The organism is Treponema sp. OMZ 788, from assembly GCF_024181245.1.
In the GTDB taxonomy this organism is placed as follows: Bacteria; Spirochaetota; Spirochaetia; order Treponematales; family Treponemataceae; genus Treponema_B.
Genome location: NZ_CP051199.1, coordinates 2,652,884 through 2,710,554, shown reverse-complemented (window position 1 = coordinate 2,710,554; position 57,671 = coordinate 2,652,884). Strand labels below are relative to the sequence as shown.

The following is a 57,671-nucleotide window of genomic DNA, read 5'->3' as shown; positions in this document are numbered from 1 at the left end:
CTTTGATCAGACCTGAACTATCGATAAAAGCAATGGAAAGAGGATGAGGAGTGTTTTTCATCCAAAACCTCAGCCTGGAATCTTCCTTGTACAAAAAAATCATTCCTGTACCTTCAGGTATAACCTTTCGTTCCATAAAGCCCCTCTGCTGCTCGGCAGGAGTAATTGCAAGCTCTGCATTTATTTTTTCGATATTTTTTTTAACGGAATTTTCGCTTTTTGTTTCTTGGTTTGTTTCCTCATTTGAAATTTTTTCTATAAAAATATCTTCAGTTTTCATTTTATCCTGTCCTTCGCATGAGGCAAAAAAACAAATCATTATAACTGTTATTACGGCTTTTTTAAAAATCATTTATAAATTCCTCTCGTAAAATATCGCTGTAGGCCTTATCTGTTTGACTTTTTTCCAAAAGAGCATCAAAGACCTTTAAATCTATGTATTTTATTGCAAGAGGCCTCTCTAAAATCATTGAAACTGTTTCGTTTTTCCAAATTGCTCTTTTTGGATCGATGCTTAAAGGCTCGCCGTATTTGGCACTCAAAGCGGCGTACATCGAATAATAGTCTATCTTGTCAGTATCCATTTGAATAATAATAATGTATAGACTGTCTTCGTAAAATTGAAACCAAGCCCTTTTAATATTGCTTGAGCCCTTTGTTTCGATAAGGCTGCGGTTTTTTCCAGGTAAAAGCGAAACATCCCTTTCTCCACGATATCCGAATATGGAATCTTTTAAAAGGGCATCTTTAGCAGAGTCCGCATTCATACCGAGGATTATTCCTCTATATCCCGAAGGAAGCTCTGCAAATTGGGATACATTTTCAGTTTTTTCGGGAGGATTTTTGTCAAGCATTTCTTTATCGGATGCAGCATCTTCGGAAAACCCCAGACTTATCAAGCTAAAAACTATGCACAAAAGAAACTTTTTCATAACTTGTTCCGTTTTACCAGTATGAGCCGCTTTTTGCTCTGGCATTCATACGGGATTTTTCAATTTCCTGCATTTTTTTTGAAGTAGGCGGCCTGTTTTGAAAGCTCCAACTCGTCCGTTATGGAAATTTTTGATCCGTCACATCTTACTATGGGCTGTTTTAAAAATCTTGTAACAGCTTCTGAGACTTCTTCTTTAGGTATACCGCACATATTTGCCAACTCAACAGGGCCGAAGTTAAAGGTGTGGTACTTGCCCTTTACAGGTTTAATTCTCGATTTTTCAAGCTGAATAGCAAGCATATCGTACATTTTTTCGACATGATCTTTTATAAGGGTGTTTGCGAGCTGTTTATACATTGCCCAAATTCTATCTGCAAAGGTAGTTGTAAGGCGGGCAATAAGCTGAGGCTGAGTTGAAACCATTTGATTAAAGTTTTGGCGGTTTACGGCTAAAAGCTGACAGCCTTCTTCGGTAACAATAGCACTTGCGGATCGGGGTTTATTTTCCAAAAGGGCCATTTCTCCGAACATATCGCCCTCTTTTAAAACGGCCAAAAGAACTTCATTATTATCAAGAATTTTTGTGATTTTGACATGCCCTTTTTGAATAATATACAATTCGGTTCCGGATTGGCATTCGCAAAAAACCATGTGTTCTTTATCGTATAGCCTTATCATTTGGTTTGTTGGCGGCTCAAGTACTTCCATAGGGATTTTTACGCCCATCGCTTTAATTGCCATAACCCTTTTTTGGGCTGCTTCAGCAAATTCGCCCTTGGGCTGGGCCTTCAAATAATGATAATACGCATAAAGAGCCAAATCAAATTTGGACATCCTTAAATAGTATTCACCTATAGTAAAAAGATGAGAAATACCGGTTACAACATTCCGTTTTAGGGTAATTCGGGTTAAAGCCTCGTCCAAATAACGCATCTTCTTTGAAAAAGAATATATTATCTTCATAGCTACAGAAGCATTTTTTTCAATTAGATAAGGGAACTGGCCGTACGGGACAGAAATTAAAAGGGCATCGGTAAGAGCGATAGCCGTTTCGATTTGAGTGTGCCCGGACATACAGGAAACAACGCCTAAAAAGTCTCCAGGACCTAGAACATTTCCTCCCTCTTCAGCTACTACCTCATCCTCTTTTGCAACCTTCACCTTTCCGCTTTGTATAATATAAAAATGATCGGTATCAGACTTTCCTTCTATGAGAATATATGAGCCTTTTTTAAAATTCAAAAACGACAGCTGTAACAAGTTTTAACCTCTCATACCTTTGTGCATTGAACATAGACACAGTACATTTATAGTATATTTTGAAAAAGTCTAATTGTCAACCTACTTACCTAAAATACTTTATTAATTATTTTCTGCCAATTGTATTTTTGAACTTTTTTTGATAAAATAAACACATGAGTACCTTTAAAAAAATTACCGATTTTATTGAATCCAAAACAGACGATATTATAGGATTGGAAAAGCTTTTAAGCTCCATTCCTGCAATGGCTCCGGAATCCGACGGAGACGGAGAATTAAAAAAATGTGAAGCCCTGGAAAAATACCTAAAGGAAGCCGGTTTTAATAATTTTGAAAGGCTTGATGCTCCCGACGAGCGGGTCTCTTCAAAGATACGCCCCAATTTGATTGTTACCATTCCCGGAAAAAACAATAAGGAAAGACTCTGGATTATGAGCCATCTGGATGTTGTTCCTCCCGGAGACCTATCTAAATGGGATAGCGATCCTTGGACCGTAATCGAAAAAGACGGAAAACTCATCGGACGCGGAGTTGAAGACAACCAGCAGGGACTTGTTTCTTCAGTTTTTGCAGCCTTAAGTTTTATCAAATTGGGAATCACCCCCGAACACACGATTAAGCTTTTATTTGTTGCCGATGAAGAAGTAGGCTCCCAATACGGAATCATATACCTTCTTAATAAGCACAATCTTTTTACAAAAGACGATTTGATTCTTGTACCGGACGGGGGCGATCCTAAGGGAGAAACAATAGAAATAGCCGAAAAAACAAGCCTTTGGCTTAAGGTTATAACAAAGGGAGTTCAAACCCATGCTTCAATGCCGAACACGGGAAAAAATGCCTTTGTTGCGGCCTGCGATCTTGCCCTCCGTTTAAACGATCTTGAAAATCACTTTAACAAAAAAGACGACTTATTTTCGCCTAATTATTCGACCTTTCAGCCGACTAAAAAAGAAGCCAATGTACCGAATGTAAACACAATTCCGGGAGATGACGTTTTTTATGTAGACTGCCGCATTCTTCCTTATTACGATGTAAATGAGGTCTTAAAAGAAATGCAAAAAAGAGCTTCAGAGGTTGAAAAAAAATACGGCGTTACTATCAGGTTTGAATATGACGAGCCTGAGGCCTCTCCTGCAACACCTAAGGATGCAAAGATTGTAAAACTTCTTTCATCAGCCGTAAAAAAAGGTAAAAGGGATTGAAACTTCTATAATCGGAATAGGAGGCGGAACGGTAGCAGCCTGTCTTAGAGCTAAGGGCTTTGATGCCGTTGTTTGGAGCTCCCTTGATGACAGCTGCCATCAGCCCAACGAGTACGCATTTATAGAGAATATTGTAAGCGATGCAAAGGTTATGGCAGCCTTGATGTTCGGCATCGAAAATATTTAAAGCCTAAAACCGCTAAAATATGAGTGAAAAAAATTGGAGGGAATTTTCGGCTGCCGAAACAGCAGACTTCGTGCAGCCTGTCTTAATTTCCTCCGCTTTTAAAAAGCTGATAGAAGAAGCTGAACCTGAAGATGCAAGGGCTTTGCGGCTTCAGGTTGAGCCTTCAGTCCATGAAAAAACAGCCTGTCCTTATGAAACATCTGATCCTCTCGGCGAGCAAAAATACTGCATCACACCCTATCTTGTTCACCAGTACGAAAACCGTGTGCTCCTTATAACGACGGGTAAATGCCTTTCATATTGCCGTTACTGTTTTAGACGCGGACTTACAGCTCGATCTCAAAACTACATTGGAGATAAAGAACTAAAAGAAGTTAAGGACTATATCAAACAGAATCCTCAGGTTACTGAAATCCTTGTCTCAGGCGGCGATCCGTTAAGCGGCGGCTTTGAAAAGCTCGAAAAAGTTTTAAAAGAATTACGCTCAATAAAAAAAGACCTTTTGATAAGGCTGTGTACCAGAGCCCCCATATTTGCCCCCGGTCTTTTTACGGAAAAACTTTTACACCTTTTGAAACAGGTGAGGCCTCTATGGCTCATTCTCCATATAAACCATCCTGCAGAGCTTGGAAAGGAGCAAAAAATGGCCTTAAGTTCCTGTATTGAAGCCGGTATACCCATTCAAAGCCAAACCGTTTTGCTAAAAGGCATAAATGATAACGAAAAAACGCTGGTTAAACTTTTTCACAGCCTTGCCTGCATGGGCATAAAACCCGGCTATCTTTTTCAGTTAGATCCCGCAGCCGGAACATCCCATTTCAGAGTTCCATTAAAAGAGGCTTTAGAACTTTGGGAAAGAGCGGAATCTAAGCTCTCAGGTCTATCCAGACCTAAATTTGTTGCTGATCTCCCAGGCGGAGGAGGAAAATTCCCCCTTTCTGCCCTTATTTATTCTAAAAAAATCATAGAACAAAAAGACGATTTTGGATTTACAGCCTTAGGTATAGACGGTGTTATACATAAGTATACATATTAATGTATACAAAAATATACATAGCGTTAACAAAAATTAATATTTCTAATTTAAAACATTCACAAATTTTAATAACTCCATTATTACATACTAAAAAACAGCCTATTTTAGCATACATTTTGCTTGTCATTTGTATGAGGTATACAATTATGACGGACAATTTGCTTTTACAATACATTAAAGACAGCAAAAAATATCCTCTTTTATCAGCCGAAAAAGAAGCAGAATTAGCCGATGAGGTAAAAAAAGGAAATGCACAGGCGATAGAAATTCTTGTTACATCCAACTTAAGGCTTGTAATCAAGATGGCAAAAAAATTCAGTTCAAATGAAACACAAATTATGGAACTTATCCAAGAAGGAAATATAGGTCTTATGAAGGCGGCTTCTAAATTTTCAAAATCTTTTAAAGTTAGATTTTCAAGTTATGCCGCTTGGTGGATTAAGCAATCGTTTTTGCGATACTTAAATTCGGCAGACAAGGTTATAAGGCTGCCGGTAAGAAAAGAAGCCTTAATGAATAAACTTAACCGGGAAGAAGAAAAATACAAAATAAATTACGGAATAACACCTTCTTATCAAAAGCTTGCGGAAATAACAAATGAAAGAACCGAGACTGTAGCTAAAATAAAATCTTTTAACTATACGGAAATATGCAGTTTAGATGAACCTATTGATGATGAAAACTCTTCAACTCTTTACGATCTTATTCCGTGCAATACCTATAATCCTGAACAAGAGGTTATAGATAAAGAATTCAAAGAACAATTAAATAAATGTTTGGAAATCCTTAATGACCGCGAAAAAGATGTTTTAAAAAACAGATACGGCCTTGACGGCATTATGACTTCGATTCCCTTTGCTGTTTTAGGAAAGAAATATGCCATTTCGGCAGAATCCATCCGCCAAACTCAGCTGAGAGCTTTAAGAAAATTAAGAGCCGACACAAATAAGATTAAAGCAATGGTTTCGGTCTAAGAGTCTTTCTTTCCCACCTGATTTTTTTTATAAAATATGGTACAATGGGGCTAGAGGTATAAATTATGAACATAGAACTTTTAGCTCCGGCAGGGAATACTGAGGCCCTTGATGCCGCCATAAACGAAGGTGCGGACGCCGTATATTTAGGCTTAAAAACTTTTAATGCGCGTATGCGCTCCTCCAATTTTGCATGGAGTCAATTTGAGGCAACCGTAGACAGCCTCCACAAAAGGAATAAAAAGGTCTATGTTACGGTAAATACGGTTTTAACCGAAGAAGAAACCGAAAAGATGTACCGCTTTTTAAAGTACCTTGACTCGGTTGGGCCTGACGGCATCATTGTTCAAGATTTGGGTGTCGTGCAAATGGCAAAAACCTACTTTCCGAAATTAAAGCTTCACGCCTCAACCCAAATGAATATAGCTTCTGCCAAGGCTGCGAATGCTTTGAGCCGTTTCGGAATATCGAGGGTTGTTTTAGCCCGGGAGCTTTCGTTAAAGGAAATCGAAGCAGTAAACTTAAACACATCCTGCGAGCTTGAAGTCTTTGTACACGGAGCTCTCTGTGTATGCCAATCAGGGCTTTGTATGTTTTCTTCATACCTCGGAGGAAAATCGGCAAACCGCGGAATGTGTTCCCAAGCATGCCGAAGATTGTATACGGCACACACGCCTCAAGGCGACAAAGAAGGCTATTATTTTTCTCCCCATGACTTGCAGTTAATCGACTATGTTCCCGATCTTATAAAGGCCGGCGTTTCTTCTTTTAAAATAGAAGGAAGAATGAAGAGTGCCGAATATGTGGGAACGGTAGTTTCGGCCTACCGCCATGTAATCGACAATTGGGAAAACAGCAAGAAAGAAGCTGTCGAAACAGGCCGCCGAATTTTGGCCGGAGACTTTGCCCGAAAAAAAACAAGCTTTTTATTTGTTTCTTCAAAGGCCGAAGAAATTTTAAACCCGAATCAGGCTGGCGGAACGGGGATTTTTTTAGGCACGATAGACAAAACCGCTCAATTTAAGATTAAAGAGGTTGAAGGGAAAACTAAAGAAGACCCGATGCGCAAGGTGCATTATGCACTTTTAAAAGGCGGCTCTTACACTCCGGATTTCGGAGATTCGATTAGACTTCATACAAAGGATGACCGCGGAAGAGAAAGCTGGAAAATTCAAGACATAAGGATCGAAAAATCGGCTTCAAAAAAAGGCGAGCCGGCCGAAGAAGTATGGATTCAGGTTCCTGCCGATTTTGGAATCGGAGACAGCGTTTACCTCTTACAGACCAAGAGCATGAGTAAGCGTTATGCACCTGTGCTGCCCAAAAGTTTAAGCCCCTTTAGAAAAAGACCGGGAGACGATAGGCTTCCCGAGCTTAAGCTCTACCCCGAAGGAAATCAGGCAGGAGGCATTAATGAGAATGTAAAGGCTGCCTCCAAAGGAAATCCTAAAGGCGATCCCAAAACAGGAACCAAAAATAAACAAGAAGACAAACGGGGTAAAAAGATTTTAAGTAAATCCAATATCGACATCTTCCCTGACGGCCTCTATGTGCAAGTATCTTCCATAAGCAGCCTCCACACCATTCTTTCCGATAGACCTGTACGGGTTATTGTCAATCTTAACGAGGATACAAAAGAGGCCTTAGCCGGTACGGGAAAAAACGATAAACCTCTTCCTTTTTCAAAACGGGAAATTTTTATTTCGCTGGATCCCTTTATGGGTCAAGCCGAAAGCGATGAGCTTGAGCTCTATCTTTTGAAACTAATCGAAAAAGGTTATAATCAATTTGTAGTAAACAATCCTGCTCATATCACAATGCTCAAAAATAAAAATTTAAACCTTGTTGCCGGTCCGTACCTTTACAGTTTTAACCGATGGGCCGTAAAATGGCTTCAAGAAAATAACATTTTGCAGTTTGTTTCCCCCATCGAGAACTCTCAAAAAAACCTTGAAGAAGTTTACGCTCCCGGTATGCGAAAGCAGGTTTTAATTCCGGTTTTTGCTTATCCGGCCCTATTTAGAATGAGATTTACGCTTCCAAAGGCTTATGATTTTTTATATTTTTCCGATAAACAAGGAGAGGCTTTCAAGACTTTTTCAACACCATCGTCTTCTTTTGTATTGCCTGAAAAACCGTTTTCGATAACTGACAGAATCGGAGCTCTCGAAAAGAAAGGTTTTGATAAATTCCTCCTTGATTTCTCTCATACTGAAATTGAAAGGACAGAATACAGACATATTGTAGGATCTTGCCGCAAGGGAACATTGCTGGAAGACACCTCAAGATTTAACTGGAAGGAAGGTTTTTACGATCCTGTAAAGATTGAAGCCCGAAAACAAAAGTAACTCTACGAATGTATCGAATGGAGGTTATATGTCGGAAAAACAAACTCGTTCTCAAACTGTCGCAGGCTCAGTTAAAAGCCGCTTCTACTCCATCGGGAGTAAGCTCCTGTTTTTTACGGTTATCTTACTGTTGGTGCAATACATAATCATTGCTTACAAGGATTGGCGAAGTTTAAAAAAATTCTCCGAAGACCAAATCAAAATGATGGGAGACCTAAAACATTCCGCCTTCACACATGAGCTTAATACCTATCAGCTTATGGGTCAAATATTACTGGATAATGTTGCAAAGGATGAGCAGATAATAAAGGCCTTTGCTGAAAGGGATAGAGAAACCCTTACCGAACTTACCCTGCCCATATTCAACGATATGAATAAAAAATATAGAGCCAAGCAATTTCATTTTCATACACCTCCTGCAATTTCATTTTTAAGAGTACAAAATCCAAAAAAGTTCGGAGATGATCTTGCTGCTTTTAGAAAAACAATCACAAAGGCAAATTCCGAAAAAAAAGAAATATACGGACTTGAGGTAGGAGTAAGCGATCTAGGCTTTCGGGTAGTAAAACCTCTTTTTGATGAGAATAAAAAGCACATAGGTTCTGTGGAGTATGGCGGAGCTGTAGACACAGAATTTATTTTAAGCTTTATATCGACATGCACCTCCGATGTTCTGGAAGGCGGATTAAACATAAGTGCATATGCAAAGACTCTGCAAAACACTTATAAGATAATGGGTTCTAATTTTGAAAATGACAATTCGGAAGATTCCGAATCCATTATGAACCAAATAAGTAATAAAGAAATGATGATAAAAATTGACGGAAACAATGCAGCCGCTTATTATCCCCTATATGATTTTTCAGGAGATATAATCGGATATTCAAAATTTGTATATTCTGTTGAAGCGATTCAAAGTAATCAAACAAATTTCTTTATCAAAACTACTGTTGTTTTACTCTTCATATTTATTCTATTCGTTGTAACAATTATAATTTTTACAAGATTATTTATTATAAGACCTGTTAATATGATTATCAAGTCGCTTAAAAATATATCCGAAGGAGATCTAAGAGTACAGATCCCATCAATGGGAAATGACGAAATAGGAAAATTGACAGGGTATTTTTCGGATACGATCGAAAAAATCAGTCACATGATAAAGACGGTTTTAATGCACTCTCAAGAAATGAAAGATGTAGGCGAAATTCTTGCACAAAATATTTCTGAAAGAGCAAGTGCTATCCATCAAATTACTCAAAATATTGAATCGGTAAAAGCTCAAGCGGTTAATCAAAGCGGCAGTGTTACAGAAACATCTGCGACAATTGAACAGGTTATAAGCCGGCTTGGAGAATTGGACAGCGATATTGAAGTACAAGCTTCAAGTATCGAGCAATCATCAGCCGCTGTAGAACAAATGGTTGCAAACATAGCTTCGGTTACAACCAATCTTGAAAAGAATAATACCCTTATTAAAACCGTATATGAACAAACAAAGAGCGGTAAAGAAGGGGCCCGCTCTGCAAATGATGTTGTCGCACAGATCGCATCTCTTTCGGCCTCTCTTCTTGAAACGAGTGAGATTATTCAAAACATTGCAAGCCAGACAAATCTTTTGGCTATGAATGCAGCAATCGAAGCTGCCCATGCAGGTGAGAGCGGAAAAGGATTTGCCGTTGTTGCAGACGAAATCAGAAAACTCTCTGAAGAATCAAATATGCAGGGTAAGCAGATCGGCGAAGTTATGAAAAAATCTACGCAGATTATCGAAAAACTTACAGTTGTCGGTGAAGAAGCTGAAAAATCCTTTATTAATGTTTACGAGCTGGTAAACCAAATTTCACAGCAAGAAGAACTTATGGTCTATGCTATGAAAGAACAAGAAAACGGAAGCAACGAGGTTCTGCACGCCATAAAAAACATAAATACAATTACGAGCGAGGTTAAGGCCAGATCGGTAGAAATGCTTTCGGGCGGTATTAAGGTTTCAGAAGAAATGCAAAAGCTTGATTCACTCACAAAAAATATTACCAACAGCATGAACGAGATGGCTGCGGCGGCATCTGCGATAAATGATTCGAGTAAGGAAGTCCACGATATATCTAAAAAGAATAAGGCCAGTATCGATCAGCTGTCTATAGAGGTTAATAAGTTTAAGGTATAATTGCACCCTAGTATAATTAAACCTGAATAATTAAAGCACCGGTTTTTCTGTCATGGAAGAACCGGTTTATTTTTTCATTTTCAATTTTTATAAGGGTGCCGTCTACATATTCTTTAAGCTTTGACCTTGCTCCTTTTTTTTCGGTTAAGAGTAAAAAGCCTTTTTCGGAACAGGCGTAACGGCCGATCTTTCCCTCGCCGAGTTTTATTATTTCTGAGCTGATGCGTGCGAGAAATTCTTTTTTAGAATCAGCATGATCTGCTCTGCCGGATTCAGACTCTTGTTTTAGTTTTTCGGCCCGGCAATATATAAACGACAGACTTGCCCGAGTTTTTTCGAGCTTTGCGGCTTCGGAAAGTTCAACAAGTTTTGAAGGAGCGTCATCCGCATAAAAAGAAAAATGGCACCATTTATCCGAGGCTATAGGATATTTTACATCGCTTTTTTCAAATGCTTTTTTCCCAGGGATAGGACAAATTTCTGAATGGGGACAGGGAGAAAGTATCCCGCATTTTTTTTCGATAAAGTTTTTGCGTAAGGCCGAAATGAATTCGCCTGCAAGAGGAATACCGGGCTCAATTACCAAAGCGGCACCGTCTTTTTGAAGATAGTGCAGGATGGTTTTTGCAGCTCTTTCAGCTTCGCCTTCAACCTTAATTGAAGAATCCCAAAATATTTCGTTAAACATATTTGCACTTACAAAAAGCTTTACCTTCTCTTTTAATGGAAGACCGAAGCTGCCGTTAAGTTTTGTTAGCTTCCAGTTTGAAACTTGCTCTATTCCGTGTTTACTTTGATTTGTAAAGTCAACAAGAGAATTAAATAAAGCCTCTCCTGCAGCCAAGGCCTTCCCCGAAATATCGGCACAATACCAATGAAGTTTTTTTGCACGCAGTTCAGGTTTGGCAATCCAAAAAGCACACATGAGGGTCATAGGCCCGCAGCCGAAGTCGGCAATTACATCTCCGTCCTTTAAATCAAAATCAAGATTGCCTATCAATTTTGAAATGCGTACCAAGTTCCACCACATATAGTGATAAATATAGGCCGTTAATTTTACGGGATTGTTTAGGTAATTTACTTTTCTGGAGCTCCTTTCATTTGTCAGCTCGTGGAAGAGGATGCGGATATCTTTAGGGATCGAAGCAGTTTGCTTTGAAGAAAGTTTAAGAGCATCTTTTATGATAAGGTCAAAGGAATTTAAAAGGCGATTTGTGTTCTCATCATTTTCTTTAAAAATATTTTTCCCCGTATTTTTTGTCTTGACAATTTTTATAGGAAATTCTTCTTGCTTGTTTTTCTTTTCGGTTCTTTTTTCTTTATTCGGATCTTCATCAATTTCTTTTTTCTTTTGATGATGAAATTTTGATTCATTCTTCTTTACAAATTTTTCGTAAAATGGTTTATTTTGTTCCGTCATTTTTTTCTTCCTGTATAATTTCGTAGATACTTAAAAGCTGATCCCTAAGCTCGGATATTTTTGCTGTAACCGAGCCTTGTGCTGAACTTTGATTTATTATCTCGGCAGCAGCACCTTCAACCGTGTACTTCTTTTTATTTATTAAATAGTCAAGCCGATAGATGATACCTAAATCGTGGGAGCTGTACAATCTTCTTCCGCCTAAGTCTTTTTTAGGCTGCAAGATAGGGACGTTCTCTTCCCAATATCTTAGAGTATGAGATTTTACTCCCGTAATTTTTTCAACCTCACCTATCGAAAAACCTTTCATTGCCAAAACCTTAAATTTAATTTTGTGATGTTTTGTCCTAAAGCCTTTCTTCCCAGCGCTTTCGGCTTCCCTTAACCTTTAACAAAATGGGAATCATTTCAAAACCCAAATCGCTTCTGATTTTATTTTGAATATAGCGCATATAGGACTCAGTTACATAATCGGGCCTGTTTGAAAACAATAAAAACTCAGGCGGGCGGGAACCGGTCTGTACAATGTACTTAAAGGTAAAGGCTGTTTGACGGCCTTGCGGAGGAGGAGCAGCCTGAAGCCAATCTTTTAAGGCAATGTTAAGGGCTGAGGTTTCTATTTTTTTATTTAGCTGCTCGAACATTTTGACGGCAGTATTTAAAAGATCCTTAATTCCCGTTCCCTCATTTGCCGAAATTGCAAGTACCGGAGCATAATCCATTTTGCCGAACATAACCTTTATGCGTTCTTCCTCATCCTTAAAGGCTTGCTTTGTTTGCTCCATCAAATCCCATTTGTTTAAAACAAAGATAACGCCCAGCCCCCGGTTGGTAGCCTGCACTATAATTTTTTTATCCTGCTCGGTTAAGCCTTCTTGAACATCTATCATGTGAAAAACTATGTCGGCATTGTCCATGCTTTTAATTGCACGCACTACGGAATAATACTCTATATTCTCATTCACCTTTGCCTTGCGCCTTATCCCTGCCGTATCCTGAATAACGAATTTTTTATTTTTATAAGAAAATTCGCCTTCAACAATATCGCGGGTGGTTCCTGCAACATTCGAAATTATCGAGGCAGAAGAATTTGTAAGATAATTTGCCAAGGTCGATTTTCCCGTATTGGGTTTACCCACAATAGTAATTCTTATTCTGTCATCTTCTTCAAACTCTTCTGCTTTGCTAAAGTCCAGCCCTTCTGTCAGTACTTCGGCCAAGTCTGAAATATTGTCGCCGTGTTCTGCACTTATGCAGGTCAAGGACTTAAAACCGTAAGAATAATAGTTACAAGCCTCTGCCATGAGCCTTCCGCCCTCGGTCTTGTTTACGGCAACAACCAGCTTATTAAAATAGGGGCGCAAAAATTGAATAAACTCTTCGTCCTCAGCAGTTGCAAGCCCTGCATCAAGAAGAAGTAAAATTCTATCGGCTTTTTTTAATGTAGAAATAGTTTTTTCCATAACAAGCTCGTCGATAGTATCTTCTGTCTTTTCCCCGCTCCTGGTCAGTTTAAAACCGCCCGTATCTACAAGAAGAACAGGAAGACCATTTACGATTGCCTGAGCTTCAACAGGATCGCGGGTTACACCGGGAGTCGGATCCGTGATCGAGCGGCGCTTTCTTAAAAAACGGTTAAACAATGTAGACTTCCCGACATTAGGGCGGCCTACAATGGCTATCAGGGGAATGTTCTTATATTTTTTTTGATGAGAAAATTCCGAAACTTCCGAACTCTCATTGTTTATATTTTCTTCATCAAAAAAATCGTCTTTATTTTTCGGCATAATATTTCTCCAATGTTTTTGTTACCTTTTCTTTTATTTGAGCTGCTGAGTTTAAAGTTTTAATTTCTTCGTATAGGGATTCCGCATCCTTGACATTTACAGACTGCATAAACTTTTGCATTTTTAAAATTTTTCCGGCAGGCATACTAAAATGCCTCAAGCCCATTCCCAAAAGCAAAAAGGCTGCATCTTCATGCGAGGCCATTTCGCCGCACATCGAAACCAAATGCCCTTCCTGTTCTTTTATAAACCTTTGTGCATCAATGACGTTTTTGATAAGGCGCAAAACAGCCGGTTCAAAATAATTTGCAAGATAGGCAACCTTAGTGTTTTCCCTGTCCGCTGCCATCGTGTATTGAATAAGATCATTTGTTCCGATAGAAAAGAAATCCAAATGCGGAGCATAGAGGTCGGCAGCTACAGCCGTCGAAGGAACTTCAACCATGATTCCGACATTGACCTTTTCAATTATTTTTTTTCCGGCAGCATTACATTCGAGTTTACATTCTTCAATTATTTTTTTAACTTCGATAATTTCTTCAATATTTGAAATCATAGGAATTAAAAGAAAAACGTTTCCGAATACTCCGGCTCTTAGGATAGCCTTGATTTGAGTTTTAAATACTTCTTTTCTGTCTATACAATAGCGGACTGCCCGCCAGCCGAGAAGAGGATTTTTTTCGCGTAAATGTTCTTGTTCATCAATCATCTTATCGGCACCCACATCAAAGGTGCGGATAATTACCGGCTTTTTGCCCATTGCCTCAACAACTTTTTTATAGGCTTCAAATTGGGTATCTTCATCGGGGATTTTTCCGTCCTCTAAAAATAAAAACTCGGAACGGAAAAGACCTATACCGTTCGATACGGTAACGAATTTATTTTCAATTTCTTCGGGGAAGGCAATGTTTGCATTTACCGAAACCTTAACTCCGTCCTTTGTCGTAATCGAAAGGCGTTCGGTATAGTTTTTTTGAGCTTCCAAAAGTTCCTTAATTTCAGCCTTTCTTTTTTCGATACGGGCCTCATATTCTTTTATGAGGGTCTTGGAAGGGTTAAACAAAACAAAGCCTCCGTCTGCATCGAGGGCTGCAGGCATATTTGTTCTGGCAAAATCCATACAGTCTTTTACGCCCACAAGCATGGGAATATCCCAAGCCCGGGCCATAATCGAAATATGGCTGGTAATGCCGCCTTCTTCCATGATTATACCGCTTACTCCCGCATTTTTGACCAAGAGGGCTTCAGAGGGCTTTATCAGTTTAGCTGCAATAATCGCGCCCTTGGGAACCTTCGTAAATCTTGAATCTCTCGGCCCCTGTTTGAGGAGATGGACAAAGACGGATTCAAAGGCATCCTGAATATCCACAGCTCTTGCACTCAGGTACTCATCCCCGGCTGATTTTAACATCGCAACGGTTTCGTCCAATTTTCTTTTTAAAACGGACTCGGCATTCATTCTTGTTTTTTCGATATCGGAAAAAACGGAATCCAAAAAGGCCGTATCCGACAGCATAAGAATGTGGGTAGAGATAATATCTTCGCCGGTCTTGTCGTTTTCGCTTTTTTCCCCATCCGAAGATGAGGAGATTAATTCGGAAAGCTCGTTTTTTGCCTTTTCGACGGCTCCGGCCAATCTTGATTTTTGCGGACCGATTTCATTTTCGGATATGGAATAAGACGGAATCACCGTTTCAGGCTGCTCCATCACACAATATAAGGGCCCGGCGGCTAAACCGTCGGAAGCTATGAGTCCGTTAAGTTTTTTCATACTATCCTTATTATAGTAGAAAATGAGGGGATTGGCAACTATTAGGGGACTATACCTAAAGGTACAAAAAAAAGTTATAATAAATGCGAAAGAATTTAAGAACGCCAAAGACAAAGAATTAAAATATTTTTTAGAATACCTTAAAACCGGTGAGGTAAAAAGCGAATTTACAAGGAGGATAGAAAAAATGATACAAACAGTAAAAAATAACGAACAAGCAAGGCAAGAATATAGATTGATGTCAACATTTGAGATGGATGCCAGGGATAAGGGGTTTTCGGAAGCTATAAAACAAACAGCTAAACTTATGAAAAAAAGAGGGTATCCGATGTCTGAAATTTTGATAATGACAGGGCTTTCCGAATCCGAAATAGAAAAACTGTAGTGTTAATAAGTCCGTCAGGTTTAACGATGAGCGCACCCTTCCTCTTAGACCTTTGTCAGTTTTAAGAATTTATGCTATAATACGGGTTAGAAAATTGGGAGAAACTTATGAATTATTTTTACTTGTTATTTTTGCTTCTTGTGTTTCCTTTATGGTTAGTATTAAGAGCTCTTACATTTAAACCTAAAAAATTAAATAAGATTATTATCGAAGATGTCGATATGGACTTTGACAAGGCTATAAGCCGTTTTGCGGGGATGATAAAGATTCCGACAGTGTCTCATGCCGATGTCAGCCTTGAAGACCCGGCCGTTTTTAGAAAATTCCAAGACTATCTTAACGAGGCCTACCCTCTTGTCACCAAAACCTGTCCGCGGCAAATCTTGGGGCCTAAGGGACTCCTCTATCATTGGAAAGGCAAGAGCTCCGAAAAGGCTTCGGTTTTTATGGCCCATTATGATGTAGTTCCCGTAAACAGGGAGGGCTGGAGCCGCGATCCCTTCGGGGCAGAAATTATAGATAATGTACTGTGGGGCCGAGGTACCTTGGACACTAAGTGCACCCTCTGCGGTGTAATGGAAGCTGCCGAGTATCTCCTTTCAAAGGGGTTTGTACCCGAGCACGATATCTATCTTTCGTTTTCGGGAGATGAGGAGCCTCACGGCCCAAGCTGTCCTGCAATAGTCGAAGAACTTAAAAAAGAAAACATAAAAGTAGACTTCGTTCTCGATGAAGGAGGGGCCGTAGTTGAAGGTGTCTTCCCCGGCATCAAAGAAAGGTTTGCCGTAATAGGTATAGGAGAAAAGGGACAGATGGATGCGGAGCTTTCTATGGAAAGTAAGGGCGGGCACGCTTCAACACCTCCGCGGCACACAATTGTCGGGGAGCTTTCTAAGGCAGTTTGCAATATCGAAAATAATCCCCTCCCCATGCATATAACGCCGCCCGTTTCGGCCATGTTCGATGTACTGGGCCGTCATGCAGGCCTTGGAATGAGGCTGGTCTTTGCAAACCTAAAAGTTTTCTATCCCTTATTTAATCTGCTTACCAAAAAAACGGGCGGGGAATTAAACGCAATGCTCCGCACTACAACGGCCGTAACAAAGATGTCCGGCTCCGATGCCTTTAATGTTATTCCGCCTAAGGCGAGCATAGGAATCAATATCCGCTATTTGGCCGAAGACGGAAGAGAGAATATTGTTTCTCATTTTAAAAGAGTAATAAAAAATGAAGACATAAAGATAGAGGTAAAATATGATGAGGAACCCAGCCGCTATTCAAAAATAGATTGCCCCGAATTTGAACTTTTAAGCGATGCAATCAGGCAAACTTGGGAAAATGCTCTTGTAACGCCGTATCTTATGATGGCCTGCTCTGATTCCCGCCATTACTCAAGAATATCGGACAAGGTATACCGTTTTTCTGCGATGCACCTAACAAAAGAAGAAAGAGGGTTGATTCACGGCAATGATGAAAGAATACGCTTGGACGAGTTTAAACGTACCCTCGCCTTTTTTGTACGCATAATGAATAAATTTTAACTTGACTGTAGACAAAAATAGTGTTATCTTTTATTTATGCATATAAACAAAAGGCGGTAAATATTATGAACGAAAAAATTACAAAGGCTTTAAACGAGCAGATTAACAAGGAAATGGAATCGGCTTATTTGTATTTAGGAATGGCTGTACATTTTGAAGCAGAGGCTCTTCCGGGTTTTGCCCATTGGATGCAGGAACAAGCTAAAGAAGAAATGGAACATGCTCTTAAAATATACAGATATTTATTTGAAATTGGAGCAAAGCCGGTTTTAGGAGCCATCGGTGCCCAGAGTACCGAATACGGAAAACCTATTGAGGTAGTAAAAAAGGTTTTGGAACACGAAAAATTTGTAACAGCTTCAATCACAAGCCTTTACGAATTGGCCATTGCAGAAAAAAGACTATAAAACTCAAAGCTTTTTAACTTGGTTTATCAATGAGCAGGTTGAAGAAGAAGCTAATGTTACGGCTATCTTGGATAAGTTTAGATACATTGACAACAACGCAGGTTTAATGATTTTGGATAGAGAGCTTGCAGCACGGGCTTAAGCTGTTTATAAATCGTTTAAAATAAAAAACCGGCTCGCTTGAGACCGGTTTTTTATTTGTTATCGATGAAAGATTTTTTCAATCAGCTTTTTAAAATTTACTTACCTGTAACTATTGCGATACCGCTGCTTGCACCTATTCTTGAACAGCCCAAGCCGATGTAGCTTTCCGCATCTTCGCGGGTACGCACTCCGCCCGAAGCCTTTATCTTCGTATCTTTTTTTAAGTACTTTTTAAAAAGTTTTATATCTTCAACCGAAGCACCGCGGGAACCGTAACCTGTCGAGGTTTTTATAAAATCCGCTCCGGCCTTTTCGATAATTGCACAAATATCCGCGATATTTTTTTCTTCAAGATAACAGGTTTCGACAATCACTTTAAGAAGAACATTTTTTTCATGACAGGCCTTTGTAATGGCGCTCACCTCATTTTGAGTATATTCCAAATCTCCTTCCAAAAGTTTTCCGACATTAATAACCATGTCTATCTCTTCAGCACCGGCCTCGATTGCCTTTTTAGCTTCTTCTACCTTTACCTCTGTTGAAGATGTACCGAAGGGAAAAGAAATAACGCTGCACACTTTTACATCCGAACCGTTAAGCTCCTTGCTAACCAATGAAACATTACAAGGGTTTACACAAACGGAAGCAAAATGATACTCCTTTGCTTCATTACAAATCTTGATTATATCCTTTTCGGAAGCCGTCGGTTTAAGAAGGGTGTGATCTATATATTTATTTAATTCCATATCTAAACTCCTAATTTAAAAATAATATATATTTTGCCTTTTGTCCATACGGCAAAACTTATTCGATTTGTTTTATCAGCTTATTGATTTTTCCTATACATGCAGAAGCAAACCCCTTATCGGGAAGCTGAGAAGAAACTATTCTAAGATAACCCAAAACATCTTTTAAATTTTTATCGGTTGCAGTTTGAGGATCTATTGTTTTTTTCAAGGCACCTTTTACATTTAATAGAATCATTCTGCGTTTTAGGCCGACATCTCCGGATAGCTTATTTATCACATATTCCATTTGAATGCGCTCATTGCTGATAAGAAAATCTTTTAGCTCTACAGAAGGAAGATTATCCAATAAATCCCTCAAATACATAAAAAGCTTAACGATTTCATCGCTTTCAATGGTATCCAGCTCTTCTTCAAATTGAGGAGAAGATTTTACACCATGAGGCAGAATAGAAATATTCGGCTTTTCGGAAACTTCATCTATAGTTTCTTCAATAGGAGCAAAGATATCTTCATCATCAAATGAGGAAGGAATAAGAGAGTCCGGAGCTGTAGATCCAGGATCAAAAAAGCTATCATCAGGACTTAAATCTATTTCATCAAGGGCTGAACCATTAGAAGAAGAATGCGGTATTTTTTTGCCGATAGGTCTTTCCATCATTGGACTATAATCGGACTCCGGCTCCGGTCTTGGTTCAAAGTCTTCTGTTGCTTCTACTTTTTCAATTTCTTCATTCTGCTGTTCAGTTCCGTCATCATTATAAAAAGAGTCATCAGTCTCATTATGGGTGTCTTGTTCAGGTAAGCTTGACTGAGGAGGCTGAGCTTGAGGATGCGGTTCAGATTGAGACGGGGCCGTTTTACCTGGAGGTGCTTGATACTGTGAGGCCGGTTCTTGAGGAGCGGCCGGCTGTTTTAAAGCCGACTCTTCTTTTTCTGCCGTATCAGGAAGCTGAAATTCTTCTTCAAGTATATCATTTTTGCGGCCATTTTTCAAACCTGACTGACCAAGCTCAAGAGGGTCATACTCACCGTCGATATCGGGACTGTCATCAATAGGGGCATCTACATATACCAAATTATCCAACGACTCTTCATCTTCTCCTCGATCAAAAATTTCGTCATCAGCCAATTCCATCAAATCATCAAATGGCATTTCCAAGTCAGACATATCTTCAAAGCTTTCGCTCAAAGTTATTTCATCATCATCTTCAAAATTTATATCTCCCAAATCTTTTAGATCTTGCTCAGGGCTTATGTCAACCTCTTCTTGAGGAATTTTAAGTTTATCAAGATTTTTATTTAGGATATCTTCATCACCGTATGATTTAACAGCTTCTTCATACAATTCCAAAGACCGTGACAAACTGCTTATGTCATCGTTTTCAGCTTTGTCGGTTTGAATATCTACAATTTCATTTGCAAGACGCACAGCCTCAAAAGTGTTGCCTTCTTTTTTATTTAACTCTACAATTGCTTCAAGAGCTTCCGTATTTTTTGCATCATTTTTTATTATCTTATTATACTCATGCTTGGCCAAGTCATATCTTTTCATTTGCTCATAAGCTTTTCCTAATTTTAGCCTAGCCGAAACTTCTTGAGGTTTTTCGTTTAGATATTTGATAAGTTCGTTTGCCGCTTCTTTATACTTGTCGTTATGAAAATAAAGATCAGCAAGTTCTGCCCTCATATTTATTTCGCTTGGAGAAAGCTGAAGTAAGCGCTCAAATATAAGTTCAGCTCTTTTAGTATCGCCTAATACGGAATACAGTTTACCCTGCATTTTAAGAACATCTTTATCTCCCTTAATTTGTGCACTTAAGTGATTTAAAATTTCTTTTGCCTTTGCATAATCTTCAAGCATCAGACAAACTTCCGATGTATTCAATAATAATTCTTTATTATCAGGATATTTATCTTTAGCATTTATTAAAATATTATAAGCATCAAAATATCTTTTTTGATTTTTCAGCAAATTAGAATATCCGAGGACGGCAGGCAAAAAACTTTCATTTAAATCAGTTGCTTTTTTATACAAATCTTCAGCATTTTTATCATCACGGGCAGCCTCATAAAGTTTTGCCAATTTTGTAAAATTATCTTCGGATTTACCGTTTGAATCTATAAGCATTTTATAGGTTTCAATCGCTTTTTCCGATTCTCCAATTTGCACATAACAATCGGCAATGGCTGTAAGAGCTTCATCCCAATTCGGTTTTGTTTTTATTGCAGTTTGATATGAATTAATTGCCTCTTTATAAAGTTTTTCTTCTTTATATAATTCTGCAAGATTAAAATTCAAAAAAGGATGATTGGGATCAACCTTCAAACCAAGTTTATATGTTTCAAGAGCCTTAGGATAATCTTTGCATAAAAAATATACGCTTGCTAAATGATTATATGCAAGGGCATCATCAGGCTTCATTTCCAATACATCGGTAAAACATTGTATTGCATGTTTATAATCACCGTTTTGTTTATATGTATTTCCTAGATTATAAAGAGTTGTTTCATTTTTAGTATCTATAGCCTTTGCCTTTTCCAATATAACTACCGATTCATTAAACATATTCAGACGGCGGTATATAACACCCATATTATTTAGAATATCCAAATTATTTGGATTAAGAGAATTGAGCTCTTTATATACATCCAAGCCTTTTTTCATGTCGCCTGATCGGACATAGAGTTTTCCCAAAAGACTTTTTAGCTGATAATATTCGTCAGGCGTATTCTTTTGCTTTTTAAGCTGGTTCAATAAAATTTTTTCTGCAAAATCATAGTCACGGGATAAAATAGCTGAATTAGCCTGCTCAATTATTATGTTCAAATTACTCGACATTTTTTCCTTCCTTTTTGCTTTGCAAAGGACGAGCCCACGCCTCTTTTGATGTATCACCGGCATGTTCTCCGTTTTCTTCATCATAAGCGGCTATCGCAAAAAAATATATTTTGCCGTTTTTTAAATTTTCTATTTTGTAATTTGTTACATTGCCTACATCAATTGGAGAACCTTCACCGAAGTACTCTCCTTTTTTGTTTCCAAAATAAATTAGATATCCTTTTACATCAGTATCTATAGAAGGCGGCCAGAATAATTCAACCGATGAATCTCCCGCCCTTGCAACAACCCTTGCAGGAGGAAGCGGAAGATTATCTTTTTCATATTCCAAAGAAAAAGAATGAATCAGCGGGGATTTAAGACCTTCCGCATCGGGATAAATATCACAGGCAATTTGAAAAAAACGTCCGGCAACATTTTTTATTGCCTCATTCGGTTTAATACTTTTCCATTCAGGATAGCTTCCGTTCCAATTAAAAGGACTGTCGGCAGCCCTGATAAAAAAATTCAGCATCGGTTTGTTCAGGTGTTTCATATGCAGCCTTTAACAAAAGAGGCCGGGATTTATTTCCTCCGGTGTCGATTATATTTGTTTCTACGCGGCCGCCGTCTTGAGGATATTTTTCAAACAAGGAAGATATTTCCCACGGCATTCCGAATTGAGAAAAAAAGTTTGTAACCCTTAGCTCATCAATTAAGCCGGAATAGTTTAATCCGATCAGTACATCCGAGGATGCTCCCAATGCCGAATAAAGCACCTGCTTGCTTTCTCTTCCTGAGTCGGTCATATAAACAATAGCTTCGGATTTGCCGTTCATCCTATATTCCAAAAGGCCTGTATTTTCATCATAGGTAATAAGGTGATGACTCCAAATTTCGGGGATTATGTTTGACTTTCCTGAAAGCCTGACATCCAGGCCCTTATTGTTCTTGTCCTGCCAAATATTTAAAAAAGACCATTCAAGTTTATTGTTAAAAATGCTTGCAGCTATATTTTGGTACATTGTTCTTCGGCCTTCAACCAAGGAAGTCCACCAGCGTAAAATAGTGCTCCCGCTTTCGGTTGTCTGCGGGCATAACCAAAATTCTACGGTAAAAGATTTTAAAACTTTAGCCCCTGCAAAAAAAAGAAGTCTTTGAAGGTTTTAGTACCAAACTTTCATTATTCGAATTATAATGAAAAAGAGCAGCTCCTTCTCCAAGTTTTGCCTTGTCGGCACCAATATGAATAATTGAAGAATTAACGATAGTATAATTTCCGGTTTCTTCAACTGTGTCCTTAAAATCAAAACTAAGGTACATATCCGCAGTTTCGGTAAGATTTTGCACGGATGAGGTAAGCCCCAAAGACTGTAAACCGAATTTTCCCTTTCTTTGTTCTATATTTCGGGAATAGACAATATTGTTCCAGCCCAATTTTCCGCCGAAATTTAAGACTGCATCTTCAGAAAAAGCGGAAATTAAGAGAATATAAAAAAATATAAGGCTCAGGGCAGAGCTTTTTCGCCAATTTAGTTTAAATTTACACATAATCTGCACTTATTATCGGCAAAAAAGCTCCGCACATCAAGAATATCTTTTTATTTATTTTGAGCTGCTAACAATGACTTATAAACTCTTTAAACAAATCCAATGAGGGCTTATGAACGGCAGCCGTCATTTCGGGATGAAATTGAACGCCCATTATAAAAGAGTCTCCGGTATACTCTATGGCTTCAACAATTCCGTCGGGAGCATAGGCTGTAATCTTAAAATCCTTTGCAAGCACTTTTACGGCCTGATGATGATAAGAGTTTACCATATCTTCTTTGCCGAAAACTTTTTGCATAATCGAATTATCTTCGGTCTTGATAGAATGGGTGCGTTCCTGAGAACGGGCTTTTTGAACATGCTGTATCTGAATATCTCTTTTTATAAGAGATAAATCCTGATAGAGAGAACCTCCGAAAGCAACATTTAAAATCTGCATTCCTCTGCATATTCCTAAGATAGGCTTTTTTAAAGCCTTGGCCGCCTTGATAAGTTTTAGCTCATAAACATCCCGCTTCGGAAGAAGCTCCCCAAGACAAGAAAGCGGCTCCTCATTATAAAAATGAGGCTCTACATCATGCCCGCCCATAATTATAATCCCTGACAGATTCTCAATCTGGCGTTCAATTTCTGCCTCATCATCAATGATAGGAATCATAAGAGGAACACCGCCTGCAGCCGTCACGGCATTTACATAGTCTGCATTGGTGTACATTCTTTCATAACCTGCAAAAAGACTTTGCGAGGTTTCATAAAGACAGCTTCCTGTTATTCCTATAAGCGGTTTTTTCATATTAACTCCCATAAAAATTTTCAAGGACAAAAAATCCCTTTATATTTATTTAAAGTATATTACAATTTATTTTTATATTTTGTCAATGGAAGAGAAAAATTTTATGCATAAGCAGCGATCCGGCAGAATGCTTAGAAAAAATATCGGTTCGGAAAATTCGATAAACGAATCTTGACAGATTGAATAAAGTGGAGCAAGCCCATTTTTTTTGAAAAAAGCCTTGACAATCAGACTATACAATGTATATACTAAAAATAATGGAGGTGCATTATGCAGGTTGTAGTTCAGAAATGGGGTAACAGCCTCGGATTTAGAATTCCGTCTCTTTGGGCAAAAGATAATAATGTAAAGAATGGAAGCAAAATAGAAGTAATAGCAGAAAAAGGAAAAATGGTAATTCTTCCCCAGAAAAAAACTCTTGATGATATGCTGGAAATGGTTACTTCTGAAAATGTTCATTCAGAAATATCGACAAGTTATTCAGTAGGTAACGAAGAATGGTAAATTCAAATTATGTTCCCGATAAAGGCGATTTAGTTTGGCTTGATTTTAATCCGCAAGCAGGACATGAGCAGAAAGGCCGTCGTCCTGCAATTTGCATTTCTCAAAAAAGATATAATCAAAAAGTTGGACTTGCTTTATTTTGTCCTATTACAAGCCATATAAAAGGCTATCCTTTTGAAATTGTATTGGATAATCCTTCGATAAATGGCTGTATTCTTAGCGACCAAGTAAAGAACCTTGATTATAAAAAAAAGAAGCTGTGATTTTATAGACAAAGCAACAGATGAAGAGATAAATGCTGTTGTAGATAATATAAAGTTGTTGATTGAGTAATCACATAACTCTCAAACGATTATAGGATCGAATAATTAATGAAAGAAAAAAAAGAAATTTTTACGCTTTTACATCAAGATGCGTCATCTCCTGCAAGGACGGGAGTTTTGGAGCTACCTCACGGGAAGGTGCTTACTCCGGCTTTTATGCCCGTGGGAACGGCGGCTACGGTAAAGGCGATGACAAAGGACGACTTAGACGAAATAGGCTTTGAAATTATCTTGGCCAATACATATCATCTTTTTTTGCGCCCGGGAATCGAGGTAATAAAGGCGGCCGGAGGCTTACACGGCTTTTCAGGCTGGAAAAAAAACTTTTTAACCGACTCCGGGGGCTTTCAAGTTTTTTCGCTCTCACAGCTGCGAAAAATTACGGAAGAAGGCGTAAAATTCCAAAGCCACATAGATGGGAGCCGTCAATTTTTAAGTCCCGAAATTGCGGTAGAATTGCAGACAGGCTTTAACAGCGACATTCAGATGCAGCTGGACATCTGCTCAGCTTTCGGGATAAGCAAAACCCAAACCCTTGCCGACCTAAAAATAACCATGAACTGGCTCGACAGGGCCTTTGCAGCCTGGCACAACACTCCTGATGAATATGACGGAGCCCTCTTTCCTATCGTGCAAGGCGGTTTTTTTGAAGACCTAAGACTTCAAAGCCTTGAAGCCATCTTAAAGCATGAGCCTCGAGGCATTGCCATAGGAGGCCTTTCGATAGGAGAACCCAAAGACCTCTACCAAGAATATTTGAGCTTTACGGCAAAGCACATTCCTAAAAATAAGCCCCTCTATGTAATGGGAATAGGAACCCCAGACTACATTCTCGAGGCGGTAAAAAACGGAGTCGATATTTTTGACTGCGTGCTGCCTTCACGCAATGCCCGAAACGGAAACCTCTTTACCCATAAAGGAGCCATTTCAATTAAACGAAAAGAATACGAGTTCGACTTTAACCCGATCGATTCTCAATGCAAGTGCAAGGTTTGCCGACAATATACAAGGGCCTATTTGCGGCATTTATTTAGAACAAAAGAAATTTTATACTCAATGCTTGCAACCTATCACAACTTAGCTTTTTTATATAGTATGATACAGGACATAAGAGCAGCCATTCAAAATGATTCTTTTAACGATTACTATAAAAACTTTTTAAAGAAATACGAAAACCGTTAGTGTTTTGTAAGGCCTAAACCATTAATATTTTGCAAGGTAAAAACAGGACCCGTATCACGGAGGATAATTTATGAAAAACCTAAAAAAAGAATTACACTTTTTTTTAAAACTCAGCGTACTCAGTTTCTTATTTATTTTCAGTTTAACGCTTAAACTTGGAGCCCAAGAAACGGCTCAACCGTCTTCCGAAAATAAGGAAACTAAATCCGCTCAAGAAAAGACAGAAGATAAAACTAATGACAAAACAAAGAAAAAAGAAGTATCTGAATTTGAAGAAAAAAGAGATACGATTCTATACGGTATCGGTGACGATATCTTAGAACTTATAAAGAGGCTGAAAGCCGATGAAGATGACCGCTTCGATGCCGACTTGAAAAAAATATTTGCCGAGACCAAGATTCCTGCCATCAGGGATGCCTTATTTGCTTACTTTGCCGAAAAAAAGAATGATTGCTTAAAAGCCGATGCTCTCATGGTCTTAGAAAACAAAGAAGACTTTCCTCAAGAAACAGTCCGCTCAGCAATTTCCTATATTAGAGAGCTTGCGATATATGAAGGAATAAATTCCCTGCGTACAATCTTAAAAGATGAAGAAAGCGAGTACAGAGACCTTTGTATTTCTGCAATCGGAAAGATAGGCAAACCGGACGATGCAATTTTTCTTACGGAACTTTTTGACTCCGAGGCCTCCGATGACGAAAAAAAATCTTTAATAATAAAACAAAATATAATGTTTGCATTGGAAGAACTTCATCCTGCTGAAATATGGGATTTTTTAATCCGGGTTGCTGAAGACTCCGATGAAAATACCATTATAAGGGGAACAGCTGTTTCAGCCTTAGGAAAGATAGGCGATGAAAGAGCTATTCCTATTTTATCCGAAATTTTTGAAGATAAGGATCCCATTTTAAGAACAGCTGCGATAAAGGGTATTGCAGGCTTTAAAGATGATAAGGCTAAAAACATCATCATTCAAGCCTTTAAAGATTCCTATTATAAAGTAAGACTTCAAGCTATCCAATCTGCAAAGGAAGAAAAAGCGGAGGATGCCGTTCCGTTTATCTTATACCGTGCAAAAAAAGATCCTGAAAATACGGTCCGCATAGCCGCTATAGAGGCCCTCTCTCATTTTAACAATGCGGAAGCAAATGAGTGGCTTGTAGATTCTTTTAATGAAGAAAAGACAGGCTTATCTCTCCGCTTAAAAATTGCCGAAAGCCTTTTAAAAAATAACTTTGATTTAATTTATGAGGATGTAAAAGCGGCCGCACTAAAAGCTATTTCCGAAAAACAAAAAAATAAATTTTCCGCAGAACTCGGCAAGACTATTTCAACAGTTGAAAATACAGGAACAGCTCCGATAGCCGAAGCCTATCTAAATCATAAGGATCCGATATTTAAGAGTATAGGGCTCGATATGTTCAAACGGAATAGATATCCTGAGTTGATACCCCTTGTTTCCGCGATTGCCGAAGATGAAAAAAACGGCGCTTTAAGCCGAAGGGCTAAAGACCTATTGCAAGCCGGAAATACAAACTCCGCTCAAGATAATCAAACGGGCAATAAGTAAAAATGGCAAACCGCTCTTGGGTCTCTGAAGCTCTTGTACTTTCGTTAAAGACATTCGGCGAAGGACACAGAAACGCCCTCCTCCTCTTACCCGATACGGAACACTCCTGCAAGCTGATAGATGCGGCCGTCTTCGGAGGGCCTAAAAGCAAACTGCGAAGCATGGTAATTCCCTACCACACCGGAGAAGTTTGGATTTATTCAAACCCAATAAAAAATTCAAACAAGATAAGCGACTTTAAGGTAAGCGACTACCGCATAGGCCTCAGCGATAACCTGACCCGCATTTGGTGTGCAGCCTTTGCAGCCGAATTAGCCGTCAAGCTTAAAGGAAACATCGACTGGCAAATCATAAATTCCTTTTTGACGGGGCTTGCAGTTTCTTCCGAAAACGAATGCCGAAAAGCCTTGCTCCGTTTTTTGTGGAGGGTCATTTCTTTATCGGGTCTTGCCCCGGATATGGAACATTGCTGCCGCTGCGGAATAAGGGTTTCAGGTAGAGAATCGGAACCCAATGCTCTTAATAAAAATGCGGAAGATTTTTCTTATAGCGAAAAAAACTTCTTTTTCGTTCCGCATGAGGATTCTTGTGTTTGCAGTGCCTGCCTTGATAAACACGAGCCGGCCTTCCCCCTTTCAGGCGAAAGCCTTTTATACATCTTCGCAGTTCAAAATCTTATCCCCAAAATATCGAGAGGATTAAACCTCTCGGAACAAGCCTACGCTGAACTAAAAGATTTTTTATTCTATCTTATAAGGCTCGCAGCAGGTTCAAATTTTAAAACTCTCGAATCCTGTAATTTTTTGTTGTAATCCGGGCTGATTTTAAAACTCATTTTGCAAACACAAACAAAACGAAAAAAAATACGTTTCAAACGTAAATGAAACGCAAAAAAATACGTTGTATTTGCGTTTGTTATAAAGAAGGCAGCGGTAGAGGCATAAAATATTATTTATAATTTCTTTTTAAAAAATTACTATTTCTTTCATCTATCTCGTACAATAATATTGAGAGGTGAAAATGGAAAATCAAAATTTAAAAGCAATGGAAGAGCTTTACCGCTGGGACGATACGCCTGACGATCTTTATTGCCCCTTTGTATGCGAGACCGACAATCCCGAATACAGTTTGGAAAAAACCGAGGATGCCGTTGCGGTTTGTGCAAAAAACGTTTTCGGGATTCCGTCGCTATATCCTTGGCAGAGGCTTGCAATAGCCAATATCTTGGATGCGGTTCATGCAGCCGAAGCCCGCATTGAAGCGGAACAAATTGAGATTGAAAAGAAAAACGGGGAAGTTTCGGATTCGGACAAGGATGCAAAAACAAGATTGCTCCAAAAGATTACCGCAAATACCGAAGAAGAAAAACTTACTGAGCTCTATGATGAGGACGGAATTATGAGAGGAAGGCAAATTATTCTCCTACCGACAGGAGCAGGAAAGTCTTTGTGCTTTCAAGTTCCGGCCCTCTTGTTGGACGGGCCTACCGTAATCATCTATCCTCTTTTAGCCCTTATGAGCGACCAGTTTAGGCGCATGGCGGAGGGCGGGCTTGAGCCTGTAATTTTTAAGGGCGGTCAAACTAAAGAAGAAAGAGAAGCACAGCTTGCCCGCATGGAAGGAAGCGACGGAAAGCCTCCTGCAAAGCTCATAATTGCAAACCCCGAGGTTCTTTCAGCCGGGAATCTAATCGACAGGATTGCAGCCTGCAATGTGGTTCACCTGGCGATAGACGAGGCCCACTGCGTTACCGAATGGGGAGACAGTTTTAGGCCGGCCTATCTTGAACTTACAAACATAATCAAAAAGCTTCACCCCTACGCCGTTTCAGCCTTTACCGCAACGGCGAGTCCGCCTGTCTTACAGCGCATTGCCGAGATTCTTTTTGAGGGAAGGGCTCATTTGGTTCGAGGCGAATCGGACAGAACAAATATAATTTATTTTGTAAGGCATTGCAGGGTAAAAAATCCTGCCCTTCTTGAGGAAGTAAAAAAAAGAAAAAGGCCCATGGTCATCTTTTGCTCCAGCCGAAAGGGAACAGAACAGACGGCTTCTTTTTTGCGTCTGCACTTAAACGACGAAAATATAAGGTTTTATCATGCAGGCCTCGAAAGAGAAGAAAAAGCCGAAACCGAAAAATGGTTCCATGCACATAAAAGCGGCATACTAATATGTACTTGTGCTTGGGGGATGGGAGTCGACAAGAAGGATGTTAAAACCGTAATCCACATGGATCCTTCTCCTACTGCGGAAGCCTATATTCAAGAAGCCGGAAGAGGCGGGCGTGACGGGAGCATAGCCGAGGCTGTTCTTTTATGGTCTCCTGCCGATAAAAAGCGGATAGAGCTCTTGCCCGAAAAACAGCGCCTTAGGGCCGGGGTTCTTAAAGACTTTGCCGAAAGCGGAAAATGCCGAAGATCAGTTCTATTAAAGGCCCTCGGCGAAACAAGGGCAGAGGCGACAAACCCCGATGAAGAGGTAATCGCCTGTTCGGGCTGCGATATTTGCAATAAGACAGCAGTTCAATATCCCGAAGACGAAAGGCTTTTTGTAAGGTTCATAAAAGCAAACAAAAGAATTTTTACTCAAAATGAAGCGATCGATTTTTTTTCTTCAAAGAAGGAATTTTGGGAAGCAGGGGATGTAAAGCGTTTAAGCGAAGAGCTTATTAAAGAGGGGCTTATCAAAAAATTGAAAAGCCCCCTTTGGCACGATAAGCTTACCGTTTGATTCAAGCTTAACTTAAGTCGGCTTTAAAAGCCGAGTTTAAAAACTTTCTTCCAAGCGGGCAAAGTAAGCTTTGGGATAAGCACAGGCAGGGCATTTTTCGGGAGCACTTTTGCTGACTACGATAAAGCCGCAGTTTAAGCACTTCCATGTTGTCGGACTTTCTTGTACCCACATGGAATTCTCCTCGATCCTTTTGATAAAGGCCTCATACCTTTCTGCATGGTACTTTTCGGCAACAGCGATGCTGTCCATAACGGCAGCGATTAGGGGGAAGCCTTCTTCCCTTGCCGTCTTAGCAAACTCAGGATACATGTGCTGCCATTCGTGGTTTTCACCGGCCGCTGCCTGCTTTAAGTTTTCCAAGGTTGTGCCGACCACGCCCGCAGGGGCCGTTGCAGAAACGGTAACATCTCCGCCTTCTAAAAAATTAAAGAGGCGCTTTGCATGTTCCCTTTCCTGCTCCGCAGTTTCGATAAAGATTCTTGCAATTTGCACAAAACCTTCTTTTTCGGCTGCACTTGCCCAAAATGTGTACTTGTTACGAGCCTGAGACTCGCCGATAAAGGCCGAAAGAATATTTTGTTCGGTCTTTGTTCCTTTTAATGATTGCATACTCTTCTCCTTTAGGCTCCATGTTTTTAAAAAGAGGCACAGAGCAAAAACTCATTTTTTTAAAACAAGAAGCCCTTTGTTTAGTATAAACCTATTTTTAAAATAATAAAAGGGGGCGAGGAAAATAAAAAAATTTAATAATTTAAGACTTCAATTATGTAATCAAGTCTGGCTTTTAGACTGTTTAATTGCGAAAGCCGATAATCAAGATTTTGAATTTTAAAATCAATCTCGGTTATATATCCTTGTTTTAGTAAAACTTCCGAAGAGGTCAAGCGATTTTGTATATCTTGTTTGTTTTTTTCTGCTAAAATGCATATTTTATTTAAGATGTTTAAATTTATTTCATGAACTTCTTTTTTATTTTGATGATTGATATTAAGAGCTTCTATTTCTAACTTATTTAAATTAAGTAATTCTTTGGCTGTCTTATCTATATCATAGGCTTCATCAAGGGGAGACAGCGGAATATTTATTCCAATGGCAAAATTAAAAAGCCAGTTTTTATCTGCCTTCCAGTAATTTTGAATAGTATCATTAAATTTAACGCCTCCCTTTGATTTGGAAGCAGGATCAACCGTAAATGAAAATATAAATGACGGCAGCCTATTAAGCTGTTCTTTCAATGTATAATATTGATTTATTTTTAACTGTTTTTGTTTAAGCTCTAATTCTATTTCTTCATTTATATACTCATAAGAAATGTAGTTTTCAAGTTTTTTTATCCAAGGTTCAATTTTCTCCGGTATCGTATCATCGCTCACTCCCGTTAAATTTAAACTATGAAGCATTTGAAGGTATCTTCTTTTTGAATTTAAAAGATTTAATTGATTATTATATCTTCTTGTATTCTTTTCTGAAAGTTCAAGTGTAGAAAGTTTTCCTTGCTTCCATAAAGCTTCATCATTTAAACCTAGTTGTAAATCTATTTGCAGTTTTTCTTCTTCAATTTCAAGAGTCTTTTTTTGTAGCCAATAAGAAACAGCAATATATACGGCCTCTGCTATTATTTTTTGTTTTATCCGTTTTAATTCCAAATCGGCAAAATTAATACTATCTTTGCCTAAATAAATCTCATATTCGGAATAAGGTTTTAAAATACCGGGAGCAAAAAAGTAAAGCGGCATTAAAAATTGACTCTTAGCAGAAGAGCTGTATTCATTTTTTGCCCCTTGTATTTTAGCTAAGGCAAAAGTATTATTGATATTAAAATTTAACCCCATTCCCATCGGCAAGGTTTGTTTTAAATTAAGACCTGTTGTAAAAGCATGTATTTGATCACGGCTTTTAACTTCCATATTTCCAATATAGTTTAAATCTAATGATAGTTTAGGAATCCATCTATATTGTGTTTTTTGTGCTGCTATTTTTTTTATATTATATTTACTAAGAGCCTTTTGATATTCATTACTGTTTGTTAAAACTATGTCAATAAAGTCTTCATATTCAATTGCATATAATGAAGATACCATACAACATATAAATATAAAAAAAATTTTTTTTACCATACAAGATCCATTGTTTTTAAAAAATGCCATAAAATACTTTGTTCTTTTAAAATAATACGTGCATCAATTTCTAAACCGGGTTTTACACGATATTCTTTTTTTTCTTTATCAACTAATATATTTTTATCGAGATTACCTGTAACGGCAAAATAAACCGAACCGTCACGATCTATAAATGAATCGGGCTCTATATTGATAACCTCGCCTGTAAGCCCGCCGAATTCATGATAGGGGAATGCAGTAAACCGGTATTTTATTTTCATGTTTTCGGTTATTTTACCTGCATCTTTTGCAGGTACACGAATTTCAATTTTATAATTATCCGTTGCATCAGGAACAATGTTAAGAATCGACTGTCCGGCATTAATATAATCTCCTTTATTTAAAGAAGATATTTCTTGCACATAACCCGATATGGGCGATATAATGCAAGTATTTTTTAAAGAAAGATCAGCATCTTTTAGTTGACTATATACTCTTTCCTTTTCTATTAAAAGTGCATCCAATTCCGAAAGAAGAGAATTGATAAATTTATTTTTGTAGGTAGTCAAATCCAATTCAGCTATATCCGATTGATACTTTAATTCTCTTAAGCGTGCAGGTTGAACTGCTGTTGCGGGCAGTTCAAGTGCTTCAAGCCATAATTTTTTTACCATGTTATAACGCTTTGTTAAAATCTCTTTTTCATTTTTGTAAACCATAAAGCGTGCATAGGTTAAACTATCTTTTTTAGAAATTAAATTCTTACCGGCATTATAACTTTTAATTAAATTTTTAACTCCTTCAATTTTTTTATTCACTTCATCATAGTAGGTTTGGAGAGCTTCTTTTCTTGCCGAATAAATACCTGCATCAATTTTTAAAAGCTGCGAGCCTTTTTCTATCTTTTGTCCCGGCACATAATTTATTTGTACAATCTCACCTGCAACTATATTTTTTACCAATGATATATTTTGTACGGGCCGTACCTGACCTTTTGCATATACTACTTCTTCCATTTTTCCGAATGTGCAATATAAAAAAGCAAACAACATTAGACTGCCGATTATATAAATAAAAACAGTTAAAACGGCCGGCGGTTTTTGTAAAAATATTTCATGTTTATAACGTAAATCTTTAAGATGTATAAGACGTATTGGTTTCATAGTCAAAAATAAAAGTTAGATATCCGTATTTTGAGCATTCCAAAGATCGGTATATATTCCGTTTTTTAAAATAAGCTCTTTGTGTGTTCCTTCTTCTTTTATTTTACCTCCATCAAATACAAAAATTTTATCGCAATTTATAATTGTCGAAAGTCTGTGAGCAACAATAATTGTTGTTTTATTTTCAATTATTTCTTCGATTGTACTCATTATAGCTTTTTCGGTAATAGCATCTAAACTTGCAGTTGCCTCATCAAGTATCAATATTTTAGGGTCTCTAAGTAAAATGCGGGCTAAGGCTATACGCTGCCTTTCACCGCCCGAAAGAGTTGCACCCCGCTCTCCTATAATTGTTTCGTAACGATCGGGCAGCTTGTTTATAAAAGCATCGGAGCGGGAAGCTTTTGCTGCATAGTATAAAGCTTTTTCCGGTAAAAATCCGTTTCCCCATAAAATATTTTCTCGAATAGAACCTGAAAATAACAGAACTTCTTGCGGCACATAACCTATAAGTTTACGGTATGATTCGGTTTCCAAGTCTTTTATATTTAAACCGTCAATAAGAATTTCCCCGCTTTGAAAATTATAAAATTTCATAAGCAGTTTTACAAGCGTTGTTTTGCCTGAACCGGATGCTCCTACAAAAGCAATTTTCATTCCGGGTTTGATATTTAAATTAATATTTTCCAGTGTGTTGCCATGTAAACCGTATGCAAAACATAAGTTTTTAATTTCGATAGAACCTTCTATATTTTCTATTTTAGTTTTTCCCGAGTAGGTTGTTTTTTCGATAGGCATATCAAGTATTTCGGAAAGACGGTTGGCTGCAACAAAGGCTTCCTGTAATGTAGGCTGTAAGGTTAATAAACGCCCTAATGGGCCTAAAAAATATCCCGACAAAATAGAAAAAGCTATCAATTGTCCGAGGCTCATTGTTCCGTTTAATATTTTAAAACTGCCTACCCAATAAACACCTAAAGTTCCAAGCTGAGAAAGAGCCATTTGCACGGCATTTTCTATATTTGCAAGAGTACCTATTTCAATTCCCTTATTTACGGAGTCTACCATTTTTACTTCTGTCCGCTCAAATGCAAGGTCTTCACTTGAAAGAGCTTTCACCGTTCCTATTCCGTTTATGGACTCTACCATACCCGAATATTTTTCGGCATCTATTACGGCTTTTTCTTTTATCATTCGCCTATAGGGACTTACAAAAAAACATATTACAACGGCAGAAATAATAACCGGAATAATGGCAATCAGCATGAGTATACCGCCTGAGGCACATAAAAAAGCTCCGCCTACAGCAAGCATTAGGGAGTCCAAAATAATATTCATTCCTGTAGAAGATAGAACCTGTCTTATAGTATTTACATCATGAATACGGGAAAGCACCTCTCCTGTTTTGCGTGTAGTAAAAAAAATCCATCGGAAGATGAAGAACATGGTCAAAGTATTCAAAACTTAAAGCAGCTTCCATCTTACTGCTCATATGAAGCATAAGTTGATTACGCGAAATATTTAACAGCGTTTGAAAAATAATTACAACAAGGTATCCTAAAGAAACCAAGTTAAGCGTTATTTTTGTACCTGAATATAAAACTTCATCAACCAAAAACCGAAAATAAAAAGCAACGATTATACCTAAAAAACTTAAGAGTATACTTGCCGTAAGAACTTCGCCTACTATTTTTTTATGGGGCTTTAAAAGATAAAAAAAACGGGTTAAAATACTGCCTGAATCTTTATTTAATTTAAATTTTTCTTGAGGAGTTAAAACAAAAAAGACACCGGTCCACTCTTTTTTAAATTCACTTATAGGTATTTTCAAAAGCCCTGAAGCAGGGTCTCCTATAATTACGTTATCTTTTTTAATTTTAAAAATTACAACATAATGCTCTGAATCATTTCTTTTTAAATGAGCAATTACAGGGAACACAATGTCCTCGGAAAATTCTTTTTCGGGACTTAAAGCTCCCTGACATGAAAACCCTAATTCTTCTGCACCGCGGACAATTCCGTATCCTGATGTACCGCCTTTATCGGTACCTGCTATTTTGCGTATATAAGAAATAGGGATTCTCTTCCCGTAATATTTGCAAACGGAAGCAAGGCAAGCAGGCCCGCAGTCTTAACTGTCATGCTGCATATTCCATAGGATCATCTCTATTACTATCTTTATATACCGAAACATGCAAATGTTTGCTTTTTGTGCCGGAGCTGCCCATTATGCCTATTTCGTCTTCCTTATTCACCATCTGTCCTTTCTTTACATTTATTTTATCCAAGTGAGCATATCTTACAAGTACTCCGTTTTTTTGATCTTTTACAAGAATATAATTTCCATAGCCGTCTTTATTGCTATCTTTAGCATAACCTACCTCAACAACAATTCCTCCTTTTATCGAATAAACTCCATCAAGATTTTTGCGTACAATCTTTCGGCCCTGATCATCAAGCATTTCTCCGCCAAAAATATTTTTAAGTTCAGACATACTAAGCTTTCTGTATAAGCCCTTCTTTTTCATACTTTCCCTCCATAATTAATAATAATAATATACACTTTCATCTGACATTTCAAACATAAAACCGCTTCCACTTAGTAACCGAAAATTATATTTATATCTACCCATTTTAGTACCATACCATGTAGGAGATCCAAAACCTTCAAAAACTTTATATTTTCTTTGAAAACAATGCATTAATATATATGTATCTTCATCAGTAGGATAAACCCTTAAATATATAACTTTGCCATTATAGTTCCAGACAGTAATCTTTTCATCCGTACTTTCAACACCGTCTAGTCTATACTTGAACTCGGCATCCAAAACTTCATCAAACAGATATGACTTTGGTTCAAAAAATACCTTTTTATAAATGATACCATGGCTGTCAAGTTTTGTTTTTACCGTTTCCATATCATCTTTTATGTGGAGTCCATAAAAATATAAATCTCCAAGTTCCAATATATCATCGGATTTTCGATCGGCTTCTTCAAAATAAGTTTTATACCCGTCTCTGGTCATTATAATGGTTGTCGCCTCTGTCGGATAGTATACCTCGCTTCGATAAATAACATTATTTTCCTTTGTGTATGAATCATAATCCGGCGTTTCATAATATGTATAGCCTTTCCCGCTTGACTTTTTTTAAATCGAGTGCATCAAAGGCAACTCTTTTTGAATCGGGAAGATAAAATTTATAAAATCCCAGATCGTAAGCAAAAAACTTGATAAATCTTATTATTTTGTCATCTTTAAAGATTATATAAAAATCATTACTTGAGTCTTTCCCTAAGGTTTTATAATCAGGAATGTAAGCCTTACAGCCCATCTCTTGTAAGCTTTTAGGCATCATTGCTGTAGGATATAAACCGTTAACTCCGAACTCTTTTAATTTGGCTAATGCCTGTTCATAGGTGTCATTTATATTTAAGTTATAAAATAATAAACTTCCCTTTGCCATATAGTGCTTTTCATCGGAAAGATATCTAAGCCCCTCTTTTTCGGCCTCTTTATTAGAATCTTCGGCTACAACCTCTTTTTCTTTTTCCGTTTTTTCTTCTTTTGCCTGAGTTTCTTTAGACTGAGACTCTGTTTTTGTAGATGTTTCAACTTTTGCTTCAACAGGCTTCTGTTCTTTAGCCTCTTTAGAACACGAGAATAAAAGAACCGCTAATATTAAGATAAAAATAAGTTTTAATTTGTCTTTTTTCACTATAACCTCCATACCTTAAGATTTTAACATCTATATATAGAAATTGTCAAGTGTTTTAGATTTAAATTCCCTACACCCCAAACGGCTCTTTTCTTATTGCAACATCGTTTACAGGAAGCCCTGCAACATTTAAACTACTTACAGGCTGTAAGGCGGACAATTCGTTACTTATAATTGTAGAATTAAATGCACTCGATTCTTGTGCACTAAAAGGTTTTGCGCCGTACAAAGTATCCAAATAATATTCATTGCCCGTATCGGTACTTGAAGGCGTATAAATTACTCCGCTGCCGCCTCCGGGTGATTTTGGCGGTTTAGGTTTACTTCCTCCTCCGCCTCCGGGCGGGCTTGGCGGTTTAGGTTTGCTGATGCCGCTATCTCCTCCGCCTTTTTTGGGAGGCGGGTTATTTTTAGGAGGAGGGGGATTTTCATCGTTACCGGATTTGGGAGGAGTCTTGTTTCCTCCGCCGGTATTTTTATCATTCTCCTTCTTTGTGGTATCCGGTTTATTTATCCATGGTTCAGGGTCTTTATCTTTTTTATCATCTCTATCATTATCATTTGTATCATTATCGGTATCGTTAGGATCAGTATCAGGGGCAGGGCCGGGAGAAGGATTAGCGATTTTATCTTCTCTCTTACGATTTTCTTCCTCTTGCTTAAGTCTTTCTTTTTCAAGCCTTTCCCTTTCAGCTTTTTCTCTTGCCGCTTTTTCTTCTGCTATTCGTTTTACCTCAGCTTCGGCCTTTGCTTTTGCTTGTGCTATCCGTTTTACCTCGGCTATCCGTTTTGCTTCGGCTTCAGCTCTTGCTTTTTCTTGTGCTGCTATTTCCGCTTTTTTCTGTTCAATATAATCACCGGCTGTTATTCTTCCTAAAAGAACATTATCTACATTTTTATCTCCTTTTTTTATTGCCGATAATAAAGTCATGTTATTATTTCTTAATACTTTTCTTAGATCATCAGCTCTTGTGTCAATTAAGACAGAAAAAGCCGTCTTCCCTAAAGCGTATTTTGTAAGTTCATAAGTAAAAAAAGGATTATCAAAATTAAAATTTTTTGATTCAGAATTATATAATCCAGGGTGTTGTTTTAAATACTCTTCAGATATTTCTTCTTTTAGCTTTCCAAGATATTTATCCTCTTCTACTTTTCTTTTTTTATAATTCATATAATCATTTTCATCATAATTAGGGTCATGTATCGAAATGGATTGTTTTCCTGTTGCAAAATCATGTGCAATACCACAAAATCCATCTGCTTGCGTATCTGGTTTTCCTGTTTGTGTTACATCATAGACATATATAATTTTTTTATCTATTGATTTTGGCTTTCCATCTGCTGTCTTTTCATATTTATATTTATATGTTTTACCAAAGGCTCTTTCATTTTGGTATATAATGCCATTATTCCATCCAACATTACCCATAAGAGGTCCTTTGGCAGGATCATATGGATTTTTATCTTCAACAACAACTGCAATATGACTACTCAGCCCCTTTTTTGCCTCAGGATTTCTCCATAATGCAAAGACAGTAAATTCCTTTTCATTTACAAGTCTTTGGGCTTGTTCACCATCTTCTATTATTTTTATCGGACAAACATCTTCTCCAAATTTGAGCAATGCCTTGCATTTATCTGCATATTCTGCTCCTTTATCTAATCTGCTGCCATGTTCAGTTCTTGAAAAATCATTACCTATATCCATAGGTATATCATTATTAATATGCATTTCAAGATATTTCTTTGGATATTCTTTAACATAGCTAACTATATTATCATATGCAGCTGTTGCATTTACATCATAACCGCGCATCCTGCCTTTTTTCTGCAGGGATTGATTACCATAAAACCCATCCATATGAAAGCCTGTGGAATGTCCTACATCAAAACTATGCTGATTACAACTTGTTGAATTCTCATTTAATCCATTATAATCATAATTAGACCTTGCACCTCGTTGATATATTGCCGCATTAATATTATTTTCCGTAATTTCATAAACTCTCCGGTTATTTCCTTTTAAAGGATTTTCATCAATATTTTTTTTATCAGTTTCATCAGAAATATCAGAATCAAAACCACCTCTTACCATTAATAGAGCTTCATCAGTTAATCTAATAATTTTTTTGCTTGTATTCATTACTCTTACTCCTTAGGTTTTTCCCAGCCGTATTTTTCGGTTACTTTTTTATACTTTAAAATAAAATCGTTTAAATCTTCATTCCACCGGTATTCTGCATATCCGCGAGAATAACTGCCGGAGCCTGTCTGACTGTAAATATATTCTTCATGAATATCCATCACAATTGTTTTTATATGCCAATTAAGTTTTTTAAAATTATAATTGTGCAGACAAACTCGGTTAATATTAAAAAAATCATCTTCAAACTCTGCTCTATAAAAGTCCGTGCCGCCTACAAATACTGTTTGAAAATACAGCTCATTCTTATCATTTTGATTTAAATCTGCAATAAAGCCTGTTGAAAAACTAAATTTATACTTAATTTCATCTGTATAATTAAATATTTCTCTATTGTCCAAATACTCATCAGGGTACAGTACAATCGGATATTCATTTATAATTTTATCATTTTCAACTATAAAGCAATGAAGTCTGCTAATATAATCTTTCGTTGTTTTTCCATCACTAAAGAAAACAACATATTCATCATAACCTGAATTGGTAAAATCTCCTTTTATATAATCAAGAACTTTTAATTTATCCGTAGCAGAAAAAAACATAGAGTAGTTTTCTTTTTCGTAATCTTCAAATAATTCAATTAATTTTGTGTTATCCTTATCATCTTTTAATGTAACGATTTCGCCTTTTACTTGATTTTCTATCGTTGTTTTGTTAATCTTACCTATGTTAATGGAGCTTATAAGTTCGTTTTCTAAAACAACATATACATCTGCATGAGGATTATATTCCAAGGTCATTTTATACAGTAAAAAAACTCCCGGCTTAATTTCTATTTTTTGCATACAGCGATAAATTTTTCCGTCATATTCTATATTTTCAACATCAATATAATGTACATTTTCATAACTTGCAGGAATTATCAATTTATTATTTATAAGATCAATATCTTTTACCATATAAGGATCGTATATGTACATAAAATCAGGTTTTATACCAACTTTATCTCGAAGCTGTTTAAGTTTTTCTTCGTATGCTTTACTTTTTTTGTATTTTTCTTCAGCTTCAAGTTGTTCAGCTGTCTTTTGAGGTGCAGGAGGGTCAGGCTTTACTGCTTCAATTTTATTTTCTACCGGTTTACTTTCAGCTAAAATTTTTTCTTCCGCAGGTTCTTTAACCTCTTTAGAACACGAAAATAAAAAAGCCGTCAATATTAAGATAGCGATAAGCTGTAATTTATCTTTTTTCACTATTACCTCCATATCCAAGATTTTAACATCTATGTGTAATAGCCGTCAAGTCTTTTGGATGAAAATAAATTCTTTTATTTTTTATACTTCAACCTCCATAATTTATTTTCTATATATGCTGTTTCATCTTCCATTGTAAACATAAAATCCTTACCCTTCCTTACCCAAACATTATATTTATATCTACCCATTCTAGTGCCATAACATGTACCTGTATATCCGGGCCCTTCAAAAACTTTGTACTTTCTTTGAAAATGATGCATTAATATGTATGTATCTTCATCGGAAGGCGGTACCCTTAGATGTATAATTTTATCTTTATACCACCAAACGCTAACTTCTTCATCCCTACTTTCAAAACCATCCGGGTTATCCTTATAAACAGAATAATACAAATCAGACACTGGTGAAAAACCCGCCCCTTTATAAATAATGTAATTGTTGAAAAGTTTTGTTTTTATTGTTTCCATATCATCTTTTATGTGAAGATCATAAAAATATAAATCGCCAAGTTCCAAAATATCGTCGGACCGTCGATCGGCTTCTTCAAAATAAGTTTTATACCCGTCTCTGGTCATTATAATGGTTGTCGCCTCTGTCGGATAGTATATCTCATTTCGATAAATAACGTTATTTTCCTCTGTATAATGATCCGGTGTTTCAAAATACGTATAGCCCTTCCCGCTTGATACTTCTAACTCCCATATTTCAGGGTAGATATTCTTTACATCAGGCCGATAAAATTTATAAAAACCCAGATTGTAAGCAAAAAATTTGATAAATCTTATTATTTTACCGTCTTTAAAAATTATATAAAAATCATTACTTGCATCTTCTTCTAAAGTTTTATTATCAGGAATGTAAGCCTTACAGCCCATCTCTTGTAAGCTTTTAGGCATCATTGCTGTAGAATATAAACCGTTAACTCCAAAATCTTTTAATTTGGCTAATGCCTGTTCATAGGTATCGTTTATATTTAAGTTATAAAACAATAAACTTCCCTTTGCCATATAGTGCTTTTCATCGGAAAGATATTTAAGCCCCTCTTTTTCGGCCTTTTTACCGGGTGTTTCGGGGATCACCTCTTTTGTTTCCGCTTTTTCTTCTTTTGCCTGAGTTTCTTTAGGCGGAAGCTCTGTTTTTACAGATGAATCGCTTTTTACTTCATTATGTTGAACTGTTTCAACTTTTGCCTCTACAGACTTCGGTTCTTCCGCAGGTTCTTTAACCTCTTTAGAAGACGAAAATATAAAAGCAGCCAATATTAAGATAAAGATTAGTTTTAATTTGTTGTTTTGCATTAATAACTCTTCATCAGTCAATTTAATAATTTTTTTCATTTCTTAATCCTCCTAATATTCGTCCTCTATATAGAATAAACTCTTTTAAAGTATCATTCCATTGATAATCATCTATCCATTCACCGTTCATGGACTTATCTTTTATTATAATCATTTTTTTGTACCAATCAATAGATAGTATATCGTAACGATCACCATATACATAACTGGTAACAAAAGACTCATCATTATATTCAATCATTAATAGTCGATCGCCTTCTATATTAAATAAAGCGGCAAGATATATTTCATTTATTCCGTTTTGATTAAGGTCAGCTATCCACCCTTGTGAAAATTTATACCCGAAATCTTTCACTTCAGGAAGTTTGTCATGCGTAAGCGCAGGGTAAAAATAACCGCCTGAATGACTAATATAATAATCATTGATTATCTTGCCTTCAGAAACTAAAAAACATCTCACTCTTTCTATATATTGATCACCCATCTCCGGATCCGGGTCATCTTCATAAAACATAACAAAATATTCATCATACCCTGAGTTTGTAAAGTTCCCCTTTACATAATCTAGTATTCGCATATCATACTGTTTATATCCCTTAGTTTTGATCCCCGTGTCCCAATCTGTATGGACAACCTTTCTAAATAAAGGATACTGTGTGTTTTCGTAATCTTCAAATAGTTTTATCATTTCATGTTTTTTTTCATCGTTTTTCATACTATATAAAGAGCCGAGCGCTTGGTTTTCTATAAACTCTTCATTTATTTTTCCTATATTGTTCTCACTTAAAAGATCATAAGAGAGGGGAAGATAAATCTGTTCAGGATTATCCCACTTATAGGTAACCTGATAATCGAGCATTCCTCCGTTTTGAGTAGGAGCTTTATATTTACAATAGCAAAAATCCCCATCTTTTTTTATCTCATAAAAATGAATAAACTCAAGATTATCTGCCAGACTATACAATACCGGAGCCTTTTGCTGTATCAATTCATCAATAGTAATACCTGTAGGGAATTTATAGTTTAGGATTTTTTCCTTCTTATCCAGTTCGGCTACAAGCTGTTTAAGTTTTTCTTCGTATTCTTTACTTTTTTTGTATTTTTCTTCAGCTTCAAGTTGTTCAGCTGTCTTTTGAGGTGCAGGAGGGTCAGGCTTTACTGCTTCAATTTTATTTTCTACCGGTTTACTTTCAGCTACGGTTTTTTCTTCGGCAGGTTCTTTTACTTCTTTAGAACACGAAAATATAAAAGCCGTCAATATTAAGATAAAGATTAGTTTTAATTTGTTGTTTTGCATTAGAGTTTCCATAGTTAAGATTTTGTTATTTAAAAACTTATTTAGTATCAGCCTTCCAAATGCCCAGCCACTTGCCTTCAGGTTTTTGTGAGATAAGGAGTTTACATTTTTCTGCATAGTGTTTTGAAGGAGGATCGGCTTCTTCATTTTGAGCAAAAATATTTAAGGCTTCTTTAAAGTTTCCGGCATAGAATTCTTTTAATCCTTTGTCAAAAGAATCAAGCAAGACTTTTTTTTCGTTATAAGTTTTTTTGTCCATGATTTCATAAACGACTACGGGTTCGGATTTTCCCACAACTGCCGCACGGGCAAGCTCTCTAAATTTTAGAATTGTGCCGCTTTCTTCAGCTTGTTTTTTTGCCGCCTCAGCACACATTGTGTAAGTACCGAATTGTTTGTTTAAGCCTTCCAAGCGGGCGGCCAAGTTTACCGAATCGCCCAACATTGTATAATCGAAGCGGCTTACCGAGCCCATATTGCCGACGATGGCAAAACCGGTATTAAGCCCTATGCGCATTTTAAAGGGCCTTCCTTCAGCCCTCTTTTCAAACTCGGCACGCCTTTCTTCAAGTTTTTTTTGACAAGCCCAAGCCGCTTCTAAGGCAGAACGGGCATGATGCTCCACCCTTGCAGGAGCATTCCAAAAAGCTATAATAGCATCGCCTTCATACTTGTCGATTGTTCCGCCCGAGTCCAAAATAATTTTACTCATATCCGAAAGATAATCATTCAAAAGTTCGGTAAGGGCTTCGGGACTTAAGCTTTCCGAGATTGAAGTAAACCCTTGCAAGTCCGAAAAAAAGATGGATATTTCTTTTCGCTCACCGCCTAATTTTAGTTGAGACGGATCGGCAATCAGCTGCTCTATAACGGCAGGACTTAGATATTGCTTAAAAGCATTTTTTAAGTAACGCCTTTGTTTTCCCTCAACCAGATAACTTACAGCCAAGGATGCAACAAAAGACAAAACCATTCCTGCAAGTACAGAGGCTGTAGGAACGGAGATTCCGAAGCGGAATAAAAAATACGCAATAAAAATGTAGAGAATAGCAAAGCACAAAAAACTTGCAGTATTCACTATTAACGAAACGGCCCTTGATTTTATCTTTTCAGAAAAAATTTCAGGCAAGCCTGAAAGAATAATACAAATTAAAATAATTAAGGCATTAATCAAAAAGCCGGTTTTTACAATTCTATTACCAGAAAGAATATTATCTAAAAGAGTTATGTGAATGCCAACCCCGGGATAAGACGCAGAAACCGGAGTCTGACAAATATCGAAAAGACCGGGAGCATAGAGCCCAAAAAAAACATACATGTCTTCAAAATCCTCAGGATGGAGCCCGCTTTCCCTGCCTGCCCTTATATCGGCTTGAGCCTTTAAAATATCGCCTGCACTGTAGGGCAAATAATCATCAATACTTTTTGTAAAGCGGAGATTGAGCTCTGCAGGAAGCCCCTCATCTTCATTTCCTCCTAAAAAATAAGAGGCTATTCCCAAGGTAGGAATCTTATAATCTTTCCATGGATAAAATAGGCGGGCACTTCTTATCGTTCCATCAGGATCGGGAAGACTATTTACATTTCCTATAAGCTTGGCGGATGAGGCAATTTCATCGATGGGAACAATACGCTGCCCTCTATCAAAAAAAAACGGTTTGAATAACTATGCCGCTTTCTCTTGAAGATTCTGCAAATTTTTTATCATCGGCTTCCCCATAGGAAGAAGGCTCAGTAAAGAGCATATCGAAAGCTACAGACTTTGCTCCTCCTGCAGAAAAAAAATCCGTTATCTCGGCATAGGCTTCACGGGGCCAAGGCCACTTCCAGCCTCGTTCGGATGCGGCATAGTTTAAGCTTTTTTGATCTACCAAAACCAAAACAATTTCATCTGAGGGAGAAAAATAAGAAGCAGTCTTCTTCATTCTGTCATCATAAAAAAAATATTCCGCCTGTCGAAAAATTCCTAAATAAGTAAAAAGCAACAAGATAAAAAAAATCGGAACAGAAATAAAAAACAGCCTTCGTATTTTCTTCATAAACTTTTTCCTTATTTCAGTTTATTCTTTTGATAGCGGTTAAACCTCGCAGAACGGTTATAGTCGCCTGCGAGTTTTTTTGCTTCCTTTTCTACATATTTTATACGCGAATCGGCTGAGGGGTGAGTTTTACCGAAACCCCGATGATCGTTTTTTTGTTTCTCACCCATAATTTTAAGCATTTCGGTCATAGCATTGGGATCATATCCCGACTTTGCCATTAGCTTGACGGCAAAACTGTCTGCAGCGTATTCTTGAGTTTTAGAATAACCGGAATTTACCAATGTTGTTACTATTTCTTTTGATGCATCTTCTAAAAATTTAAGATCAGCTTTTTTTTCGGCTCCTAAAGCCATTGTTGCCGAACTTTCGACAGCTGCAGCAGTCATTCTGTTTGCTTTAATGGCTCCTATACCGTGCTTTAACTGAATGTGTCCAAGCTCATGTGCTATAACACCGGCAAGGGCATCCTCGGAATCAGTACACGATAACAGTCCCTTTGTAACAAGCACATGCCCTCCGGGTGTTGCAAAAGCATTTATTTCATCCGTATCCAATATTGCAACATGATAGCCGTTGTAAGATTCAGGCACATCAGAATTTAGTACCAAGGTCATACAAATCAGATTAAGATAGTTTTCCAGCTGCTTGTTTCGGTAAAGTTTATAGTTGCTTAAAATAACGGCAGCTACTTCCCTGCCTATATAATACTCTTCCTCATTTTGAATAGGTTTTGAGGCTTCAACAAGAGGAGCGGCAGCATCAATAACATTTTTTGTAAAAGCAAGAGGATCATCTAAACTTTCCAATAGGGCACAAGATAGAACAATTACAGGTATCAAAATTATAATCAAACATAAGCCTAATTTCTTTTTCATTATTCACCATCCTTCAATAAGCCTTCTTTGATAAAAAACTGTAAATCCTTTGGGTTTACAGTTATACTTTCAACACTGTCAACCGCCGGATAATTTTTTTTACCTGAGACAGAAAATTCCGAACCGGAGCCCTCCGTCAGACCCTTTCCTGCAAGAGCCAATTCCTTTGCTTCAGCCGAAGTTCTTTTATCAAAAGAGCCGACTATTTTTTTCTTTGTAAGATTTGCCTTGGGCAGCCAGCCTACAAGATTCGGATTTAAAACCGGAGAAACCCTCATCCATTTTCCTTTTTCTTCTAAAAGATATACCTGTTCCCCGTACTGCACCCTTACAACATTTTTAGCAAAAAAACCTGTATCTGATTTTATCCAAGTTTCTTTTACATTCACATATAATTTTTTAGAGGATTTTTCGGCCGTAAGTACTCCTAAAACAACAAAAAACATAAACAAACATAACAGCTTAGATTTTTTCATAAGTACCTCCTTACTTAAAAATAATATCACAAAAAAAACCGCTTGTCCAGTTTTTAATTTTTGCCTGTTGCAAGATTTTTTGAATTTTGATATAATTACCCGTTAAGGTTATCACTGATTTGAAGACTTGTCTAACATCTTAAATCATTATTTTTTTATAGATTATAAACCTTAAGGAGTATGATTATGCACAAAATACTTGAAAAACGGCAATATTCGCCTGAGGTTTTTTATTTGCGCGTTGAAGCACCGGAAATCGCAAAAAACAGACATCCGGGACAATTTGTAATCGTTCAAATAGATACCAATTTTGGAGAAAGGGTTCCCCTCACAATTGCCGATGCAAATGCCGAGGAAGGCTGGATTGCCCTCGTTATACAGTCTGTAGGAGCAACAACCATCAAACTTTGCGAGAAAAATGTAGGTGATTCTATTGCTGCAATTTTGGGCCCTCTTGGACGGCCCTCGCACATAACAAAGTGCGGAACGGTAGCCTGCGTTTGCGGCGGTATAGGTGTTGCACCTATGTATCCTATCGCAAAAGCTTTTAAAGAAGCAGGAAACAAGCTAATAGTTATCATCGGAGCAAGAAACAAAGACCTAATTGTTTTTGAAGATGAGATGAAAGCTATTGCTGACGAACTCATCATTACAACCGATGACGGTTCCTATGGAAGAAAGGCTTTGGTAACAGCTCCCTTAAAAGAACTCTGTGAAAGTCAAACTCCTCCCGATGAGGTTTTTGCAATCGGACCGCCCATAATGATGAAATTCTGTGCCGAAACCACACGTCCCTACGGAATAAAAACAACGGTTTCGCTTAACACAATCATGATTGACGGAACAGGAATGTGCGGAGGCTGCCGCGTAACTGTAGACAATCAAATCAAGTTCGTATGTGTTGACGGTCCCGAATTCGATGCCCACAAGGTCGACTTCGATAATATGATGATGAGAATGAAGGCCTTCCGAGGACGAGAAGAGAAGGATAAACATAAGTGCCGATCCGGTATCTTTAATTAAGGAGTGGGAAATCTATGGAAAATACAAATTTAGCAGGTCATAAACATATAACCCATGAAGAGCTTTCAGAACAAGCAAAAAAAATGTGGGCAGACTTAAAGGATAAGACCTTAAGTCCAAAAGAAAGAACGCAAATCCCTATTCAGGAAATGCCCGCCCTCGACCCTCATGAGAGATCCTCATTAATGAATGAGGTTGCCATGGGCTACACCGATGAGCAGGCTAGAATTGAAGCAGAGCGGTGTTTAAACTGTAAAAACCGCCCCTGCGTAAAAGGCTGCCCCGTAGGTGTTCCTATTCCGGAATTTATTGCAGAAATTCAAAAAGGCGATTATAAAAAGGCTGTTGATATTATAAAAACAACAAACCTCCTTCCTGCAATCTGCGGACGAGTTTGTCCCCAAGAAAAAGCAGTGCCAAGCCTTTTGTACAATAGGCAAGATGCTCAAGTCCCCCGAACAGGCTGTAGCCATAGGCAGACTTGAACGCTTTGTTGCCGACTGGGAAAGAAACAATAATAAGATTACCGTACCCGAAGTTGCCCCCGAAACGGGAAAAAAGGTTGCCATTATCGGTTCAGGCCCCGCAGGTCTTACCGTAGCAGCCGATGTCCGCCGTGAAGGACACTCCGTAACCGTCTTTGAAGCCTTCCACAAAACAGGCGGCGTTATGGTTTACGGTATTCCCGAATTCCGCTTGCCGAAAGAAATCGTTGCAAAGGAAGTTGAAAACCTCGAAAAGATGGGTGTTGAATTCAAAACCAACTTCTTGGTAGGAAGAACCGAAACCCTTGAGCAGCTTTTAAAAGAAGACGGATATGATGCCGCCTTTATCGGAACAGGTGCAGGCTTACCTAAGTTTATGGGAATTGAAGGCGAAAACCTAATCGGTGTTTTTAGTGCAAACGAATATTTGACGCGTGCAAACCTTATGAAGGCCTATGATGCAACTCATTCCGATACTCCTCTTTATCAGGCTGAGACCTTAGCCGTAATCGGCGGCGGAAATGTTGCTATGGATGCTGCAAGAATGGGATACCGCTTAGGCTGCAAAAAGGTTTACTGTATTTACCGCCGAACCCGTGCCGAAATGCCTGCCCGACTAGAAGAAGTTGCCCACGCAGAGGAAGAAGGCGTAGAGTTCTGCTTCCTTCAAAACCCCACAAGAATAGTCGGCGATGAAGAAGGAAAGGTTTGTGCAATCGAGGTCTTAGACTATGAGTTGGGCGAACCCGATGAATCCGGCAGAAGAAAGCCTGTGGCAAAGCCCGGCACCGAACACCAGATCAAGGTTGATGCCGTAATCGTCGCCCTCGGAAACGACTCAAACCCGCTCATGGCTCAAACAAGTCATGGTTTGGAAGTTACCAAAAAAGGCAATATCGTTGTAGATGAAAACCAAAAAACCTCGATTGAAGGCGTTTGGGCAGGAGGCGACATTGTTCTCGGTGCCGCTACCGTAATTCTTGCAATGGGCGAAGGCCGAAAAGCCGCTGCTGCAATAAACGAGTATTTAAAGACAAAATAAGTCTTTTACTTTAACCCAATAAAAAAGCCGTCCTAAGTTAAACATTCTTAGGGCGGCTTTTTTGTTATTCTAAGCTTTCCGTTTTCCATTCGCCGATAGTCCTTTCTTCTTCATCAAAGCTGGAACCTATCAGGATTATCTTTTTGCCCTCTGCCTTAAATTGACCGGCATAGCCCTTTTCTTTTATTTGTGCGATTGCATCTTCGGCGGTGCCTACACTCATCAGCTTAAACTCAAAAATGTAGATTGAATCTTTAGTATGCACTATACAATCAGCCCTGCCCCTTGCACAGTGTATCTCGGTTTGAACAAATTGACCCATCAGCTTAAAGATTAAGTAGACAGCCGTCTGGTAGTTTTGCTCTCTTAACTTAAGCCTATCCTTCGGAAGATTATCGTAAGGTACTCCCGCTATTATTGCCTGCATCCTTTCCATAAACCCGTCTATATTCCCTGCCCGAATATCCTTTGTAAATTCCCACACGGATGAAGCCGTTTCATAAGGCCGGAGAGAAGAATAGGCAGGCACAAGGTTTTCTAAAAAGCCGTAACGCACCTCATCATTAGGGAAGCCCAAGCGGTAGATATTTGCTTCTTCTAAATATTCCTTTATCGTTAAATATCCCGATTGAAAAAGTATCGGTAAAGGGTCTTTCGCATCGGCACGATATAGATCGATTCCCGCTTCGTTTATTTCGACTCCTCCGTCCAACTCGGGCACATTGTAATAAGCGTCTTTTAAATAGTTTACCAAAAAGGTCGGAGTTCCGGTCGCAAACCAGTAGTTTTTTAATTCGCCTGAGTTAAGCGTATTTAATATGCTGAAAGGGTTATAAACCGATTCACCGGATACACTGAACTTATAGCCGTCATAACGCTTTTTTAATTCTTCAAGCATTTTGTCATAAGAGTTTTTACTGTTATTTGCTAATCTCTCTATTTCGGGCTTAAATGTGTTTTCTATTTCGTTTTGAGTCAGTCCGCATATTTCGGCATAGTTATTCAGCATACTTATATCTTGTAAGTTATTTAAATCACTAAAAATACTTACCTTACTAAACTTTGTTACGCCTGTTAAAAAAGCAAAACGGATGTATTGGTCACAGGTTTTTATTACCGAATAAAAAGCCTTGAGGGTGTTTCGGTATTCTTCGTTTAATGCCTCGTTTACACCCATAGTCTGTAAAAGAGGCTTATCGTATTCATCCACAAGGATTACAACTTGACGGCCGGTTTTTTCGTACAAGGCTGAAATTATAGATTTAAATCTATCCTCAATACTTCCAGATGTTTTTGTAAGTGAATAAATTTTTTCCCAGTCATCTAAGTGCAAATTTATAATAGTTAAAAGAGCTTCTTGATCCTTATAATATTTGGTATTAAAATCCAAGTAGAATACAGGATATTCTACCCAAGCGGCAGATTTTTCGATTTCGGCCCGTTTTTCTTCTGCCTTTTCGATGTATAAGCCGGTAAATAATTCTTTTTGGCCTAAAAAGTAGGCTTTGAGAGTCGACAAAAAAAGGCTTTTGCCGAAACGCCGAGGGCGGCTTAAAAAATAGACTCGGTTGGAGTGAGCGAGTTTAAACAAAAAAGGCGTTTTATCGACATAGAGAAATTTATCGTTACGCATTACCTCAAAGCTCTGTACACCGATCGGTATTTTTCGTGAAAAATCAAAGTCCATTTTAAGCCCTACCTTAATAGGATTATAGCACAAAACCGAGGGAATGTGCAATATTTAAGAGGTAGGACACAAAAAAAACCCGCCTTACGGCGGGTTCTAAAATTATACTAAGTATAGATTAGTAATTAACTTTAACACCAAGTACGAAAGTTCCGTTGTGTGCATCAACAGCAGGAGCTGAAAGCATTCCTTCACCTTCATATTGGTTCCAAGCAAGCTTACCATGCATCCAAGAAGCTTCAACTTCAACCTTTTCTACAGGAGAGAATACTGCACCAACCTTGTAGGCAACGCCGAAGAACTTATCTGTGTTTGTTGTATCTTTATGAGTCTTATTGCTTTCTGCCCAGAAGTTAGCATAGGGCTTTACCCACATTGCGTCTGTGATATTATACTTGTAGTTTACCCAAGCACTTAGACCCATAGGTAGAGTAGACTTATTATCTTTCTTAACTTCACTTAAGATATGGTTAAGTCTGAAATCAACACCGAAAGCCAAACCGTTAACTAAATTTGTATCGCCTGAAGCAGCGGATTTGAAAGCAAGCATCATTGCCATATCACCGATAGCTTTTCCATCCTTGTCTTTTCCGGCATAGGCTGACAAGTCGTTACCAAAGTATGCACCAAAAGCTACCCACTTGTAAGCAGCATCAAAGCGAAGATCAAAAGCAACCTTTGAATCTTTTCCTACATTCATTAAGGTATCCATAGCTAATTTTACATCAAGACCCTCAACAGCCTTTGAACCAAGTTTAAAGCCCATGCCAAGGTATGCCTTATCCACATTGGACACAGATTTGTCACCTTCTTTATAAGGAGCAACACCGGCTTTGCCGAATTTCTCTACAGGATCAAAGGTAAGATTCATACCGAAATCGAATGTAACCCATTTGTCATAACCTAAGCTTAAATCAAAACCGAAAGCATATTTATTAGCTACAGGATCTTTCTTATCTTTTTTGCCATCATAAGAAACTGCTTCTTCAAAGAAAATCAGCTTAGATTCAGCCTCAGTAATTTTATGACCAACAGCCCATGTTGGATAATGGTTAGCAAGAGTATCAGCAGCTCCATCAAATACTAACACAACATTACCATCAGCCCCTGTTTCTATTGACTTATAAACTCTCTTAGCAAGATCTTCAGCCTTGATCTCATAATCTTTTGCAAAAGTTACTTTCTTATAGATCTTTTTACCGGGTACAGCTTCTTCACCCTTTGTATTCCATGCACCATTCGAACCTAATTTTAAACCAGCATCCAATGAAAGACCTGTTCCAGCCAAATTATCACTCTTATATCCAAGTTTTGTACCAAAACCAGTGATATCACCAGATGTCTCAGGACCCCAAGCTGTACCATCATCTCTGATAGGTGACCAAATTTGTGCAAAGTTTGTAGAAAAGTCAGGTCTACCAAAAACATTAATATATCCGCCAAAGAAATGTACAGAAGCAGACATACCGCTTAATGTTTTTCTCCATAGATCAATCTGAGCATCTGAATCCCATGCAAGGAAGGGAGAAGCACTATTTGACAATCTTTTCTTGAATCTATAGGCCAAGTTCAAACCAAGATCAAAGTTCATATGAACACTACCTTCATTCTTGGAATTTAAAGTACCCATATATAGAGGCACTACGACTTTTGCATCAAAGACATTTTCAAAACCATGTTGAGCTTTTGCGTCCTTTCCTGCACCAAGATCAATACCCCAGTTTACTGCTGCACTGGCTTCTACTGATGGTGTAAGCTGGGCAAATGCAACTCCGCCCACAAGAGCCATAATCATCAAAATTGACAGAATTTTTTTCATAAAAAATTCCTCCTTGTTATTTGTTTGTGCTGATTATAACATAGTCATTTATAGCTGTCAAGCAAAAAGCAAAAAAAGTTACACAAAAGACGCGGAATTCTTGTTTTTTTTTGCGAATTTTTGCATATTTTTTTAGTTTTAAGGCTTATTTTAGCAACATTTTGTTTTTATAAATTTTCGATCGCTTCTCCGCATAAAAAGAGCTTTTCTTGCCCTTTCCATTATTCTATTGACAAAAAACATTTAGTATGTAAACTATTATCTATGATAAAGGCATTAAATGACATTCTCAACCGGATAAAAAAGATTTATGTTCATCCTAAAACGGTAAAAATCGCTTCTCTTATAATTCTTACAGAGCTTATGATTTTACCTTTTAGTATGACGAAGATGGACTTATTTAATACATCCCAAAAGGCCGTAAGCCTTTATCCTATGACCGTATTATTTTCAGGCTTTGCACAAAGGGGTTTTAACTTTTTTTATGCAAGCAGCCTTCTGTTGTTTTTACTGCCTATTTCATTCATCATCATATCCGTATCTCTTTTTCAAAAAAAAATCTCGTCAAAGGTTGTATATTTTTCGGCCTTAATTCCTATAAGCCTTTATCTTGCTGCTTCCGTTTCAGGGATGAATTTATTTGCAAATACGGCAAGATGGTTCTACACTCTTAACGGGTTTACATATTTTGCATTTTTTACAGCCCTTGTTTTTCATGCTTTTTTGATTGCTCACGGAATAATTTCGATAAAAAGGCAAAACGGTTCATACATGGAATATAAACGCCTTTTAAAAGAAGAGGAAGAAAAAGAAGAAGCTTTAAGGAAAAGAGCCGCAGACAGGATAAAAAAACAAAAAGAAAAGTCCTTAAAAAACACTCCTGAATCCATACGGGAAGAAAATTTTTCGGTAGAAAAATTATTAAAAAACTCGATAAACAGCTTTAAAAACAGGAAAAAACGCTCTCACATAAAAATAAAAATTACAATAGTTATTCTTTTTACTATATTAGTGATTCTTTCAACATTTATTTACACCGATTTAAGAAACTATAATATAATGCTCACTCAAAATGTCAACACTACAGGAAAAAATCAGGCTGAGCAGGTTGCGGCCATATACAGTTTTTCGGACGGCCTTCATGCTAAAATCAGTGCCTTTTTGGAAGGCATAAAAAAGACAAACCTTTCTTCACCCTTTCCTTTCCAAAGGGTCGATATTATAACCACAAGCAATAAGACTCCCGTTTTTCTTGAAGAGATAGACAGTTCTACCGTGCTGCCGTCCTTCGATGTTTTTTCATACACTACTGAAGCGGGAAATGTGCGTTCGATACCCGATGAAGAAAAACACATCACACCTGAAGATGCAGCCCATTATATCACGCATTTTAAAAATGAAAATACGGTGAGCACTCCGATTTATAAGGCAGAAAAAGGAACCTGCATTTATATCTATCCTATAACATTTACACGCAAGGAAGGTCAAAGGCTTTTAGGGTTTTCCGTTGTTACATATCTTAAAGAAATTTTAGACCGCCCATACTTTCAAGCAAAGGTTTTTGTGTTTTCAATTTCGGCCGTGTTTTTTTATGCTTCAATAATAATCGTTCTTTTTTTGGCCGACTTTATCGCAAATCCGGTTATATTCTTATGCGGCAATATTCGAAAAACTGCAAATATTTTAAGCGGAATGATTTCGAGCAGTGCCGCCGTCGAAGCTGAGCGTCTTATTTTTGAAGAAAATATTAAAACCCATGACGAAATAAAAACCCTTTCAATCGAGCTGAAAAACATTATCTCGCTTATACGCGGTATTTTACCATATGTTTCTTTTCATACAATTCAAAATGCCGAAAAAAATCTTTCGAGTAAAAGTACCACAAGGGAGCTCTGTTTTTTGTTTACGGATATACGCGGCTTTACAACCATGTGCGAAAATATGCAGCCGCGGGAAGTCATCAATATTTTAAACCGCTATCTCGATATTGAAACAAAGATAATCTTTGAAAATGGCGGAGATGTCGATAAATATGTAGGCGATGAAATCATGGCCTTTTTCTCGGGGCCTAAAAAAGAAATAAACGCCTGTAAGGCTGCTATGGAAATTCGCAAGGCAATGAGGCGGGAACAAAAGGCTGCCGCAAAAGAAGGCTCTGCAACAATTTCTATAGGCATAGGAATAAATTCGGGCCCCGTAGTATTCGGTCCGGTCGGATCTAAAACAAGAAAAGATTTTACATCGATAGGCGACACGGTAAACCTTGCAGCCCGTCTTGAAGGAGCAAACAAAGAGTACGGCTCAAAGTCAATTATTTCAGAAGCCGTATACGAAAACCTTGATGACAGCTTTATATGCCGAGAACTTGATCTTGTTACAGTAAAAGGAAAAACCGAGCCTGTAAGAATTTTTGAAATTTTACAGCCGACAGAAAAGCAGCCTATCGAGGCCGTCAACGAAATAAAAAAACTATTTGAAACAGGCCTCTTCCATTACCGAAAAAGAAAATGGAAGCAAGCCGAAAAAGCTTTTTCAGAATGTGTAGAAAAACACAATGATGCCCCCTCAAAGGTATTCTTAAAAAGGATTGCTCATTATCAAGAGTTTCCGCCTAAGAACGGATGGAAGGGTGTTTTTATAATGAATGTAAAATAAAACGGCTGTTAAGCCGAAAGGAGTTTTTATGGAATTTAAACAACTTGAAGTATTTAGTAAACTTGTAGAAAATTTAAGCTTTTCCACTACTGCAGCGGAATTGAATATATCGCAGCCTACTGTCAGCCTTACATTAAAGCAGCTTGAAGAGGAGCTTGATACGCCTCTATTTTTGCGTTCTACACGCGAGCTAAAACTTACCGAGGCGGGAAGCAAGCTCTACGGCGAAGCAAAAAATATTTTAGCTGAAAGAGATAAGATAATAGAAAAATTTATACATCCCGAAAGAAAGGTTATAACTATAGGAGCTTCCACAATTCCTGCCGGTTATCTTCTTCCTGCGATAGTGAGGGAGTTCAAAAAAAAGCATCCCGACATTTATATCAAGGTCGAGGAAAAAAACAGCCTCGAAACAATAAAAAAGGTTTCGCTGAATACTGTCGATATAGGCATTGTCGGAATGAAGGTAGAAGATGAAAATTGCGAATTTCTTCCTATATATAAAGACGAATTTGTTTTTATAAGCGCAAACAATGCTTATTATCAAAAGCTTAAAAAATCGAATCCCGATTTAAAACGAATTGCTGAAGAACCCTTTATTATCAGGGAAGCCGGCTCGGCCGTCAAACAAAATATGGAACTGATTTTAAAATCGCAAAAGATAGATTTAAATTCCATAAACATAAGCGCCTCGATAAACGACACAGAGGTCATAAAGCAATTAACGGCAGAGGGTCTTGGCACTTCTTTTATATCTAAAATAGCTGTTGCCGATATGGTAAAAAATAAAAAGCTCATAGCCTTTGAACTGGGAGATGTTCCCCACCAATACCGGAACATTTATCTGGTATGGAACAAAAAAATAAACTATGCAAGCCATATCAAAGACTTTTTAAACTGCACGGAATGCTTTAAGGTAAAAAAAGAGCTTAAAAATTTTGAAGATGATTAAGACTGCGGAAGGCATAGGAAATTCTTAATGTTCTTATCTAATAACAGAATTTTATCTGAGCAGTAGGTTAAGCCCGGCATTTTCCCATTCCTTGACCAAGCCTTTTTTTTATGCTAAAATAGCACGAATTTATAGATTTCGGAGTATAATGCGTGGAAGAGATACAAACTAAGGAAGGCGGAGCCGTAATTCCGATTCCTATCGAAAATGAAGTAAAAAGAGCCTACATAGATTATTCAATGTCAGTTATAGTAAGCCGAGCCCTGCCCGATGTAAGGGACGGCCTAAAGCCCGTTCACAGGCGAATTCTCTATTCAATGGAAGAAAAGGGTTTACGCAGTTCAGGCCCCACCAGAAAGTGTGCTAAGATTGTAGGTGACGTATTAGGAAGTTACCACCCTCACGGCGACGCTTCGGTCTATGATGCCCTAGTCCGCCTCGGACAGGACTTCTCTCTACGCTATCCGGTCATTTATCCTCAAGGAAACTTCGGAACCATAGGAGGCGACCCGCCCGCTGCTTACCGATATACGGAAGCCAAGATGGCCAAAATCGCCGAAACCATGGTCGAGGACATAAAAAAAGAAACCGTCGATTTTATTCCGAACTTTGATGATTCTACAAAAGAACCGACCGTTCTTCCGGCAAAATTTCCCTTCTTGCTTGCAAACGGTTCAAGCGGAATTGCAGTCGGTATGGCAACCAACATGCCGCCCCATAACTTGCGCGAAATAGCCGATGCCGTTTCGGCCTACATAGACAATCCGGAAATCGAAATAGACGAGCTTTGTAAATACATGAAGGGCCCCGACTTTCCGACCGGCGGAGTCATCTATGGAAGGAAGGGCATAAAACAAGCCTTTAAAACCGGCCGCGGAAAAATATTGGTACGCGGTAAATTTACAATTGAGGTCGATAAAAAGGGAAAAGAAACTATAGTCTTTACAGAAGTTCCCTATCAGGTAAACACAACCACCCTCGTATCCCGCATCGGGGAATTAGCCCGCGAAAAAGTTATAGACGGAATCGCAAACGTAAACGATGAAACTTCCGATAGAACAGGCTTGCGTATTGTTATAGAGTTAAAGAGGGGGGCAATTACAAAGGTAGTATTAAACCAGCTCTTTGCAAAGACAGCCCTTCAATCTTCCTTCGGAGTTATAAACCTAGCCCTTGTAAACGGAAGACCGGAAACCCTCAACCTAAAACTTCTTGTAAAATACTTTGTAGAGCACAGGGTCGATGTAGTTACCCGCAGAACAAAATTCGATTTACGCAAGGCGGAAGAAAGGGCTCATATCTTGGAAGCCCTAATCGTTGCCATCGACAACATAGATGAGGTTATCAAAATAATAAGAGCCTCCCGCGATACTCAAACGGCAAAAAACGGCTTGATGGAAAGATTCGGCTTTGATGATGTCCAAGCTCAGGCTATTGTCGATATGCAGTTAAAGCGTTTGACAAGCTTGGAAATTGAAGACCTCAGAAAAGAATTGCAGGAATTGCAGGTTTTAATCGCTCACTTAAAAGATCTTCTTGCTCATCCCGAAAAGATTTTAGCCTTAATAAAGGAAGAAACTACAGAGATAGCCGAAAAGTTCGGCGATGAGCGCAAAACCGATATTGTAGCCGATGAGGTTGAAGAGCTCAATATCGAAGACCTTATCAAAAAAGAAGAGATGGTTATCTTAATTTCCCACCTCGGGTATATCAAGCGTATTCCGGCCACGGCCTATAAGAGCCAAAACAGGGGCGGCAAGGGTTCCAATTCCGCAAACCTTGCAGAAGACGACTTTTTGGACCAGATTTTTACGGCCTCAACCCACGATTATATTATGTTTATCACAAATGCG

Annotated in this window: 39 protein-coding genes and 8 pseudogenes (2 of these 47 running past the window's edge); 20 read left to right on the top strand and 27 right to left on the bottom strand. The window is 37.9% G+C overall.

Going from position 1 to position 57,671, the window contains the following annotated elements; all coding sequences use genetic code 11:
- The 3 genes and pseudogenes from E4O00_RS13410 to E4O00_RS13400 form a co-directional block, all read right to left on the bottom strand.
- A protein-coding gene (locus E4O00_RS13410) for a DUF192 domain-containing protein (RefSeq protein ID WP_253677848.1) crosses the window boundary here: on the bottom strand, window positions 1-352 show its 5' portion. Its footprint begins 164 nt before the window's first position; the window shows 352 of its 516 coding nt (coding positions 1-352); its start codon is at window positions 350-352; its stop codon lies beyond the left edge, outside the window.
- Complete coding sequence (locus E4O00_RS13405; protein WP_253677847.1) at window positions 342-932, bottom strand: hypothetical protein; 591 nt, start codon at window positions 930-932, stop codon at window positions 342-344. Before E4O00_RS13405 ends, E4O00_RS13410 begins: the two co-directional genes overlap by 11 nt.
- A gap of 13 nt (window positions 933-945) precedes the next feature.
- Window positions 946-2,194, bottom strand: a pseudogene (locus tag E4O00_RS13400) (Crp/Fnr family transcriptional regulator).
- Between the two features lie 155 nt (window positions 2,195-2,349).
- Between E4O00_RS13400 and E4O00_RS13395 the strand changes: the two are divergent.
- From E4O00_RS13395 to E4O00_RS13375, 5 genes and pseudogenes are all read left to right on the top strand, one after another.
- Window positions 2,350-3,586 (top strand): annotated as a pseudogene (locus E4O00_RS13395) (M20 family metallo-hydrolase).
- Window positions 3,587-3,605: 19 nt separating this feature from the next.
- Complete coding sequence (locus E4O00_RS13390) at window positions 3,606-4,622, top strand: KamA family radical SAM protein (RefSeq protein ID WP_253677845.1); 1,017 nt, start codon at window positions 3,606-3,608, stop codon at window positions 4,620-4,622.
- A gap of 146 nt (window positions 4,623-4,768) precedes the next feature.
- Window positions 4,769-5,596: a sigma-70 family RNA polymerase sigma factor gene (locus tag E4O00_RS13385; RefSeq protein ID WP_253677844.1), complete on the top strand. Its 828-nt coding sequence runs from the start codon at window positions 4,769-4,771 to the stop codon at window positions 5,594-5,596.
- A 65-nt stretch (window positions 5,597-5,661) separates the two neighbouring features.
- Complete coding sequence (locus E4O00_RS13380) at window positions 5,662-7,944, top strand: peptidase U32 family protein (protein WP_253677843.1); 2,283 nt, start codon at window positions 5,662-5,664, stop codon at window positions 7,942-7,944.
- 28 nt (window positions 7,945-7,972) lie between these two features.
- On the top strand, window positions 7,973-10,111 hold the full coding sequence (locus E4O00_RS13375) for a cache domain-containing protein (protein ID WP_253677842.1): 2,139 nt from the start codon (window positions 7,973-7,975) through the stop codon (window positions 10,109-10,111).
- A 16-nt stretch (window positions 10,112-10,127) separates the two neighbouring features.
- Here the strand turns inward: E4O00_RS13375 and E4O00_RS13370 are convergent, their stop codons facing one another.
- Genes E4O00_RS13370 through ptsP form a run of 4 tightly spaced genes read right to left on the bottom strand, consistent with a single transcriptional unit; the run spans window position 10,128 to window position 15,089 of the window.
- Window positions 10,128-11,531 carry a small ribosomal subunit Rsm22 family protein gene (locus tag E4O00_RS13370; RefSeq protein WP_253677841.1) on the bottom strand — a complete coding sequence of 468 codons (1,404 nt, stop codon included), beginning with the start codon at window positions 11,529-11,531 and terminating at the stop codon, window positions 10,128-10,130.
- Window positions 11,515-11,841 (bottom strand): MerR family transcriptional regulator, encoded by a 327-nt coding sequence (locus E4O00_RS13365; RefSeq protein ID WP_253677840.1) that lies wholly within the window; start codon window positions 11,839-11,841, stop codon window positions 11,515-11,517. Before E4O00_RS13365 ends, E4O00_RS13370 begins: the two co-directional genes overlap by 17 nt.
- Before the next feature lie 37 nt (window positions 11,842-11,878).
- Window positions 11,879-13,318, bottom strand: coding sequence for a ribosome biogenesis GTPase Der (gene der, locus E4O00_RS13360; RefSeq protein ID WP_253677839.1), 1,440 nt, complete (start codon window positions 13,316-13,318; stop codon window positions 11,879-11,881).
- Window positions 13,305-15,089, bottom strand: coding sequence for a phosphoenolpyruvate--protein phosphotransferase (ptsP, locus tag E4O00_RS13355; RefSeq protein ID WP_253677838.1), 1,785 nt, complete (start codon window positions 15,087-15,089; stop codon window positions 13,305-13,307). The genes der and ptsP overlap by 14 nt, the downstream gene beginning before the upstream one ends.
- A 67-nt stretch (window positions 15,090-15,156) precedes the next feature.
- Here ptsP and E4O00_RS13350 point away from each other — a divergent pair.
- From E4O00_RS13350 to E4O00_RS13335, 4 genes and pseudogenes are all read left to right on the top strand, one after another.
- A pseudogene (locus E4O00_RS13350) lies at window positions 15,157-15,474 on the top strand (hypothetical protein); the annotation flags it as partial.
- A 107-nt stretch (window positions 15,475-15,581) separates the two neighbouring features.
- Window positions 15,582-17,015, top strand: coding sequence for a M20 family peptidase (locus E4O00_RS13345; protein WP_253677836.1), 1,434 nt, complete (start codon window positions 15,582-15,584; stop codon window positions 17,013-17,015).
- Between the two features lie 65 nt (window positions 17,016-17,080).
- Window positions 17,081-17,422 (top strand): ferritin, encoded by a 342-nt coding sequence (locus E4O00_RS13340; protein ID WP_253677835.1) that lies wholly within the window; start codon window positions 17,081-17,083, stop codon window positions 17,420-17,422.
- Complete coding sequence (locus tag E4O00_RS13335; RefSeq protein ID WP_253677834.1) at window positions 17,403-17,564, top strand: ferritin-like domain-containing protein; 162 nt, start codon at window positions 17,403-17,405, stop codon at window positions 17,562-17,564. Before E4O00_RS13340 ends, E4O00_RS13335 begins: the two co-directional genes overlap by 20 nt.
- A 97-nt stretch (window positions 17,565-17,661) precedes the next feature.
- Here the strand turns inward: E4O00_RS13335 and deoC are convergent, their stop codons facing one another.
- The 4 genes and pseudogenes from deoC to E4O00_RS13315 form a co-directional block, all read right to left on the bottom strand.
- Entirely contained in the window at window positions 17,662-18,312 is a 651-nt protein-coding gene (gene deoC / locus E4O00_RS13330; RefSeq protein WP_253677833.1) for a deoxyribose-phosphate aldolase, read from the bottom strand.
- A 58-nt stretch (window positions 18,313-18,370) separates the two neighbouring features.
- Window positions 18,371-21,154, bottom strand: coding sequence for a tetratricopeptide repeat protein (locus tag E4O00_RS13325; protein ID WP_253677832.1), 2,784 nt, complete (start codon window positions 21,152-21,154; stop codon window positions 18,371-18,373).
- Window positions 21,144-22,693 (bottom strand): annotated as a pseudogene (locus E4O00_RS13320) (LamG-like jellyroll fold domain-containing protein). Before E4O00_RS13320 ends, E4O00_RS13325 begins: the two are co-directional and overlap by 11 nt.
- Before the next feature lie 58 nt (window positions 22,694-22,751).
- Entirely contained in the window at window positions 22,752-23,477 is a 726-nt protein-coding gene (locus E4O00_RS13315) for a gamma-glutamyl-gamma-aminobutyrate hydrolase family protein (protein ID WP_253677831.1), read from the bottom strand.
- Between the two features lie 270 nt (window positions 23,478-23,747).
- Here E4O00_RS13315 and E4O00_RS13310 point away from each other — a divergent pair, with 270 nt between their 5' ends.
- From E4O00_RS13310 to E4O00_RS13285, 6 genes and pseudogenes are all read left to right on the top strand, one after another.
- Entirely contained in the window at window positions 23,748-23,981 is a 234-nt protein-coding gene (locus E4O00_RS13310) for an AbrB/MazE/SpoVT family DNA-binding domain-containing protein (protein WP_253677830.1), read from the top strand.
- Window positions 23,975-24,314 (top strand): annotated as a pseudogene (gene mazF, locus E4O00_RS13305) (endoribonuclease MazF). Before E4O00_RS13310 ends, mazF begins: the two are co-directional and overlap by 7 nt.
- Window positions 24,315-24,352: 38 nt before the next feature.
- On the top strand, window positions 24,353-25,486 hold the full coding sequence (gene tgt / locus E4O00_RS13300) for a tRNA guanosine(34) transglycosylase Tgt (RefSeq protein ID WP_253677828.1): 1,134 nt from the start codon (window positions 24,353-24,355) through the stop codon (window positions 25,484-25,486).
- 70 nt (window positions 25,487-25,556) lie between these two features.
- Window positions 25,557-27,056 (top strand): HEAT repeat domain-containing protein, encoded by a 1,500-nt coding sequence (locus E4O00_RS13295; RefSeq protein WP_253677827.1) that lies wholly within the window; start codon window positions 25,557-25,559, stop codon window positions 27,054-27,056.
- 2 nt (window positions 27,057-27,058) lie between these two features.
- Window positions 27,059-27,868, top strand: a complete 810-nt coding sequence (locus tag E4O00_RS13290) for a DNA repair protein RecO (protein WP_253677826.1) — start codon at window positions 27,059-27,061, stop codon at window positions 27,866-27,868.
- Window positions 27,869-28,076: 208 nt separating this feature from the next.
- Complete coding sequence (locus E4O00_RS13285; RefSeq protein ID WP_253677825.1) at window positions 28,077-29,786, top strand: RecQ family ATP-dependent DNA helicase; 1,710 nt, start codon at window positions 28,077-28,079, stop codon at window positions 29,784-29,786.
- 36 nt (window positions 29,787-29,822) lie between these two features.
- Here the strand turns inward: E4O00_RS13285 and rbr are convergent, their stop codons facing one another.
- The 14 genes and pseudogenes from rbr to E4O00_RS13205 form a co-directional block, all read right to left on the bottom strand.
- Window positions 29,823-30,398 carry a rubrerythrin gene (rbr, locus tag E4O00_RS13280; protein ID WP_253677824.1) on the bottom strand — a complete coding sequence of 192 codons (576 nt, stop codon included), beginning with the start codon at window positions 30,396-30,398 and terminating at the stop codon, window positions 29,823-29,825.
- Between the two features lie 134 nt (window positions 30,399-30,532).
- Window positions 30,533-31,870 carry a TolC family protein gene (locus E4O00_RS13275; protein ID WP_253677823.1) on the bottom strand — a complete coding sequence of 446 codons (1,338 nt, stop codon included), beginning with the start codon at window positions 31,868-31,870 and terminating at the stop codon, window positions 30,533-30,535.
- Between the two features lie 29 nt (window positions 31,871-31,899).
- Window positions 31,900-32,904 (bottom strand): beta-barrel domain-containing protein, encoded by a 1,005-nt coding sequence (locus tag E4O00_RS13270; protein WP_253677822.1) that lies wholly within the window; start codon window positions 32,902-32,904, stop codon window positions 31,900-31,902.
- Window positions 32,905-33,066: 162 nt separating this feature from the next.
- Window positions 33,067-34,446 carry a peptidase domain-containing ABC transporter gene (locus tag E4O00_RS13265; protein WP_253677821.1) on the bottom strand — a complete coding sequence of 460 codons (1,380 nt, stop codon included), beginning with the start codon at window positions 34,444-34,446 and terminating at the stop codon, window positions 33,067-33,069.
- Entirely contained in the window at window positions 34,427-35,125 is a 699-nt protein-coding gene (locus E4O00_RS13260) for a cysteine peptidase family C39 domain-containing protein (RefSeq protein WP_253679744.1), read from the bottom strand. The genes E4O00_RS13265 and E4O00_RS13260 overlap by 20 nt, the downstream gene beginning before the upstream one ends.
- Before the next feature lie 64 nt (window positions 35,126-35,189).
- On the bottom strand, window positions 35,190-35,579 hold the full coding sequence (locus tag E4O00_RS13255) for a M23 family metallopeptidase (protein ID WP_253677820.1): 390 nt from the start codon (window positions 35,577-35,579) through the stop codon (window positions 35,190-35,192).
- A gap of 15 nt (window positions 35,580-35,594) precedes the next feature.
- Window positions 35,595-36,771, bottom strand: a pseudogene (locus E4O00_RS14375) (hypothetical protein).
- Between the two features lie 70 nt (window positions 36,772-36,841).
- A complete protein-coding gene (locus E4O00_RS13240; RefSeq protein ID WP_253677817.1) occupies window positions 36,842-38,914 on the bottom strand; it encodes a hypothetical protein in 2,073 nt (690 codons plus the stop codon).
- 5 nt (window positions 38,915-38,919) lie between these two features.
- On the bottom strand, window positions 38,920-40,164 hold the full coding sequence (locus tag E4O00_RS13235; protein WP_253677816.1) for a hypothetical protein: 1,245 nt from the start codon (window positions 40,162-40,164) through the stop codon (window positions 38,920-38,922).
- Between the two features lie 74 nt (window positions 40,165-40,238).
- Window positions 40,239-41,465 (bottom strand): hypothetical protein, encoded by a 1,227-nt coding sequence (locus E4O00_RS13230; RefSeq protein ID WP_253679741.1) that lies wholly within the window; start codon window positions 41,463-41,465, stop codon window positions 40,239-40,241.
- Between the two features lie 22 nt (window positions 41,466-41,487).
- Window positions 41,488-42,762: a clustered-type lipoprotein gene (locus tag E4O00_RS13225; protein ID WP_253677815.1), complete on the bottom strand. Its 1,275-nt coding sequence runs from the start codon at window positions 42,760-42,762 to the stop codon at window positions 41,488-41,490.
- Between the two features lie 37 nt (window positions 42,763-42,799).
- Window positions 42,800-44,801, bottom strand: a pseudogene (locus E4O00_RS13220) (CHASE2 domain-containing protein).
- A gap of 11 nt (window positions 44,802-44,812) precedes the next feature.
- Window positions 44,813-45,679, bottom strand: a complete 867-nt coding sequence (locus E4O00_RS13210) for a M48 family metalloprotease (RefSeq protein ID WP_253677813.1) — start codon at window positions 45,677-45,679, stop codon at window positions 44,813-44,815.
- Window positions 45,679-46,155, bottom strand: coding sequence for a hypothetical protein (locus E4O00_RS13205; RefSeq protein ID WP_253677812.1), 477 nt, complete (start codon window positions 46,153-46,155; stop codon window positions 45,679-45,681). The genes E4O00_RS13210 and E4O00_RS13205 overlap by 1 nt, the downstream gene beginning before the upstream one ends.
- Window positions 46,156-46,341: 186 nt before the next feature.
- Here E4O00_RS13205 and E4O00_RS13200 point away from each other — a divergent pair, with 186 nt between their 5' ends.
- Together E4O00_RS13200 and gltA are read left to right on the top strand one after the other, a co-directional pair.
- Window positions 46,342-47,178: a sulfide/dihydroorotate dehydrogenase-like FAD/NAD-binding protein gene (locus tag E4O00_RS13200; protein ID WP_253677811.1), complete on the top strand. Its 837-nt coding sequence runs from the start codon at window positions 46,342-46,344 to the stop codon at window positions 47,176-47,178.
- Window positions 47,179-47,192: 14 nt separating this feature from the next.
- A pseudogene (gltA, locus tag E4O00_RS13195) lies at window positions 47,193-48,705 on the top strand (NADPH-dependent glutamate synthase).
- A 64-nt stretch (window positions 48,706-48,769) separates the two neighbouring features.
- On the opposite strand, the gene E4O00_RS13190 reads toward gltA, so the two are convergent.
- Window positions 48,770-50,392, bottom strand: a complete 1,623-nt coding sequence (locus E4O00_RS13190; RefSeq protein WP_253677810.1) for an ATP-binding protein — start codon at window positions 50,390-50,392, stop codon at window positions 48,770-48,772.
- Between the two features lie 118 nt (window positions 50,393-50,510).
- Window positions 50,511-52,211, bottom strand: a complete 1,701-nt coding sequence (locus E4O00_RS13185; RefSeq protein WP_253677809.1) for a major outer sheath protein Msp — start codon at window positions 52,209-52,211, stop codon at window positions 50,511-50,513.
- A 264-nt stretch (window positions 52,212-52,475) separates the two neighbouring features.
- On the opposite strand from E4O00_RS13185, the gene E4O00_RS13180 reads away from it, so the two are divergent.
- The 3 genes from E4O00_RS13180 to gyrA all read left to right on the top strand — a co-directional run.
- Window positions 52,476-54,866, top strand: coding sequence for an adenylate/guanylate cyclase domain-containing protein (locus E4O00_RS13180; RefSeq protein WP_253677808.1), 2,391 nt, complete (start codon window positions 52,476-52,478; stop codon window positions 54,864-54,866).
- A gap of 28 nt (window positions 54,867-54,894) precedes the next feature.
- Window positions 54,895-55,818: a selenium metabolism-associated LysR family transcriptional regulator gene (locus E4O00_RS13175; protein WP_253677807.1), complete on the top strand. Its 924-nt coding sequence runs from the start codon at window positions 54,895-54,897 to the stop codon at window positions 55,816-55,818.
- A 152-nt stretch (window positions 55,819-55,970) separates the two neighbouring features.
- Window positions 55,971-57,671, top strand: partial view of a DNA topoisomerase (ATP-hydrolyzing) subunit A gene (gyrA, locus tag E4O00_RS13170; RefSeq protein ID WP_253677806.1) — the 5' portion only. Its footprint extends 747 nt past the window's final position; the window shows 1,701 of its 2,448 coding nt (coding positions 1-1,701); it begins with the start codon at window positions 55,971-55,973; its stop codon lies off the right edge, out of view.

Excerpts from the sequence above, each read along its gene's own strand:
- E4O00_RS13210 (WP_253677813.1), bottom strand. The coding sequence starts at position 45,679 with ATGAAAAAGAAATTAGGCTTATGTTTGATTATAATTTTGATACCTGTA.
- E4O00_RS13290 (WP_253677826.1), top strand. The coding sequence starts at position 27,059 with ATGGCAAACCGCTCTTGGGTCTCTGAAGCTCTTGTACTTTCGTTAAAG.
- E4O00_RS13230 (WP_253679741.1), bottom strand. The coding sequence starts at position 41,465 with ATGCAAAACAACAAATTAAAACTAATCTTTATCTTAATATTGGCTGCT.
- E4O00_RS13270 (WP_253677822.1), bottom strand. The coding sequence starts at position 32,904 with ATGGAAGAAGTAGTATATGCAAAAGGTCAGGTACGGCCCGTACAAAAT.
- E4O00_RS13385 (WP_253677844.1), top strand. The coding sequence starts at position 4,769 with ATGACGGACAATTTGCTTTTACAATACATTAAAGACAGCAAAAAATAT.
- E4O00_RS13390 (WP_253677845.1), top strand. The coding sequence starts at position 3,606 with ATGAGTGAAAAAAATTGGAGGGAATTTTCGGCTGCCGAAACAGCAGAC.
- E4O00_RS13275 (WP_253677823.1), bottom strand. The coding sequence starts at position 31,870 with ATGGTATCTTCATTATATGCAATTGAATATGAAGACTTTATTGACATA.
- E4O00_RS13185 (WP_253677809.1), bottom strand. The coding sequence starts at position 52,211 with ATGAAAAAAATTCTGTCAATTTTGATGATTATGGCTCTTGTGGGCGGA.
- E4O00_RS13380 (WP_253677843.1), top strand. The coding sequence starts at position 5,662 with ATGAACATAGAACTTTTAGCTCCGGCAGGGAATACTGAGGCCCTTGAT.
- E4O00_RS13190 (WP_253677810.1), bottom strand. The coding sequence starts at position 50,392 with ATGGACTTTGATTTTTCACGAAAAATACCGATCGGTGTACAGAGCTTT.
- E4O00_RS13225 (WP_253677815.1), bottom strand. The coding sequence starts at position 42,762 with ATGCAAAACAACAAATTAAAACTAATCTTTATCTTAATATTGACGGCT.
- E4O00_RS13365 (WP_253677840.1), bottom strand. The coding sequence starts at position 11,841 with ATGAAAGGTTTTTCGATAGGTGAGGTTGAAAAAATTACGGGAGTAAAA.
- E4O00_RS13345 (WP_253677836.1), top strand. The coding sequence starts at position 15,582 with ATGAATTATTTTTACTTGTTATTTTTGCTTCTTGTGTTTCCTTTATGG.
- rbr (WP_253677824.1), bottom strand. The coding sequence starts at position 30,398 with ATGCAATCATTAAAAGGAACAAAGACCGAACAAAATATTCTTTCGGCC.
- der (WP_253677839.1), bottom strand. The coding sequence starts at position 13,318 with ATGCCGAAAAATAAAGACGATTTTTTTGATGAAGAAAATATAAACAAT.
- E4O00_RS13205 (WP_253677812.1), bottom strand. The coding sequence starts at position 46,155 with ATGAAAAAATCTAAGCTGTTATGTTTGTTTATGTTTTTTGTTGTTTTA.
- E4O00_RS13340 (WP_253677835.1), top strand. The coding sequence starts at position 17,081 with ATGAACGAAAAAATTACAAAGGCTTTAAACGAGCAGATTAACAAGGAA.
- E4O00_RS13370 (WP_253677841.1), bottom strand. The coding sequence starts at position 11,531 with ATGACGGAACAAAATAAACCATTTTACGAAAAATTTGTAAAGAAGAAT.
- E4O00_RS13405 (WP_253677847.1), bottom strand. The coding sequence starts at position 932 with ATGAAAAAGTTTCTTTTGTGCATAGTTTTTAGCTTGATAAGTCTGGGG.
- E4O00_RS13240 (WP_253677817.1), bottom strand. The coding sequence starts at position 38,914 with ATGAATACAAGCAAAAAAATTATTAGATTAACTGATGAAGCTCTATTA.
- E4O00_RS13175 (WP_253677807.1), top strand. The coding sequence starts at position 54,895 with ATGGAATTTAAACAACTTGAAGTATTTAGTAAACTTGTAGAAAATTTA.
- tgt (WP_253677828.1), top strand. The coding sequence starts at position 24,353 with ATGAAAGAAAAAAAAGAAATTTTTACGCTTTTACATCAAGATGCGTCA.
- deoC (WP_253677833.1), bottom strand. The coding sequence starts at position 18,312 with ATGGAATTAAATAAATATATAGATCACACCCTTCTTAAACCGACGGCT.
- E4O00_RS13325 (WP_253677832.1), bottom strand. The coding sequence starts at position 21,154 with ATGTCGAGTAATTTGAACATAATAATTGAGCAGGCTAATTCAGCTATT.
- E4O00_RS13310 (WP_253677830.1), top strand. The coding sequence starts at position 23,748 with ATGCAGGTTGTAGTTCAGAAATGGGGTAACAGCCTCGGATTTAGAATT.
- E4O00_RS13180 (WP_253677808.1), top strand. The coding sequence starts at position 52,476 with ATGATAAAGGCATTAAATGACATTCTCAACCGGATAAAAAAGATTTAT.
- E4O00_RS13375 (WP_253677842.1), top strand. The coding sequence starts at position 7,973 with ATGTCGGAAAAACAAACTCGTTCTCAAACTGTCGCAGGCTCAGTTAAA.
- E4O00_RS13285 (WP_253677825.1), top strand. The coding sequence starts at position 28,077 with ATGGAAAATCAAAATTTAAAAGCAATGGAAGAGCTTTACCGCTGGGAC.
- E4O00_RS13295 (WP_253677827.1), top strand. The coding sequence starts at position 25,557 with ATGAAAAACCTAAAAAAAGAATTACACTTTTTTTTAAAACTCAGCGTA.
- E4O00_RS13255 (WP_253677820.1), bottom strand. The coding sequence starts at position 35,579 with ATGAAAAAGAAGGGCTTATACAGAAAGCTTAGTATGTCTGAACTTAAA.
- E4O00_RS13200 (WP_253677811.1), top strand. The coding sequence starts at position 46,342 with ATGCACAAAATACTTGAAAAACGGCAATATTCGCCTGAGGTTTTTTAT.
- E4O00_RS13315 (WP_253677831.1), bottom strand. The coding sequence starts at position 23,477 with ATGAAAAAACCGCTTATAGGAATAACAGGAAGCTGTCTTTATGAAACC.
- ptsP (WP_253677838.1), bottom strand. The coding sequence starts at position 15,089 with ATGAAAAAACTTAACGGACTCATAGCTTCCGACGGTTTAGCCGCCGGG.